The organism is Aliiroseovarius conchicola (assembly GCF_041403445.1).
GTDB lineage: Bacteria > Pseudomonadota > Alphaproteobacteria > Rhodobacterales > Rhodobacteraceae > Aliiroseovarius > Aliiroseovarius conchicola.
Window position 1 is genome coordinate 1 of sequence record NZ_JBGEHL010000001.1, and the last position, 57,671, is coordinate 57,671.

The 57,671-nt window shown below is 57.5% G+C and carries 51 protein-coding genes and 1 riboswitch (1 of these 52 running past the window's edge); of the genes, 23 read left to right on the forward strand and 28 right to left on the reverse strand.

Features of this window, described 5'->3' with window-relative positions; translation table 11 throughout:
* Window positions 1–220: 220 nt before the first annotated feature.
* From V6N04_RS00005 to V6N04_RS00015, 3 genes are all read left to right on the forward strand, one after another.
* Window positions 221–760, forward strand: coding sequence for an RNA polymerase sigma factor (locus V6N04_RS00005; RefSeq protein WP_371168057.1), 540 nt, complete (start codon window positions 221–223; stop codon window positions 758–760).
* Entirely contained in the window at window positions 757–2,778 is a 2,022-nt protein-coding gene (locus V6N04_RS00010; protein ID WP_371168058.1) for a vWA domain-containing protein, read from the forward strand. The genes V6N04_RS00005 and V6N04_RS00010 overlap by 4 nt, the downstream gene beginning before the upstream one ends.
* 62 nt (window positions 2,779–2,840) lie before the next feature.
* Window positions 2,841–2,974: riboswitch (FMN riboswitch) on the forward strand.
* Window positions 2,975–3,049: 75 nt separating this feature from the next.
* Window positions 3,050–3,928, forward strand: a complete 879-nt coding sequence (locus tag V6N04_RS00015; RefSeq protein WP_371168059.1) for a DMT family transporter — start codon at window positions 3,050–3,052, stop codon at window positions 3,926–3,928.
* A 59-nt stretch (window positions 3,929–3,987) separates the two neighbouring features.
* Here the strand turns inward: V6N04_RS00015 and V6N04_RS00020 are convergent, their stop codons facing one another.
* From V6N04_RS00020 to V6N04_RS00045, 6 genes are all read right to left on the reverse strand, one after another.
* The gene (locus V6N04_RS00020; RefSeq protein WP_371168060.1) at window positions 3,988–4,440 is read right to left on the reverse strand and encodes an Hsp20 family protein; all 453 of its coding nucleotides are present in this window, start codon (window positions 4,438–4,440) and stop codon (window positions 3,988–3,990) included.
* Window positions 4,441–4,577: 137 nt separating this feature from the next.
* Window positions 4,578–5,303, reverse strand: a complete 726-nt coding sequence (locus tag V6N04_RS00025) for a trypsin-like serine peptidase (protein ID WP_371168061.1) — start codon at window positions 5,301–5,303, stop codon at window positions 4,578–4,580.
* An 83-nt stretch (window positions 5,304–5,386) separates the two neighbouring features.
* Window positions 5,387–6,214, reverse strand: coding sequence for a trypsin-like serine peptidase (locus tag V6N04_RS00030; protein WP_371168062.1), 828 nt, complete (start codon window positions 6,212–6,214; stop codon window positions 5,387–5,389).
* 89 nt (window positions 6,215–6,303) lie between these two features.
* Window positions 6,304–7,584, reverse strand: coding sequence for a glycolate oxidase subunit GlcF (glcF, locus tag V6N04_RS00035; protein ID WP_371168063.1), 1,281 nt, complete (start codon window positions 7,582–7,584; stop codon window positions 6,304–6,306).
* Window position 7,585: 1 nt separating this feature from the next.
* Window positions 7,586–8,710, reverse strand: a complete 1,125-nt coding sequence (glcE, locus tag V6N04_RS00040) for a glycolate oxidase subunit GlcE (protein ID WP_371168064.1) — start codon at window positions 8,708–8,710, stop codon at window positions 7,586–7,588.
* Window positions 8,707–10,140: an FAD-linked oxidase C-terminal domain-containing protein gene (locus V6N04_RS00045; RefSeq protein ID WP_371168065.1), complete on the reverse strand. Its 1,434-nt coding sequence runs from the start codon at window positions 10,138–10,140 to the stop codon at window positions 8,707–8,709. Before V6N04_RS00045 ends, glcE begins: the two co-directional genes overlap by 4 nt.
* A gap of 87 nt (window positions 10,141–10,227) precedes the next feature.
* On the opposite strand from V6N04_RS00045, the gene V6N04_RS00050 reads away from it, so the two are divergent.
* A complete protein-coding gene (locus tag V6N04_RS00050) occupies window positions 10,228–10,926 on the forward strand; it encodes a DUF599 domain-containing protein (RefSeq protein WP_371168066.1) in 699 nt (232 codons plus the stop codon).
* On the opposite strand, the gene V6N04_RS00055 is transcribed toward V6N04_RS00050, so the two are convergent.
* From V6N04_RS00055 to V6N04_RS00070, 4 genes are read right to left on the reverse strand one after another with little or no spacing between them, the layout of a single operon-like run.
* The gene (locus V6N04_RS00055) at window positions 10,923–13,016 is read right to left on the reverse strand and encodes a DUF7408 domain-containing protein (protein WP_371168067.1); all 2,094 of its coding nucleotides are present in this window, start codon (window positions 13,014–13,016) and stop codon (window positions 10,923–10,925) included. The genes V6N04_RS00050 and V6N04_RS00055 overlap by 4 nt on opposite strands.
* Window positions 13,013–15,802 carry a DUF4159 domain-containing protein gene (locus V6N04_RS00060; RefSeq protein ID WP_371168068.1) on the reverse strand — a complete coding sequence of 930 codons (2,790 nt, stop codon included), beginning with the start codon at window positions 15,800–15,802 and terminating at the stop codon, window positions 13,013–13,015. Before V6N04_RS00060 ends, V6N04_RS00055 begins: the two co-directional genes overlap by 4 nt.
* Window positions 15,799–16,656 (reverse strand): DUF58 domain-containing protein, encoded by an 858-nt coding sequence (locus tag V6N04_RS00065; protein ID WP_371168069.1) that lies wholly within the window; start codon window positions 16,654–16,656, stop codon window positions 15,799–15,801. Before V6N04_RS00065 ends, V6N04_RS00060 begins: the two co-directional genes overlap by 4 nt.
* Window positions 16,653–17,657: an AAA family ATPase gene (locus tag V6N04_RS00070; RefSeq protein WP_371168070.1), complete on the reverse strand. Its 1,005-nt coding sequence runs from the start codon at window positions 17,655–17,657 to the stop codon at window positions 16,653–16,655. Before V6N04_RS00070 ends, V6N04_RS00065 begins: the two co-directional genes overlap by 4 nt.
* Before the next feature lie 59 nt (window positions 17,658–17,716).
* On the opposite strand from V6N04_RS00070, the gene V6N04_RS00075 reads away from it, so the two are divergent.
* Window positions 17,717–18,337 (forward strand): DUF1285 domain-containing protein, encoded by a 621-nt coding sequence (locus V6N04_RS00075; RefSeq protein ID WP_371168071.1) that lies wholly within the window; start codon window positions 17,717–17,719, stop codon window positions 18,335–18,337.
* A 6-nt stretch (window positions 18,338–18,343) separates the two neighbouring features.
* Here the strand turns inward: V6N04_RS00075 and V6N04_RS00080 are convergent, their stop codons facing one another.
* Complete coding sequence (locus V6N04_RS00080; protein WP_371168614.1) at window positions 18,344–19,369, reverse strand: trans-3-hydroxy-L-proline dehydratase; 1,026 nt, start codon at window positions 19,367–19,369, stop codon at window positions 18,344–18,346.
* Between the two features lie 107 nt (window positions 19,370–19,476).
* Between V6N04_RS00080 and V6N04_RS00085 the strand changes: the two genes are divergently transcribed.
* Window positions 19,477–20,610, forward strand: a complete 1,134-nt coding sequence (locus tag V6N04_RS00085) for a THUMP domain-containing class I SAM-dependent RNA methyltransferase (RefSeq protein WP_371168072.1) — start codon at window positions 19,477–19,479, stop codon at window positions 20,608–20,610.
* A gap of 54 nt (window positions 20,611–20,664) precedes the next feature.
* Here the strand turns inward: V6N04_RS00085 and V6N04_RS00090 are convergent, their stop codons facing one another.
* Window positions 20,665–21,438 carry a transporter substrate-binding domain-containing protein gene (locus V6N04_RS00090; RefSeq protein ID WP_371168073.1) on the reverse strand — a complete coding sequence of 258 codons (774 nt, stop codon included), beginning with the start codon at window positions 21,436–21,438 and terminating at the stop codon, window positions 20,665–20,667.
* A 151-nt stretch (window positions 21,439–21,589) separates the two neighbouring features.
* Between V6N04_RS00090 and V6N04_RS00095 the strand changes: the two genes are divergently transcribed.
* The 3 genes from V6N04_RS00095 (at window position 21,590) to V6N04_RS00105 (ending at window position 24,212) form a co-directional block, all read left to right on the forward strand.
* Entirely contained in the window at window positions 21,590–22,318 is a 729-nt protein-coding gene (locus tag V6N04_RS00095; RefSeq protein WP_371168074.1) for an amino acid ABC transporter ATP-binding protein, read from the forward strand.
* A gap of 7 nt (window positions 22,319–22,325) precedes the next feature.
* Entirely contained in the window at window positions 22,326–23,099 is a 774-nt protein-coding gene (locus tag V6N04_RS00100) for an amino acid ABC transporter permease (RefSeq protein ID WP_371168075.1), read from the forward strand.
* Between the two features lie 90 nt (window positions 23,100–23,189).
* Window positions 23,190–24,212 carry a LacI family DNA-binding transcriptional regulator gene (locus V6N04_RS00105; protein ID WP_371168076.1) on the forward strand — a complete coding sequence of 341 codons (1,023 nt, stop codon included), beginning with the start codon at window positions 23,190–23,192 and terminating at the stop codon, window positions 24,210–24,212.
* Window positions 24,213–24,257: 45 nt separating this feature from the next.
* Here the strand turns inward: V6N04_RS00105 and V6N04_RS00110 are convergent, their stop codons facing one another.
* From V6N04_RS00110 to V6N04_RS00120, 3 genes are read right to left on the reverse strand one after another with little or no spacing between them, the layout of a single operon-like run.
* Window positions 24,258–25,391, reverse strand: a complete 1,134-nt coding sequence (locus tag V6N04_RS00110) for a Gfo/Idh/MocA family protein (RefSeq protein ID WP_371168077.1) — start codon at window positions 25,389–25,391, stop codon at window positions 24,258–24,260.
* Window positions 25,392–25,403: 12 nt separating this feature from the next.
* Complete coding sequence (locus V6N04_RS00115; protein WP_371168078.1) at window positions 25,404–26,297, reverse strand: TIM barrel protein; 894 nt, start codon at window positions 26,295–26,297, stop codon at window positions 25,404–25,406.
* Window positions 26,298–26,316: 19 nt separating this feature from the next.
* The gene (locus V6N04_RS00120) at window positions 26,317–27,432 is read right to left on the reverse strand and encodes a Gfo/Idh/MocA family protein (RefSeq protein ID WP_371168079.1); all 1,116 of its coding nucleotides are present in this window, start codon (window positions 27,430–27,432) and stop codon (window positions 26,317–26,319) included.
* Between the two features lie 227 nt (window positions 27,433–27,659).
* Between V6N04_RS00120 and iolC the strand changes: the two genes are divergently transcribed.
* From iolC to V6N04_RS00135, 3 genes are read left to right on the forward strand one after another with little or no spacing between them, the layout of a single operon-like run.
* Window positions 27,660–28,592, forward strand: a complete 933-nt coding sequence (gene iolC, locus V6N04_RS00125) for a 5-dehydro-2-deoxygluconokinase (protein ID WP_371168615.1) — start codon at window positions 27,660–27,662, stop codon at window positions 28,590–28,592.
* 11 nt (window positions 28,593–28,603) lie between these two features.
* Window positions 28,604–29,446, forward strand: coding sequence for a 5-deoxy-glucuronate isomerase (locus V6N04_RS00130; protein ID WP_371168080.1), 843 nt, complete (start codon window positions 28,604–28,606; stop codon window positions 29,444–29,446).
* A complete protein-coding gene (locus V6N04_RS00135) occupies window positions 29,443–30,282 on the forward strand; it encodes a class II fructose-bisphosphate aldolase (protein ID WP_371168081.1) in 840 nt (279 codons plus the stop codon). Before V6N04_RS00130 ends, V6N04_RS00135 begins: the two co-directional genes overlap by 4 nt.
* Window positions 30,283–30,284: 2 nt before the next feature.
* Here the strand turns inward: V6N04_RS00135 and V6N04_RS00140 are convergent, their stop codons facing one another.
* From V6N04_RS00140 to acs, 7 genes are all read right to left on the reverse strand, one after another.
* A complete protein-coding gene (locus V6N04_RS00140; RefSeq protein ID WP_371168082.1) occupies window positions 30,285–31,700 on the reverse strand; it encodes a 3'-5' exonuclease in 1,416 nt (471 codons plus the stop codon).
* Window positions 31,697–32,227, reverse strand: coding sequence for a hypothetical protein (locus V6N04_RS00145; protein WP_371168083.1), 531 nt, complete (start codon window positions 32,225–32,227; stop codon window positions 31,697–31,699). The genes V6N04_RS00140 and V6N04_RS00145 overlap by 4 nt, the downstream gene beginning before the upstream one ends.
* A 31-nt stretch (window positions 32,228–32,258) precedes the next feature.
* The gene (locus V6N04_RS00150; RefSeq protein WP_371168084.1) at window positions 32,259–34,094 is read right to left on the reverse strand and encodes a DUF294 nucleotidyltransferase-like domain-containing protein; all 1,836 of its coding nucleotides are present in this window, start codon (window positions 34,092–34,094) and stop codon (window positions 32,259–32,261) included.
* A 101-nt stretch (window positions 34,095–34,195) separates the two neighbouring features.
* Complete coding sequence (locus V6N04_RS00155) at window positions 34,196–35,980, reverse strand: sodium:solute symporter family protein (protein ID WP_371168085.1); 1,785 nt, start codon at window positions 35,978–35,980, stop codon at window positions 34,196–34,198.
* Between the two features lie 14 nt (window positions 35,981–35,994).
* Complete coding sequence (locus V6N04_RS00160) at window positions 35,995–36,255, reverse strand: DUF4212 domain-containing protein (RefSeq protein WP_371168086.1); 261 nt, start codon at window positions 36,253–36,255, stop codon at window positions 35,995–35,997.
* Between the two features lie 59 nt (window positions 36,256–36,314).
* Window positions 36,315–36,998, reverse strand: coding sequence for an adenylate kinase (locus V6N04_RS00165; protein ID WP_371168087.1), 684 nt, complete (start codon window positions 36,996–36,998; stop codon window positions 36,315–36,317).
* Window positions 36,995–38,965 (reverse strand): acetate--CoA ligase, encoded by a 1,971-nt coding sequence (gene acs / locus V6N04_RS00170; RefSeq protein ID WP_371168088.1) that lies wholly within the window; start codon window positions 38,963–38,965, stop codon window positions 36,995–36,997. Before acs ends, V6N04_RS00165 begins: the two co-directional genes overlap by 4 nt.
* Window positions 38,966–39,339: 374 nt before the next feature.
* Between acs and V6N04_RS00175 the strand changes: the two genes are divergently transcribed.
* Complete coding sequence (locus V6N04_RS00175; protein WP_371168089.1) at window positions 39,340–40,023, forward strand: nitroreductase; 684 nt, start codon at window positions 39,340–39,342, stop codon at window positions 40,021–40,023.
* On the opposite strand, the gene V6N04_RS00180 is transcribed toward V6N04_RS00175, so the two are convergent.
* The 4 genes from V6N04_RS00180 to V6N04_RS00195 form a co-directional block, all read right to left on the reverse strand.
* Window positions 40,020–41,129: a thiolase family protein gene (locus V6N04_RS00180; RefSeq protein WP_371168090.1), complete on the reverse strand. Its 1,110-nt coding sequence runs from the start codon at window positions 41,127–41,129 to the stop codon at window positions 40,020–40,022. The two genes, V6N04_RS00175 and V6N04_RS00180, sit on opposite strands and share 4 nt — an antisense overlap.
* Window positions 41,129–42,322 (reverse strand): AMP-binding protein, encoded by a 1,194-nt coding sequence (locus tag V6N04_RS00185; RefSeq protein ID WP_371168091.1) that lies wholly within the window; start codon window positions 42,320–42,322, stop codon window positions 41,129–41,131. The genes V6N04_RS00180 and V6N04_RS00185 overlap by 1 nt, the downstream gene beginning before the upstream one ends.
* A gap of 96 nt (window positions 42,323–42,418) precedes the next feature.
* Window positions 42,419–43,480, reverse strand: a complete 1,062-nt coding sequence (locus tag V6N04_RS00190; protein WP_371168092.1) for an ABC transporter ATP-binding protein — start codon at window positions 43,478–43,480, stop codon at window positions 42,419–42,421.
* A gap of 23 nt (window positions 43,481–43,503) precedes the next feature.
* Window positions 43,504–44,295 (reverse strand): IclR family transcriptional regulator, encoded by a 792-nt coding sequence (locus tag V6N04_RS00195; protein WP_371168093.1) that lies wholly within the window; start codon window positions 44,293–44,295, stop codon window positions 43,504–43,506.
* A gap of 140 nt (window positions 44,296–44,435) precedes the next feature.
* Here V6N04_RS00195 and V6N04_RS00200 point away from each other — a divergent pair, with 140 nt between their 5' ends.
* From V6N04_RS00200 to V6N04_RS00245, 10 genes are all read left to right on the forward strand, one after another.
* The gene (locus V6N04_RS00200) at window positions 44,436–45,689 is read left to right on the forward strand and encodes an extracellular solute-binding protein (protein ID WP_371168094.1); all 1,254 of its coding nucleotides are present in this window, start codon (window positions 44,436–44,438) and stop codon (window positions 45,687–45,689) included.
* Between the two features lie 125 nt (window positions 45,690–45,814).
* Window positions 45,815–46,723, forward strand: a complete 909-nt coding sequence (locus tag V6N04_RS00205; RefSeq protein WP_371168095.1) for a carbohydrate ABC transporter permease — start codon at window positions 45,815–45,817, stop codon at window positions 46,721–46,723.
* A gap of 5 nt (window positions 46,724–46,728) precedes the next feature.
* Window positions 46,729–47,577: a carbohydrate ABC transporter permease gene (locus V6N04_RS00210; RefSeq protein ID WP_371168096.1), complete on the forward strand. Its 849-nt coding sequence runs from the start codon at window positions 46,729–46,731 to the stop codon at window positions 47,575–47,577.
* The gene (gene melA / locus V6N04_RS00215) at window positions 47,574–48,917 is read left to right on the forward strand and encodes an alpha-glucosidase/alpha-galactosidase (RefSeq protein ID WP_371168097.1); all 1,344 of its coding nucleotides are present in this window, start codon (window positions 47,574–47,576) and stop codon (window positions 48,915–48,917) included. The genes V6N04_RS00210 and melA overlap by 4 nt, the downstream gene beginning before the upstream one ends.
* Window positions 48,914–50,629 (forward strand): IlvD/Edd family dehydratase, encoded by a 1,716-nt coding sequence (locus V6N04_RS00220; protein ID WP_371168098.1) that lies wholly within the window; start codon window positions 48,914–48,916, stop codon window positions 50,627–50,629. The genes melA and V6N04_RS00220 overlap by 4 nt, the downstream gene beginning before the upstream one ends.
* Window positions 50,629–51,408 (forward strand): SDR family NAD(P)-dependent oxidoreductase, encoded by a 780-nt coding sequence (locus tag V6N04_RS00225; RefSeq protein ID WP_371168099.1) that lies wholly within the window; start codon window positions 50,629–50,631, stop codon window positions 51,406–51,408. Before V6N04_RS00220 ends, V6N04_RS00225 begins: the two co-directional genes overlap by 1 nt.
* Window positions 51,405–52,313, forward strand: coding sequence for a 2-dehydro-3-deoxygalactonokinase (locus tag V6N04_RS00230; protein ID WP_371168100.1), 909 nt, complete (start codon window positions 51,405–51,407; stop codon window positions 52,311–52,313). Before V6N04_RS00225 ends, V6N04_RS00230 begins: the two co-directional genes overlap by 4 nt.
* A 1-nt stretch (window position 52,314) precedes the next feature.
* Complete coding sequence (locus V6N04_RS00235; protein ID WP_371168101.1) at window positions 52,315–52,920, forward strand: 2-dehydro-3-deoxy-6-phosphogalactonate aldolase; 606 nt, start codon at window positions 52,315–52,317, stop codon at window positions 52,918–52,920.
* Window positions 52,917–53,762 (forward strand): SMP-30/gluconolactonase/LRE family protein, encoded by an 846-nt coding sequence (locus tag V6N04_RS00240; protein ID WP_371168102.1) that lies wholly within the window; start codon window positions 52,917–52,919, stop codon window positions 53,760–53,762. Before V6N04_RS00235 ends, V6N04_RS00240 begins: the two co-directional genes overlap by 4 nt.
* Window positions 53,763–53,769: 7 nt before the next feature.
* Window positions 53,770–55,671: a beta-galactosidase gene (locus V6N04_RS00245; RefSeq protein WP_371168103.1), complete on the forward strand. Its 1,902-nt coding sequence runs from the start codon at window positions 53,770–53,772 to the stop codon at window positions 55,669–55,671.
* On the opposite strand, the gene V6N04_RS00250 is transcribed toward V6N04_RS00245, so the two are convergent.
* Window positions 55,668–56,615, reverse strand: a complete 948-nt coding sequence (locus V6N04_RS00250) for a glucokinase (protein ID WP_371168104.1) — start codon at window positions 56,613–56,615, stop codon at window positions 55,668–55,670. The genes V6N04_RS00245 and V6N04_RS00250 overlap by 4 nt on opposite strands.
* 3 nt (window positions 56,616–56,618) lie before the next feature.
* On the reverse strand, window positions 56,619–57,671 hold the 3' portion of the coding sequence (locus V6N04_RS00255; protein WP_371168105.1) for an ABC transporter ATP-binding protein. 45 nt of this gene lie beyond the right edge of the window; 1,053 of the gene's 1,098 nt are visible here — the last part of the coding sequence; its start codon lies beyond the right edge, outside the window — the gene reads right to left on this strand; the stop codon is at window positions 56,619–56,621.

Genomic DNA, 57,671 nt, shown 5'->3' on the forward strand with positions numbered 1-57,671 from the left:
AAATGAGCCTACGACCCGGCTGCGGCTCATTTTCTACAGGGTATGATCATAAGACGATTCTTTCACGCTGAAGCAGAACCGACTGGAAGTCGGTGGGTTGGAACCAGGGCGTGGATACTCAATACCCTTAGACCAAAGGCGGTGGGACAACCTGTCGCCTTTTTTCTATTTTCCTACCAAGGATTGACCTTCGGGCCGCGTCTTACTCTATGTGAAGATGATGACGGAACAGGATGAAGAGCTGGCCCTTGCGGCCGCGACAGGGGACAGGGCTGCGTTTGCGGCCCTTCTGTCGCGCAATTATGATCGGCTCTTTGCGTTCACCTATCGCCTTATTGGCAATCGAACGGATGCGGAGGATCTGACGCAAGATATCTGCGCAGCCCTGCCCGCCAAACTGCAAAGCTTCCGGGCCGATGCGCGGTTTACGACGTGGCTTTACCGCGTTGCTGTGAACGCCGCCCATGATCGTCGTCGCCGAGCCGCCACGCATGCGAAAGCTGCCGATGGCTGGGGCGATTGGGAAGTGAACCGGCGCGCGGCGATCCGTGAGGACGCCGAGGCGCACGACTGGCTAAGCCAAGCCATGACCGCCCTGCCCGATGAGTTGCGCGATACCGTCGCGCTGGTTTTGGGCGAAGACCTGACACAAGCCGAAGCCGGTCAGGTTCTGGGGCTATCTGAGGGGACAATCGCCTGGCGGATGTCCGAAGTGAAGAAACGCCTGCGCGAGATGCGGGCAGAGGAGGACGCGATATGAGCGACGATCTTGACGATCTGAAGGCCGCCTTGCGCGCGGCCCCGCCTACGCCAGAGCCCTCGGCGAAAGAGGCAGATCTGGCGCTCGCCATGAAAAATTTCGATGATCTCCAAGGATCGCGACCTGACGCGCGTCCTATTTCTGACACCCCAAAATTCGGGGTGATTGGAAAAGGAGTATCGAGAATGCTGAATGCTTTGAACACACGCGGTGGATTGGCCGCAACGACCGCAATGGTCGCCGTTGGGTTTGCGGTTTTTGTGGTGATGCCGAATGTCGATGAGGTGTCGTTGCCGGATGTGACGATGATCCCAACGCCAACCGTTGATGACGTGCTGGTGGAGGAAGAAGTCGTGGCGCAGCCCGCGCCTAAACCATTGGAGGAAGTTGTCCCGCAGCCAGAAGTTACACCTTCAATCGAGCAACTAGAGTTTCGCGAACTTTATCCTGGATCGTCCACGGCTAAAGTTGCACCCCAAACTACGAAGCGTCCTAGCGGAGGTCTCAAATTCAGTGGGCAATCAGGGATAGGGTTCACTTACGGTGAAGCTGACGTTTCGACCTTCGGAGATGCTGAGAACCACGTCATCCTCGACGAAATGCCCGCTATTCTGCCAGTGCCCGCAGAGGGCAACAGCGAGCAATACGCCAACGAAGCCCCCTCGCCTCTAAAAATCACCTCTGAGGAGCCGGTATCCACCTTCTCAATCGACGTGGACACCGCAAGCTATTCTGTCATCCGGCGTGATCTAAACGCGGGCTATATGCCAAATCCAGACGCCGTGCGGATCGAAGAGATGGTGAATTACTTCCCCTATGCCTATCCTACCCCCGAAGGCCCGCACCCCTTTGCGCCGACGGTCTCGACGATGCAAACGCCATGGAACGCCGACACGCAACTGGTGCAGATTGGTATTCAGGGCGATGTGGTTGATGAACGCCCGCCCCTGAACCTCGTCTTTCTGATCGACACCTCCGGGTCGATGTCCGACCCCGACAAGCTGCCGCTTTTGAAGCAAAGCCTGCGGTTGATGTTGTCTGAACTGCGCCCCGAGGATGAAGTCGCCATCGTAGCCTATGCTGGCAGCGCGGGTGAGGTGTTGAAGCCGACGAAGGCCGCGGAACGCTCGACGATCCTCGCCGCACTTGACCGGCTTGGGGCTGGTGGTTCGACCGCCGGAGCCGAGGGGATCGAGCTTGCTTATCAAGTCGCAGAACGGATGTATGAAGACGGCGATGTTGGCCGGGTTCTTCTGGCCACCGACGGGGATTTCAACGTCGGCATTCACGACCCAGATCAGTTGAAAGATTACATCGCCAAAAAGCGCGACACCGGCATATATCTGTCGATCCAGGGCTTTGGTCGCGGCAATTTGGATGACGCGACCATGCAGGCTTTGGCACAGAACGGAAACGGTCAGGCCGCCTATATCGACACGCTGGGCGAGGCACGCAAAGTGCTGGTGGACCAGTTGTCCGGCGCGCTGTTCCCTCTGGCTGACGATGTGAAGATACAGGTAGAGTTCAACCCTGCTCAGGTCGCGGAATATCGGCTGATTGGCTACGAAACCCGTGCCTTGGCACGCGAGGATTTCAACAATGACAAGGTCGATGCGGGTGAGATTGGAGCAGGCCACCAAGTGACCGCGATTTACGAGGTGACGCCGGTTGGGTCGGACGCGGTGTTGACCGACGCCTTGCGGTATGCCCCTGCCCCCGAAGTCGGAGGGTCTGAGGAGCTTGGGTTCCTGAAACTGCGCTACAAACGGCCGGGCGAGGATGTCAGCACGTTGATCGAAACGCCAATTGTTGCAGGTGCAGGTGGCGCGGGTGTAGAGCAACAGTTTGCCGCCGCGATTGCCGGTTTCGGGCAGCTTCTGCGCGAAGATAAATATCTTGGCGACTGGACTTACTCGGACGCCATTTCGCTGGCCAACGGCGCTAAAGGCAACGACCCTTATGGCTACCGCGCTGAAGCTGTCACGCTGATGCGTCTTGCTGAAAGCCTGTCTAACTAACGCGGGCTTGACCGCCCATTCCGCCAACCCTATCTTCCGTGTCGCTGCCCCTGCCGGGGTGGCGACATTCTCAGGGCGGGGCGAAATTCCCCACCGGTGGTTAAAGCCCACGAGCGGCCTTTTGGAAAAAGAGGTGTCAGCAGATCCGGCGAAATTCCGGAGCCGACGGTTAAAGTCCGGATGGAAGAGGATGGTCTAAGGCGCGCGGAGTTTCCGTGTGCCTTGTCCTTCTGCCTTGGGTCAACGCGTAAGGAAGAAAGGACAATACGCAATGGCTCATCAATTGACGCTGACCACGCCTGTGAAGGCGGCTGGTCTTATGGTTCTGGCAGGCGCAAGTTTCGCTGTCGTGAACACCGCCCTTCAAGGGGCAACAATGAAACTGGGGGCGTCTGCGCCCACGGTTACGTTCTGGCAATATCTGATCGCATTGGGTTTTTATCTGCCTTGGGTGTTTCGACACCGTAGCGCGGTGATAAAAACCTCTCAGCTATGGCTACAAGTGCTGCGCGTGGCTCTTGCCGCCGGAGGTGTGCAACTTTGGACGCTTGGGCTGGCCCATGTACCGATCTGGCAGGCGATTGCGCTGATCTTACTGTCACCCTTCTTTGTGACACTGGGTGCGGGCCTGTTCCTGCGCGAGCTTGTCTCGATCCACCGATGGGCTGCAGTTGTAGCGGGAATCATTGGTGGGGCAATTATCTTGGAGCCATGGTCGGACAAGTTCCAGCTCACCGCCCTTTTGCCTGTTGGGGCCGCAGCGCTTTGGGCCGCAAGCTCGGTGATCACCAAGTTCCTGACCCATAAGGACAGTCCAGAGACGATCACCATCTATCTTTTGATCCTACTAAGCCCGATCAACGCGGGCCTCGCCCTGAGCACAGGATTTACTCTGCCGCCAAACGCGATCTGGCTGGTAGTCGGCGCAGGACTTCTGACTGCGTTGGCGCAGCACGTCCTGGTGCGAGCGTACTCGTTGGCAGACGCCGCCTTCCTGCAACCGTTTGACCATCTGAAACTGGTGTTCAATGTGGTGCTGGGCTTCGTGGTGTTTGGCTTTCTGCCAACAGGGTCCATGTGGCTGGGCACGGCAATTATTCTGGCCGCTAGCTTTTATCTGTTGGAACAAGAGCGCCGTCAGACGGCATGAAAAAAGGCGCGGAGGGATTGGTCCCTCCGCGCCATCATCCATTTTCCAGATGTATCTGATTAGGCTTCGATGGCCTTGCCGTCCAAGTCTTTGGTCGAGGCGATCTCGATCCGGCGCGGTTTCAGCGCCTCAGGTACTTCGCGCACGAGGTCGATATGCAACATGCCGTGCTCATGGGTCGCACCCGTCACACGCACATGGTCGGCCAAGTGGAAGCGGCGTTCAAACGCGCGGGTGGCGATGCCACGGTGCAGGTATGTCCGCTCGGCTTCTTCCGATTTCTTGGCACTGACGAACAGAGCATTCTCACGCAGTTCAATCGACAGCTCGTCTTCGGTGAAACCAGCAACGGCAACCGAGATGCGCCATGCGTCATCATCAGTTTTTTCGATGTTGTAAGGGGGGTAGCTTTCGCGGCTCACGTCATTGGTCAACACGCGGTCCATCAGGTCAGCGATTTGGTCGAAGCCGACAGTGGCACGGTAAAGGGGTGTAAGGTCAAAGTTACGCATAGTGTCCTCCTAAAAGCGACATGTGTTGGGCCTTCCCTTTTGGGACAGGCGGTTATTTACGGACCCGGCTCAGCGGCGCCCGTGTCATAAATCTATGGAGAATTTTTTTCGCTTCAAGGGGGTGATCTGGAAACAGTTTACGGGCGCAGAAAACGTGCCCCGGTATCGCTGCCTTCACCCACCCCGATACGTCGGGGTTTGAAACCCGTGCTGCCGATCACACCACGTCCCGCACGCAACGCTTGCTTGACCTCAGCCACGCGGCTGTAAAGCTCTGACCCGTATGCGACGGTTCCACCTTGCGATTTCGATCCCGCCGACACCAACGAGACGATACGGGCGCGACGGCCGCTAACATCGAACACCGGCGCTCCTGACGAGCCAAACCAGACATCGCAGTTGAAGGCGAGCAGACCACGACTTCGGCCTAAAACCGAGCACACCGCCTGGCGAGAAAGTGCGTCGTTACGACCGCGCGCATAGCTAACCACCGAAACACGCCGTTTGGCAGGCGGCAGTCGATCCACGACAAACGGAGCCGCAAGTGCAGAGGGAATTGGCGTATCAAGCTGCACCAACCCAACGTCATTTCGAATGTTTCTTGACCCCATTCGCGCGTTCGGGTCGTAATCCGGGTGCATTACCGCCAGTTTTGCTGCGCGTGCTGCGACCACTTTTCCATCCCTAAGACCCGCCCGGAAGCGAACGCCTTTGGTGTTTCCGGCCTGTGCAACATCTTCCAGGCAATGGGCCGCAGTCAGAACCAAATCGGTCGAGATCAGAACTCCCGTGCAGTAGCTGCCTTTGCCGAAATCGAGACGCCCGACCGCTTCATAACCAAACAGATCTTCGCGTTGTGTCAAACGGTCCAGACCCGAGCTGCTTTGTGCATAGGAAGGGGGTGCATAGGACAGCAGCAAAAGAACAACCGCGCCCAGAAAATGTGTCAGGGGCGCAGGAATTTTGCGCCTCCTTCACCAGCGGCGCCGGTACCAATGTTCTTAACCTGCGGGCGCGAAGTCGGGTTCGCCCGCGTAAACACCCCATCACCGGTTTTGAGCATCTGGATCAACTCAAGAAGCGGACGTTCAAGATTGGTGCCAAGCGATACTGGAATATCGCGCACCATCGCCTTGGCTGAAACGACCGAAACGATATGCGGCTTACCGTCTTGCACCACAAAAACTGGTGCGCCTGACGACCCAAAATCGACCGAGCAACTCATCACCAGTGCACCACTTTGGCGAGCCAGTACCTTGCACATCTCTTGCAAGGCCGGGCTTTCGGATCGGTCGTGGGCATATGACACCACCCCCACCTCGGCCCCCTTGCGTGGCCGCGCATGGACAGCAAACGGCTGCACCGAGCTTTTGCGAATGGGTTGATCTAGCTCCAATAGGGCTAAGTCATTCACCACGCGCGCGGCTTTATCAACACTGTCGAATGTGAAATCGGGGTGCACGGCCATGCGCCGCACCCCGCGATACGCCGAGGCACGACCGTTGCGCCAGCCGGCCAAAAATTCAATCTCTTCGGGTTTGGCACGCTCACCAGTGGTCTTGTCAAACATGCAGTGGCCCGCCGTCAGGACCAGAGTTTCGGTGATCATAGCGCCTGTGCACATGCCGCCTGCGCCGATGTTCAAACGGCCAACACCTTCCCAGCCACGACTGTCATCGCCAGTCATCAGCGTGCGAAGGGGCGACGGGTCAGACGCAGTTAGCGGGCTGGCCAACCATAGGCCAACGGCCATCAATGCGAGCGTTTTCTTCATAGTCCTGCCTCTGGCGGGATGGTTATTCCACCCTCTGACCACATGTTTAGGGCGAAAATGAGGGTGGAAAAAAGGAAAAAGTGTTGGTCTTAACCTAATTTACGTGGTTGTGGCCCCCCGGTTGCCCAATCCAAAAGCTCGACCGTGTGCACGACAGGAATGCCCGTACCCGATCCAATTTGCATCATGCAGCCAATATTACCCGCTGCAATGATGTCCGGCGATTTGGCCTCCAGATGGGTGACTTTCCGCCGCTTCAGCTCTTGCGAGATTGCCGGCTGCATCAGGTTATACGTCCCGGCCGAGCCGCAACACAGGTGCGGGTCCGCAGGTTCAACCACCTCAAATCCGGCACGTTTCAGCAGGGTTTTCGGGTGCGTCTTAATCTGTTGCCCATGTTGCAGGCTACAGGCCGAATGATAGGCCACTCGCTTGTTCATCTGCGCCTTTGGCATTTTCAGCGTCATCAGCAATTCGCTGACATCCATCGCAAGGGCCGAAACCTTAGCCGCGTCATCGGCCATCGGATTGTTTCGGAACATGTAGCCGTAGTCCTTTACCGTGGTCCCGCAGCCCGAGGTGTTGATCACAATCGCATCCAGCCCGTCCCTGCGCGCCTCGCCCATCCACGCTTGGATGTTGGTTGCGGCTTGGGTGTGGCTCTCATCCTCTTTGCCCATGTGATGGGTAAGCGCGCCACAGCAACCCATGCCTTTCGCGACCACAACCTCGCACCCCAGCCTTGTCAGCAGGCGGATCGTTGCGTCGTTGATATCAGTGTCCAGCGCCTTTTGCGCGCACCCTGTCAGCAAGGCCACACGTTTCTGGCGCACGCCTTTCGCGGGGAAGGTCTGTGGCTGATCGTTTCGGCTGGGCTTGGGCAGTTTGGGCGGCGCCATTTCCAGCATCGCCTCCAACCGTGGGTCTGGCATGAACTTGCGCAGCGGTCGGGCCAGTCGCGCCCCGTGCATCGCCAGACGGAAACGCCCCGGATAGGGAATGATCCGCGCCAAGGTCCAGCGCAACAATCGATCAAACAAGGGGCGTTTGTATGTCTTTTCAATATGCGCGCGCGCATGGTCGATAAGATGCATATAGTGCACGCCCGAGGGGCAGGTCGACATGCAGGCAAGGCAGGACAAGCATTTGTCCACATGCTCAACGGTTTTTTTGTCGGCAGCACGCCCAGCTTCCAACATATCCTTGATCAAATAGATGCGCCCACGCGGGCTGTCGAGCTCGTCCCCGAGCACCTGATAACTGGGACAGGTGGCGGTGCAGAACCCGCAGTGAACGCAGGATCGCAGGATTTCATTGGCGCGCTTTATGGCAGGATCTTTCAACTGCTCTTCGGTGAAATGGGTTTGCATGTCAGTTTCCCATCAGGCCGGGGTTCAAGATGCCGCGCGGGTCGAACCTCGCGCGCAAGCCTTTGGTCAGTGTAGCAATCGGCGTGGGTTCGGGTTGAAACACCGGAACGGTCGCCCGCGTGGCAGCACTGGCGCGCACAAGCGTCGCATGGCCACCCAGTTTCGCAACCTTTGCGCGGATCAGCGACGCGCCAGCGTCTTCGGTATCAGGAACGCTGAGCCATACCAGACCGCCGCCCCAATCAAATATGGCCTCGGGTGCCAGTTCAGAAAGCCCCGACACCAATACCGGCCCTTCGCTCGGCTTGACCGAGATGCGCCAGACCGCACCGTCTTGCCCCGCAAACGGGCGCAGGTCACGAAGGTCGCGCCAAAGCGCGGCAGAGGTGTCTGCTTCCATCACGTCGAACCCCGACAATGGCCCATTTTTTAACGCTTCAGAGCGGTAGGCAACCGACCCTTCCAGCCCTTCGATACGGACCATTGTTTTGCCGTTCATTTGTGCGGCACCGGTCACGTCATAAGGCGACCCCAGAGCCGCTGCCATGGATTTCACGGCGTCTTCCGCGCTTTGCCCGTCGCAAATCAATGTCGCCTCGGTTTCGGGAATGGCCAGAACCTTCAAGCTGACTTCGCTCAGCACGCCCAGCGTGCCCCAGCTTCCTGTCATCAGCTTTACAAGGTCATAGCCGGTTACGTTTTTCATCACACGGCCACCGTTCTTCAAAACCTGCCCCTGCCCGTCAATGAACCGGACACCTAGACAGAAATCACGGGCCGCGCCCACTTGTATACGTCGCGGGCCAGAGGCGTTCGTGGCCACCACACCACCAATGGTCGGCGTTCCATCAGTGCCCAAAAGTGACCGCAGGTCGCCCGGTTCAAACGCCAAGCGCTGGTTTTCAGAGGCCAGCAATGCCTCGATCTCGGTCAAAGGGGTTCCCGCCTGCGCCACCAGTGTCAACGCGCCCGGCTCGTAAAGTGTCACGCCAGACAGACCCAGAGTGGACAGCTCAGAACCGCCAACCGGCGCGCCAATATCCCGCGTACCGCCGCCGCGCACGCGCAACGGGCCGCTTGCCCCAGCAATCGCTTCGGCCAGTTCAGTTTCATTCGACGGTGTCATGATGCGCGCCTTGATTGGGTGGCGGAAAGGGGAAAGACCTTGGCTGGGTTCAGTATCCACGCGGGATCGAACACGTCTTTGACAGCAAGCTGGATGTCCAGATCGAGTTGGTTGTATTGTGAAACCATCAGGTCTTTTTTTTCAACTCCCACGCCATGCTCCCCGGTCAAGCAGCCCCCGACCTCGACACAAAGTTTCAGGATATCGGCCCCGAAAGCCTCGCATTTCTCAAGGTCACCTGGTTTGTTGGCGTCAAACAAGATCAACGGGTGCATGTTGCCGTCACCTGCGTGAAACACATTGCCGACATCAAGACCGTAATCTTTGCTCATCTCTTCAATGCGGCGCAAAACCAGCGGCAGTTCCGACACCGGGATCGTCCCATCCAGACACATGTAATCGTTGATCTGCCCCATCGCCCCAAAGGCCGATTTACGCCCCAACCAGATTTTCGCGCTTTCCTCGGCCGAGTTGCTTTCGCGCAGTTCCACGGGATCATGGGTGCGCGCGATCTTGATGATGCGAGACAGTTGTTCGTCGATCTCGGCATCCGAGCCTTCAACCTCGATGATCAAAAGCGCCTCACAATCGGGATAGCCGGCGCCTGCAAATGCTTCGGTCGCACGGATACAGGGGCGGTCCATAAATTCGATTGCGACCGGTAGGATACCGGACTTGATGATATCTGACACACAACGGCCCGCAACTTCGTTCGAGTCGAACCCGATCAGCACCGGGCGCGCGCCCTCGGGCTTGGCAAGAATGCGCAAGGTGGCTTCGGTCACGATGCCCAGCTGGCCCTCAGAGCCACAGATCAAACCAAGCAGGTCCAGCCCACCGGTATCAAGATGCGCACCACCGATTTCAACGACTTCTCCATTTGCCATAACCATCGTCACGCCCATCAGATTGTTGGTCGTCACGCCGTATTTCAGGCAATGCGCCCCGCCGGAGTTCATCGCGATATTGCCCGCAATCGCGCAGGCAAGCTGAGAGGACGGGTCAGGGGCATAGAAAAACCCTTCGTCCTCAACCGCGCCGGTCACAGACAGGTTCGTGCGCCCGGACTGCACCCGAATGATGCGATTGCCATAGTCAGTCTCAATCACATCGTTCAGCCGCGCCACGCCCAAAATCACACTGTCCGCTGTGGGCAACGCACCGCCTGCCAGCGAAGTCCCCGCGCCACGCGGCACCACTGGTACGCCTTCTTCATGGCAGATGCCCATCACAGCCGACACTTCTTCAGTAGACGCTGGCAGCACAGCACAAAGCGGTGGGCATTTATAGGCTGTCAGCGCATCGCACTCATAGGCCCGTGTTTCAATCGGGTCATGAATAACCGCACCATCTGGCAGCACGGATTGCAGACGTTTCACGATCTGGGCTTTCCGCGCAAGGATTGCGGCATTAGGGGTCGGCATCTGCATGACGTCACTCCAGAATCTACAATTGGTAAAAAAATATAACCAATTTTCCAATTTGGCAACCGAAAGGAATAAAGGTAGCGTGCGCGCATGTCTTTTGCCGAACGCCTTTCGCTGTTTTCGCCGCTCGATGCGGTGGCCGCGGCTCTGATTATATTCGCGTGGATCGCCATAGGCTGGCGGATCGAGCACACTTCGGCTGCGCGCCCCTCCGTGTCCCGACTGGTCGCGCAATACCAGCGTGACTGGATGGAGCAGTTTGTCTCGCGGGAACCTCGGATATTCGACAGCGCCATTCTGGCTACGTTGCGCCAAGGCGCGAGTTTCTTTGCCTCTGCCTCGATGATTGCGATCGGGGGCAGCATGGCCCTACTTGGCAATACAGAGCGACTAAGCGGCGTGGCGCAGGACCTGACGCAGACCAGCGCGCCTGAGCTGGTCTGGGAAGTTAAGATACTGCTGGTCGTCCTGTTCCTGACAAACGCGTTTTTGAAATTCGTCTGGGCGCATAGGCTGTTTGGCTATTGCGCGGTTGTTATGGCCTCGGTGCCCAACGACGCTGGCGACGCAACCGCCCTGCCCCGCGCCCGCAAGGCTGGCGAGATCAATATCACCGCCGCGCGCAGTTTCAATCGCGGCCTCAGGTCTGTTTACTTCGCGATGGGTTCACTGGCATGGCTGATTGGGCCGATCACACTGATGCTGGCAACATTGCTGACGGTCGCTATCCTGTGGCGGCGCGAGTTCGCATCCCATTCGCGCGAAGTGCTATTGCAGCCTGACAGCTAACCGCGCTGCGGCCTGTCCCTTCGCCCTTCCCACAACCACGCACCGATAAGCGCTAGCGCCGCGATTGCCAGCATGAGCCAAGGCGGCGTTAGTGGCACGACGCGGATGGCCTGTGTCACAAAGGCGTTGCGAGGCGTATAGCCAATCCAGCCCTGACCATGGGCCTGACGTCCTGCACGCACAGGGCGTAAGAGCGGCAGCCCCTCTTCGATCCGTTTCACCGTACCGTTGGTTTGCACGGCAAGTGGTCTAAGAATACTCGCATCCGCAATCGGTTGTTCAAACTCGCGCGGAGCTGCAGTGCCGCGAATGGCCACCGTGGCAAGGTCGCCTTGCTCGACCCGGTACAGACCCTGGTCGCGGGCACTGAGGGCGCCTTCGAACAGGCCGGGAGCAACCTCATCAAGCTGGACGGTCAATTCCGTCCCGTCGGGCGCTGTGACGATGGCATCGGGGGCCGTATCGCCCATGCTGCGCCGCGTGATCGACAGACCGGTTTCAGTCGGACTTGCACTCAGGGCTTCTTCTTCCAACTCCGGCTCGCGCATCAGCCAATGGGCCAACCTGCGCAAAAGCTCCAAATGTGGTCCGCCACCCTCATAGCCGCGTGCCCAGAGCCACGCGTGATCCGACCCAAGAAGGGCGACCCGCCCGTCCTCGACCCGATCAACGGTCAAAAGCGCACTGCCATCTGGCCCGGCAAGAATGGTATGGCCAGCGGTTGGTTCAAGCTCGACCCGTCGCAGCCAAGACCCCCAACCATCATCAGGGGCAAAGTCTTGCAGGTCCTGGGTCACGGGGTGGCGCGCACCGGGCGCACTGATTTCAGGCCGAAACGCGTCTTCGATCAATCGACCGGTTGGATAAGCAGGCAAGATGGAGGACAGACCAGAGCGCGCAATACTCTCGGCGCTGGCCAATGCAGGCCCTGCTGAAATCAGCACCGCGCCCCCGCGTTCTACATAAGCGCGCACGCTGTCCAGATAGCCGCCGGGCAGAATGCCTCGCAGCCGGTATCTGTCAAAGATAATCAAGTCGAACTCGTCGATCTTCTCAACAAAAAGTTCTTGGATAGGGAAGGCAATCAAGCTCAGCTCGTTCACCGGGACCCCGTCTTGTTTTTCCATTGGACGCAGGATGGTGAAATGCACCAGATCCACAGCACTGTCGGATTTCAATAGGTTGCGCCACGTCCGTGTGCCGGGATGTGGTGTGCCCGAAACCAACAACACACGTAGCCGATCGCGCACCCCATTAATCTCGACCGCGGCGGCATTGTTTCGATCGGTCAGCTCGCCCTCGCGCGGTGGAAGTGCGATGTGGATCAGATTGCGCCCAGCATGGGTCAGCGTCAGGGGCAAAACGATCTCTTGCCCGACACGAGCCGTCAGCGGCTCTGGCTCTCCTCCATCACGCGACACCGTCAGTTCGACCATTTCATCCAAACCAGCCCGCGCGCCCAGTGCATCGACCCGCAAGCGGATTTCGGTCGGCTCGTCCAGAATAGCAAATGCCGGGGCTTGAAGGACAGACAAGCGCAGATCCCAATCTGCGGCACGGCCCGTTAATAAACCGTGGAACGGTGCCGACAGATCAGATGACAGGCCAGATGGCAGGTCCGCGTCATGGACCACACCATCCGTGATCGTCACCACCCCTGCCACCCGTTCGCGGGGCAAATCAGCCAACGCAGACGCAACGGCCGCCATCAGTTGCGTGCCTTCGGGGGCGGCGGGGTCTGCCAATTCGGATAAGGTCCGAACGGACAAATCCAATCCACCACGCGCGGCCACGCCGGCTTGCAGCGCGTCAATCGCGGCGGCGTTTTGTTCGCCTCGGTCGCCAAGCCCTTGCGAGGCGCTGTCGTCAATCACGACCAGCAGAAGGTCGGACAGTGGCTCGCGATCTTCTTGTTGCAACGACGGCCCCGAAAGCGCGATCAGCACCGCCAATGCGGCCAACGCTCTGAGTGCCCAACCCGCCAGCCCCCGCCAGATCGCCAGCGCTAGTGCGGCAACCGTCAGCGCCGCCAGCGCTGCAATCACTGGCCATGGCAGACCGGGTGAGAATATGATGTCCGATGCGTTCATTCGCCCAGCCTGTCCAGCAATGCAGGCACATGGACTTGATCGGACTTATAATTCCCGGTCAGCACATGCATGACCAGATTGACCCCGAACCGGATCGCCATTTCGCGTTGACGCTGGCCAGCTTGCCCACGCCCAACCGGGAACATCGGCGCGCCGTCGGACCGGATCGCCCATGCCCCAGCCCAGTCGTTACCGCCAATGATCACCGGGCTAACGCCGTCATTCAGGTTACGAAACGGCATCCCCTCGGCCCGTTCGGCATTTGGGGGTGCGGCTTCGACCCAAGCAGCACCCCGTGCACGACCGGGGAACTCCTCAAGCAGATAGAAGGCGCGTGTCAGGACGTGATCGTATGGCACCGGCTCTAACGCGGGCAGTCCAAGCGGCAACGCGATGGTCCTGAGCCTGCGCGAGGCGGGGCTGTCGCCGCCAAACCCCTCGTCCCGTGTATCGAAAAGGATAAACCCGCCACCCGCCAGATAGCGTTTAAGCCGGTCATAGGCTTGCGGACTGGGCTGCGCCGTCCCGGCAGTGACAGGCCAGTACAGGAAGGGGTAGACCGAAAGTTCGTCCACCTCGATATCAAGCCCGATCGGGGGTAGCGGTTCGACCGAGGTCCGCAGGTACAACTGATCTGACAACCCCAAAAGACCCGCCTTCGCAACCTCGTCGGTTTGCGCGTCGCCGGTCAAGACATGGGCAAGCGTCACAGTCCCCGCCGCAGCAACGGACTGGCCGAGCGCATCGGAGGATTGCGCACGCACCACTTGTGGGCCGCCCATCACGCCACCGGCTACAAGCGCAATAAGAACCACGCTGGTCCGTAGCGCGCGTGTTGTCGCACTTGTCCGGCCCAAACGACCAGACAGCCACAGGCTTGCCATAACATCTATAAGACCAAGGATCAGCACAGCGGCCAAAAAATACGGAGCGAGATCGCGGGCAGCACTGCGATCTTCCCAGCGCGGCGTAATCCGCGCGGGCCATGTTGCGGGGCTAAGAACGGCATCGGCCTGTAACGTGTTGACGGCAAACCGGCGATCACCATCCGCGTAAATGCCCGGCGGGACCTGCGCACTGGCACCGTTCAACAGCTGTGGCCCAGCAATGCCTGCCATGGCTCCTGCCGGCCCGAGTTGCCCGAACGCATCAAGCAGCCGTTCGCCAACCCATTGTGTGCCCTCAAGCGTTTCGGCCCTTGCCTGCCCCGGTTGCGAGGATACAGCCAGACGCTCAAGCATCTGAACAAACAAGCCCGATAGTGACAGGGTTGACCATTCGGCGTTGGCGGAAATGTGGAACAGCACCACCTGCCCGTCACCCAAGGTCTTGCGTGTCACCAGTGGCGTGCCATCTGCAAGCGACGCCAGCGTGCGCTGCGCCAAGTCAGGCGCGGGTTCGGCAAGAATCTGGGCGTTCACCAGCACATCGTCAGGGATGGGCAGCCCATAAAAAGGCGAGCTTTCGTCAAACGGGGCCAACGCGCGTGGCGCGCCCCAGCTCATCGCGCCGCCGACGACACGCCCACCAGCCCGAAGCCGCACCGGCAGCAAGATATCTTCGACACCACGGCCCGTGTCGGCCGCGGCAAGTCGAGGTCCTGCAAACCGCAACAGCAGCCCGCCCTGCGCCACCCAAGCCGCCAACGCCTTCTGATCATCATCCGCAAGACCCGGAACATCGGGCAGAATGATCACCTCGGGTCCCGCTTCGATCAAGGTCGAGATATCGTCTCCGTCGATCACTTCGGCCGAGGGCACCAGCGCCTCGCGCAGGTAATGCAGGGGGGACAAAAGCTCCAACCCTTCGCGGGACTGCGCACCGGACAACAGTGCCACGCGACGTCGCCGCAGACTGTCATCTGCCAGTGAAACCGCACCTGCTGCCCGTATGTCGGCAATCTGAAACCGAGTGAGACGATTGCGGAGTTCGGGCGGTAGACTGATCCGCGCCTCTGCTTCGCTTTCACCAACCCCGAAGGGAACCGAGACCGTCATCAGCACGCGTTCGACACCCGAAGGATCGGGGCCATGTGCCTCGACGGTCAGGTCCTGCGGCAGATCGGCCTCGCTGCGCCGCACAGGTAAAACCAAGGCGCCGTCCTGTGGCTGGGCGGGCAAAAGACCCAATCTGGGGGCGGTGGGTTGTAAGACCTCCACATCGCCACGCGTTTCAAATGCGGCCAACAGCGCTGCGCGCCCCGAACGCTCCAGCCCGTCTGACAACCAGATCGTGTCTGCAGATTGTTGGTTCGCCACCCACGTCTCGGCCACGCCGTAAGCCGCGTTCCATGCAACCGGGGACAATCCGGGAAGACGGCTTCTCCAATCGCCTGCGCTGAGCCATTGCGCTGGCCGCGCATCTGGTTCGGCAACTTCATGCGACAAGACAATGGCCACAGGACGCCCAGCCTGCGCAGCACTGTCCAACCGGCGCTCGATCGCTGTTATCCGCTGCGGCCAGTCGGACGCCGACGCCCAACCAGCATCCGCGAAAATCAAAAGCGGTCCCTGTCCATCTTGGCGGGGTTCCGGGTTCAAAACGGGGCCTGCGAACCCAATGATCAGGGCGGCAATGGCCATAAGACGCGAGAGCAGCAACCACCACGGCGTCCGGTCACTCTCTGCCTCGCGATCTTCCAGTCCCAACAATAGCGTGACGGCGGGGAACCGACGGCGGATCGGCGCAGGCGGGACGGCCCTGAGCAACCACCAAAGGACGGGCAACACAACAAGTGCGGCCAAAATCCACGGCGTCGTGAACGCTATGGGAAGCCCCGCGATCATCTTGGCCCCTCAATCGCGTGATAGAGCCACAAAAGCGCAGCGCTGGCCGGATCGGCACTGTGATGGGTATGAAACTGCCAGCCAGTTTGGCGCGCAAGGTCTGCGACCTCGGCCTTGCGGGTGGCCAGCCGCTCCAGATAACGATCCCGTAAATCGCGCGCCTGTGTCGTATCATGTTCCAGCGTGCCCGAGACATCTTCGAAAATCATGCGACCGCGAAACGGGAAGGCTTCTTCGACCGGGTCGAGCACTTGCAGCAAGGCCCCTTTTACGCCGCGATCCGCCGCCTTGGTCACAGCGCGTGTGATCGGGGCAAGATCCCCAAGGTAATCCGATAAGAAAACGGCGCGCGACCTTGGTGGCATATCTGAAAAGTCAGCGTCCTGCGTGCCGGTCAATCCATCAACCATCCGTCTAAGCGCAAGGTCGCCCCGTCCGGCGGGGATCGCATTTCCGACAAGCCCCACACGTTCGCCGCCGCGCACCAATAGCGTGGCCAACGCCAGCGCCAACACTCGCGCCAATACGCCCTTCTCAGGCACATCTTGTGACGAGGCAAACGCCATCGATTCCGAGGGATCGACCCAGAACAACACACTTTGCGCCGCCTGCCATTCTTTCTCTTGCACATAGTGATGGTCAGACCGGGCAGAACGCCGCCAGTCGATCAGACGTGCCGGATCGCCGGGTTGCGCCGGACGAAACTGCCAAAATGCATCGCCCTGCCCCGGTCGCTTACGCCCGTGCTCTCCCAATTCCACGCTAGAGGCCAGGTGCTGTGCTTGCGCAAGCAGAGGCGGCAGGCGCTCGGCCAGCGCCTCGGCCCGTGATCGCAAGGTGGGGTCGGGTGTCATGCGGCCGCCACAGATTGCGTCGCCTGCGCGACGACGGCGTCGATCACAGCGGGCAAATCATGCCCGGCAGCGCGGGCACCGTAGCTAAGCGCCATGCGGTGGCTCAGCACTGGGCGGGCCAAGGCGCGCAGATCGTCAATGCCGGGCGCCAGCCGCCCATCAATCAAAGCCCGCGCCCGTGTAAGCAGCATCAACGCCTGCGCCGCACGCGGCCCCGGCCCCCAGCTGACCGTATCCCGCACGATCTGCGGGGCGGTGTCATCATCCGGGCGACAAGCGCGCACAAGATCAAGGATCGCATCGACCACGCTTTCTCCGATGGGCATTTGCCGCAACAGAGTTTGTGCTGCAATCAGCTCAGCCCCAGAAAATACCGGTTCGGCTTTCGCGTCCTCTGTACCGGTTGTTGCCAAAAGGATATCCCGTTCGGCCTGTCGGTCCGGATAGTCCACATCCACCTGCAACAAAAACCGATCAAGCTGTGCCTCGGGCAAAGGGTACGTCCCCTCTTGTTCCAACGGGTTTTGGGTGGCCAACACATGGAACGGCTCGCCCAGATCATGGGACTGCCCGGCGATCGAGACTTTGTGTTCCTGCATCGCCTGCAAAAGCGCGGATTGGGTGCGGGGACTGGCGCGGTTGATCTCGTCCGCCAACAAGAGTTGGCAAAAGATCGGCCCTTTCAGAAACCGAAAGGAACGCGTGCCATCGCTGTTTTCTTCCAGCACCTCAGCCCCCAAAATGTCTGAAGGCATAAGGTCTGGCGTGAATTGGATGCGCCCCTCGCCCAACCCCATGACGGTCGACAGGGTTTCCACCAATCGTGTTTTTCCAAGGCCGGGCAACCCGATAAGCAACGCATGGCCACCCGCCAGAAGGGCCGACAAAGTCAGCTCGACCACTTGATCCTGACCAATAATCCGGCGCGATATCACATCCTTGGCCTGCGCGAGCTTTTCGCCCAGCGCCTCTATCTCGTTCACAAGGGTTTCGTTCGTCATGGAAATTCCTCCGCACCGCGTCTACATATCATTAAAGGCCAATCTGTCCGGGGGAACAAATGACAAAAGCGCCAAGTGACGGGAAATCGCCGGAAAATGCACCAAAGGGTGCGAATGTCGCCGAGGCTTTGGCGCAGGCCGCACGTCAGGCGGGCAAAAAGGGGCCGCCGCCCGTGCATTTGTGGAACCCGCCCTTTTGCGGCGATCTTGATATGCGCATCGCGCGGGATGGCACGTGGTTCTATCTTGGCACCCCAATAGGTCGCCATGAGTTGGTCAAGCTGTTCTCTTCGATTATTCGTAAAGACGGCGAAGACTATTTCCTTGTCACTCCGGTCGAGAAAGTTGGCATTACCGTTGATGACGCCCCCTTCGTGGCGATTGACTTCGAGGCCAAAGGCACCGGGCATGACCAAGTGCTGACCTTCACAACCCATGTTGGTGATGAGACCAGCGCAGGACCTGACGCCCCGATCCGCATCGTGCGTGATTCTGAGACCGGCGAGCCGTCACCTTATGTGCTGGTGCGCACCAATCTTGAGGCTCTGATTGATCGCAAAAGCTTCTATCGGCTCATTGATCTTGGGGCGCATGAGGATCAGGACGGCGAAAGCTGGTTTGGCCTGTGGTCTGGCGGCACGTTTTTCCCGATCATTCCATCAGTCGAGCTTGACGTCTGACCTCGCTTAAGACGCGCCCCAAGTGTCGCGCAACCGATAGCCTTCGGGCCATGGATCGGACGGGTCCAGCATATGCTGATGCGTGCCGGTGATCCAAGCACGGCCTGAGATTTCCGGTATAATCGCGGGCCGCCCGTTAAGATCAACCTGTTTGGCTATCCGACAACGAAACTCGCTGTCGATGACCGAGCGTGCCTGATACTGATCACCCGCCTCCATTTGCCCCTTCGCCAACATCACCGCCATGCGGGCTGACGCACCTGTCCCACAGGGCGAGCGGTCCAATTTGCCCGGCTTGATCGCCACCGTGTTGCGGCCAGACAGGATGTTACCATCCCGCGAAAGTCGCCCCGCAATCTGGCAAAACGAGATATGGTTCCAATCCGTAACGGGATGGTTGAAGCCTAGCTGCTCGTTGGCCGCATCGGTAATCTTCGCGCCGGTGCGGGCCAAGTCGGCTGCCTCGTCCGGGGATAGGGTGAATCCCAAATCATCTGCATCGACAATAACGAAACTGTCCCCTCCGAACGCCGTATCGACGCGCAAGGCTCCAATGCCCTCCACCTCGATCATTGCATCGATCCGGTCAGCGAAACTTTCGACATTCTGCACGTAGACGCGACGGACTTCTCCGTCTTTGCATTCCGCACGCACCCGCACCAACCCGCCGGGCGCTTCCAGCGTCAGATGGGTTTCGGGTTCTTGCATGGGAAGAATACCACTGCTCAAGAGCACGGTGGAGATGCAGATTGAATTGGACCCCGACATCGGTGGCGTGTCTTCGGGTTCCATGATGATCCAAGCCGCGTCTGCTTCTTGATGTTTCGGAGGCACCAGCAAGTTCACATGGCGAAACACGCCCCCTCGTGGTTCGTTCAGCACGAAATTGCGTAATGTCTGGTCCTCGGCGATGAAGCGGCTTTGCTCCCAAATCGTGTCGCCGGGCGGAGGGGCCACGCCGCCAACGATAACATCCCCGACCTCGCCTTCGGCGTGACAGGACACAACGTGGATTGTCTTTGAGCTGCGCATCATCAGACCCTTTTGGATTGGAGTTCCCGTCACTGTGTTCACTGTTCACACGCCACACAAGCACAATTCGCCTCGCCCAGCCCCATATGATGGGCTATGGGGTGTCCATGACCAGCACAGACGCAATCGCAAATACGTTCGAAATCTTCCTCGTGGCCCCACCCGGTCTGGAGCCGTTTCTGGCCGAAGAGGCCCGCGCAGCAGGCTTCGCGACCCCGGCCGCAAGTCCCGGCGGCGTCACCACGCATGGCGGATGGGATGAGGTTTGGCGGGCAAACCTGACGTTGCGCGGCGCCACGCGGGTACTGGTGCGTCTGGGAAGCTTTCGCGCTTTCCACTTGGCACAGTTGGACAAGCGGTCACGCAAATTCCCTTGGGCAGACTTCCTGCGCGCTGACACACCCGTCAGGGTCGAAGCCGTTTGCAAACGTTCGAAAATCTACCACCACAAAGCAGCCGCGCAGCGGGTTGAGAAGGCGATTGCCGAAGAGCTGGGTGCGACGATCTCGAAGGATGCCGCTTTGGTCTTGAAAGTACGGATCGACGACAATCTGGTGACCATCAGCTTGGATACATCCGGGGAAAGCTTGCACAAGCGCGGCTATAAAACCGCGACAGGCAAGGCCCCAATGCGCGAGAATTTGGCCGCGCTGTTTCTGAAGGCCGCCGGATATGACGGGCAAGAACCGGTATTGGACCCCATGTGTGGATCGGGCACGTTCCTGATCGAAGCGGCCGAGATGTCAGTGGGACTATTGCCCGGCCGGGCACGGCATTTCGCGTTTGAGAACCTAGCGAGCTTTGATAACGACGCGTTCGCGGGCATGAAAACTGCGGCGGGCGTAGACGTGACTGCGCAAAGCCCACGCTTCTTTGGCTCAGATCGCAACGCAGGAGCGATCAAGAACAGCATCCAGAACGCCGAAGCCGCCGGAATTGCCACACTCACACAGTTCACCGAGGGTTCGATCAGCGACCTTCAACGACCCGATAGCCCCCCGGGCCTTGTCATCGTGAACCCGCCTTATGGGGGACGGATCGGCAATAAGAAGCTGCTCTTCGCGCTTTATGGCTCACTGGGCAAAGTGCTGGTGGAGCGGTTCAAAGGCTGGCGCGTGGGCATCATCACCAGTGACGGCGGCTTGGCGAAGGCCACAGGCCTGCCGTATTTGCAGCCCGGTCCCCCCGTGGATCATGGTGGAACAAAGGTGAAGCTTTATCAAACGGCCAAGCTGTCGTAGCTCCATAAAAAAAGGCCGGGCAAATCACCCGGCCTTTGCTTTGAGCTGATTAGCTTAAAGACCCCATTTCGCGGCCGTCGCTTCGAAGAAACCTTTTTCTTTCTTCAGCTTGATCCAGCTGTTGACGTAGTTGATCCAAACCTGATCGGTTTGCGGCAGCAGCATCGCAATTGGAGTTGGCGAGCGCGGCTCATCCACCGAGATCGCAGCAACCTGCGGGAATTTCTCGGTCAAGGTGGCGCCTTCGATGTTCGACGTGATGAACACGTCTGCCCGGCCTGCTAATACCTCTTGGTAGCCGCGCGCAGGTGCCTCGACCACTTTGATATCTGCATTTGGGAACCACTCGCGAACGAATTTCTCAAACGAGGTGCCAAGAGTTGTGGCCACCTTCACGTCGGGTTGGTTGATCGAGTCCCACCCGTCATAGTTCCCAACCTTGCCTGATGTGGTGAACGGCAAGAAGTGGACCGAGATATACGAGTCTGAATAACCCGCAACCTTCATCCGTGATGGCGAAACCGAGGCCGACCCGGTCATTTGATACTTGCCAGCAACAATCCCGTTCACCAGTGTTTTCCAATCGGTCGCAACGAATTCCAGCTCGACCTCAAGGTCCTTGGCAAGCTCTGTCATGATGTCGATATCGTAACCACGATAGCTGTCCGTTGCCGGGTCCTTCATCGTCATCGGGTTCCAATCGCCCGTCGTGCCGACCTTCAGGACACCGCCTGACAAAATTTCATTCAGAGCTGACTGAGCTTGCGCCCCGCCTACCATCGTAGACAAAGCCAGCAGACCTGCCCCTAGAGTTCGCAAAAAGTTCATCGCGCGCTGTCCTTTTGGTGTTAGTAAATTTGATACAAGTTCGTATAGCATACCGATTAATGCAGCGGTTGGACCCGCCGCTCACAATCAGTTGAACAGATCGCGGGCTAAAGAACAAGTGGCGAACAGGACGCAAGAGGCGGGCACAGGTATGGCGCAAAGTGAACACGCGATCATTATGGATGGCGTCAGCAAATGGTACGGAGACTTTCAGGTCCTCAAGGACATTTCGCTGAATGTCGATCAGGGCGAGAAGCTGGTGATCTGTGGTCCGTCGGGATCTGGCAAGTCGACAGTCGTGCGCCTTTTGGCTGGGTTGGAGACCCACCAGAAGGGTGACATTAGCCTTTATGACAAAGCCGTCAACGCCCAAGGGCGCGGCGACATCGGTATGGTATTCCAACAGTTTAACCTGTTCCCGCATCTTAGTGTCATGGACAATCTGACATTGGGGCCGGTCCGGGCCTCTGGCATATCGCGCGCAGAAGCCAAGGAGCGCGCCATGTCATATTTGGAGCGGGTGCGCATTCCAGAGCAAGCCGACAAACGTCCCGGTCAACTGTCAGGCGGGCAGCAGCAACGGGTCGCGATCGCGCGGTCGTTGTGCATGGAACCCAAACTGATGCTATTTGACGAGCCGACATCGGCGCTCGACCCAGAGATGATTGCTGAGGTGCTAGACGTAATGGAAGATTTGGCGCGCGACGGCATGACGATGATCTGCGTTACTCACGAAATGGGATTTGCCCGCCGTGTAGCGGACCGGATTGCCTTCATGGATGCCGGCGAAATGGTGGAAATCGGAACGCCAGATGCAGTGTTTGACGCGCCGAAATCCGACCGGTTCGCCCAGTTCCTTGACAAAATTTTGAAGCATTGAGGGGATGATGATGACCAAGACACGGCTGGCCTTCGCGCTCCTCCCGCTCTTTGCCTTGACCGCCTGCTCGGCTCCTCCGGGTACGTGGGGATGGTATGTCATCGACCCATCAACCAACACGGGCTGGACCAATGTGAAATTCCTGTTCAGGGGCTTTTCGTCCACCATTCAGATATCGGTGTTGGCCGCTGTTGCATCAATTGTGATCGGGTTGGTCGTTGCCCTTCCTGCTTTCTCAGAAAGCCGGTGGTTGCGTCTGCCCAATCGCATTTATGTGGAGTTCATCCGCGCGATTCCCCTGCTTCCTATGCTGTTTTGGGTGTTTTACGGCTTGCCGGTGGTCCTTCGCTCTATGGGCATGAACATCTCAATCGATCCGTTCTGGGGGGCCGTCATCACGCTTGCCATATCTGACAGCGCCTTCACCGCCGAGATTTTCCGTTCGGGCATTCAAGCTGTTCCCCGCGGCCAGTCAGAAGCATCACAGACAGTCGGGCTTAGCCGGGCGCAAGCGATGCGATACGTGATCCTGCCGCAAGCCATCCGACGCATTCTGCCGCCACTGGCCAACCAATTTATCTATATCGTGAAGATGTCAGCGTTTGCGTCGGTCATCGGAATGGAAGAACTGACCCGTCGCGCGAACGAGCTGGTTGTCACCGAATACCGCCCGCTTGAGATCTACACGCTCCTCATTTTGGAATATCTGGTGCTGGTGCTCATCATCTCAGCCGGGGTGCGTTGGTTGGAACGCAAGATGGGGGCGAATGAAAGCCGCTAGGCCCGGATACAACACCTCGCTTCCGGTTGTAATTTTTCACGTGCTCCCGTGTCACGAACCCTCTAAAACATCCTCTGAAAGGGGTTTTGGATGGTTGTGACGCTTAAAGATGTGGCTCTGCGCGCGGGTGTATCGCGATCCGCCGTGTCCCGTACTTTTACAGAGGGCGCTTCGGTTTCGGGCAAGATGCGCGAGAAGGTGTTGGAAGCGGCAGAACAGCTTGGCTACCGCCCCAATGCGCTTGCCTCTAGCCTGACCACCGGCACCACTGGCATGGTGGGTCTGGTCTCGAACAACTTCCATAACCCAATGTTTATGCAGGTCTTTGATCTGTTTACACAAAAGCTTCAAGAACGTGGATTGAAACCCCTTCTGGTCAATCTGCCAGAGGGCGCCGGCGCCAAAGACACGATCCATATGATGCAACAATATTCGGTCGATGGGGTGGTTATTGCATCCTCCACCCTGCCCGCTGATTTCGCATATGCATTTCGCAAGGCTGGCATCCCGGTTGTTCACACATTTGCGCGCCACACCGGCAATCCAAACGTCCATATCGTCGGAATCGACAATGTAGAGGCAGGCCGGGCGGCAGCTATGACCTTGTCCGAACGCAGCTATACCCATGTTGGATTTCTGGGTGGTCCCGAACATGCATCAACAACCGAGGATCGTTGGAAAGGGTTTCGCGACAGGATCAAACGGATCGGCAAAATGACGGTCGATGTGAGCTTTGCCGAAGCATACACATTCCAAGCTGGCCGCGCCGCGATGCAGGACATTCTGGCACAAGACGACCGGCCCGAGGCGTTTTTTTGCGGCGATGACGTCATTGCAATTGGCGCACTCAGTGCCATTCAGGATGCCGGTTTGAACTGCCCTACCGATATCGGGCTTCTAGGCGTCAACAACATGGAAATCGCGGCGTGGAACAACATCAACCTGACAACGATTCACCAACCGCTGGAGGAAATAATTGATGCCACGGTGCGTCTGGTAACCAAAGTGATGCGGCAACGTGGGGATCGGTTGGCCGTGGATCGCCCACCCGAGGCACGGTTGTTTCCCTGTCATGTGGTGGAACGCGGTACATTGCGTCCGCTCACAACGTAACGAAAGCGGCAAGCTGCGTGGACGCGCAGCCTGCCGGTTTTATACTTAGCGAAAGATAGACGGACGCGCGTCCATCCAGCGGCCGCCACCCTTCGCAGACTCAACAGCAGTGTGGACTGCCGCCATGGAACGCACGCCATCAGCTGCATTTGGCAATCCGTCGCGGACCTCTCCGGCGATGGCATCTGCCAGATCGCAATAGATGTTCGCAACCGCCAAAGGGAACCCTTCGGGGTGGGCAATGGCCACGCGCGACAGGCGCTGTGCGTCTTCGTGCAATCCACCCTCGCCCTTCTCGATGATCTGGGTGCGACCCCCAACCGGCGTATAGATCAGCTGGTTCGGTTGTTCTGATGCCCAGCGCAGCCCACCGGTTTCGCCAAACACCTGAATGTCGAACCCATGCTGGCGACCAATGGCCACCGACGAGGTCCAAAGCCGCCCGACCGTACCACCCGTCATGCGGAAATTGACCATAGCGTCATCTTCCAGCTCGCGACTTGGGATGGTGGACGCAAAATCGGCAGACAGGCTCTCGACTTCGTCGTCCGCAATGAAGCTCGCCATATGGAGCGCATGTATTCCGCAATCTGCGAACTGGCCAGAGACACCAGCCATCGCCGGATCATAACGCCAGCGCACACGCGGATTATCGGCATCCGTGGCGTCGCCGTGATGACCGTGACTAAAGTTCGTGACGACTAGGCGGACATTGCCAATCTCTCCATTTCGCACCATTGCACGGGCTTGGCGCACCATGGGATAGGCTGAATAGCAGTAATTTACAGCGCAGATTTTACCCGACTTTTCCACGACTTTGACGATTTCTTCGCCTTCCTCGACGGTCATCGTCATCGGCTTCTCGCACAGCACGTTGAACCCAGCCTCAAGGAAGGCCTTGGTAATCTCGAAATGTGTGGCGTTTGGCGTCGCGACTGTCACCAGATCGATCCCGTCATCGCGACCCTTCTCACCCGCCAACATTTCTTGCCAATCGCCATAGGCGCGATCAGCCGCAATCCCCAAACGCTGAGCGTATTCGCGCCCCACATCTGCGCGGTGATCCAGCGCCCCCGCGGTGAATTCAAACCGCCCATCCGCAAGTGCGCCCAAGCGGTGTGCAGGACCGATTTGGCTGCCTTCGCCGCCACCGATCATGCCCCATTTCAATTTCGTCATTTCGGCAGCTCCTTACTGAAACCCAATGGATTCAAGGTATTCACGGTTTAGGCGTGCGTCGCCTACCGGATCGGGGTCCAAGGTGGGGTCGCAATCTTGCTCAACTGTACACCAACCTTCAAAACCTGCATCTAACAGCACCTGACGCACGGCCGGGAAGTCGACGTCTCCGTCGCCCAAATTGCAGAATATGCCCTGCCCGCAGGCGTCATAGAATCCGGTGCGTTTGGCAATCACATCGGCCTTCACCTTTGGGTCGATATCTTTGAAATGCATATAGGAAATCCTGTCGATATGCCGTTTCATAAACGCGACCGGATCAAAACCGGCATACGAGTGATGCCCAGTATCAAAGCAGATTTTCAGGATTTTCTCGTCAACTTCGTCCAGCAACCGCTCAAGCTCTGGTTCGAAATCCATAAACCCTCCGGCATGGGCGTGAATGCCGACCGTCAGGCCGTATTCTTCCGAACCGATCCGAGCTGTCTCGGCGATGCGGTCGCGATAAGCGGTCCACTCGGCCTTATCCATCTGCTCGGCTTCAGAACCGCGCCCAGCGGTCGGCGCACGGCGTGGCGAGATCGAGTCGATCAGCACCAAATGCTGCGCCCCGTGGGCTTTCAGCGCCTTACAGGTGCGGTGCGTTCCATCCAGAACATCGTCCCACTTATCCGGGTCGTGATAAGCGCGAAACACAACGCCACCGATCAGTTCCAGATCATGTTCAGCCAAACCGTCCGCAAGGATCGCAGGGTCTTCAGGCATGAAGCCAACCGGTCCCAACTCGATCCCCTTATACCCTGCGTCAGCACAGTCTTTCAGGACCGATTTCCAGCTTGGATTGCGCGGATCATCCGCAAATTCCACACCCCAGGAACAGGGCGCATTGCCAATTCTGATTGTCATCTAAGAGCCTTTCCGATGCTCAGAAGTGATTGATATCTTGCCATTTCTCTTCGCGATCTGATGCCATGGCGGCGGCAATCACGCGATTAACCTCGTGCCCATCCCGAAAGGTGGGCCAGATAGGTGTATTCGTTTCGATCGCGGACAGAAAGTCACGCGCTTCGATGATAATCTGATCTTGGTAGCCAGTACCGTGTCCCGGCCCCTGACAAAACGGTTCATAGTCTGGGTGCGCAGGCCCCGTCAGGATTTTGACGAACCCCCGAGTGGCCTCGTCCCCTTCCATCCGATAGAGCCACAACGCATTCTGATCTTCCTGATCAAAGCGGATCGCCCCCTTGGTGCCCGAGATTTCGTAGGCGTAACCCATCTTTCGCCCGGTCGCGATGCGGCTGAAATACATCTGGCCCATCGCGCCATTTTCAAACCGGCACATCATTTGGCCGTGGTCATCATTGGTGACATCGCCTCCGGGGCGGGATTTATGAACCGTCTCAACCTCGGCCATAACGCGGGAAATTGGGCCCAAAAGTGCCAATGCCGCGTTGATCATATGGGGCGACAGGTCCCCCATCGTGCCATTGGCCGCACCTGAAGTGCGCCAAGACGCGGGCGTGCTTGGGTCCGCATAGAAATCCTCGGTGTGTTCGCCGCGAAACCACGTCACTTCGCCGATAACGCCATCCGCGATAAGTTGGCGGGCGTATTGGCTGGCGGGCGTACGGATGTAATTAAAGCCGACCATGTTAGGTAGGCCGGACGCCTCTGCGGCGTCGACCATGGCGGCGCTGTCTTCCAGCGACGCCCCCAGCGGCTTTTCACAGAAAACGGGTTTGCCCAAAGCAAACGCAGCCTCGGCCACCTCGCGATGTGTTTCCTGCGGCGAAGCTATGACCACAGCTTCAACCTTGGGGTCTTCAACAAGTGTACGCCAATTATCGGTCGACCGACTGAAGCCATAGGCGGTCTGATAGCGCGCCGCACTTTCGGGCGTAGAAGCGCAGACCATTTCAAGCCGAGGGCGCAGCACCGTGTTAAACACCGCCCCGACCGACGACATGGCAACGGCATGGGCTTTGCCCATATATCCACCGCCCAGGATGCCAATCCCGATCTCTTTGGTTGGATGTGTCACATGATCCTCCTGGTGCACCGATGAAAAAGCTTGCAACCGGTTTCAAAGAAAGTATCTTTGATTCTCACAAACCGTCAAGCGGATTTGGAATGCGTTGTTTGAACCGTTCGAAACAATGGAACCTCGCACCTGTCTCTTGACCCGTCGGAGGATGACCTTTGAAGCTGAACACAGCCTTGGCCAACGCATTGCGTCGCAACCGTTTCCTTGTGATCGGTCGCGCTGGTATGGACCTGTACGCTGATCCCCCGGGCACCCCGATCCAAAGCGCCGCGCGTTACGAAGCACATTTGGGGGGATCTTCCGCCAACATAGCCGTCGCCTTACGCCAACAAGGGGCCGAGGTTTCGCTTGTCACATCCGTATCTGATGATCCTGTGGGCGAGTTCTGTCTTGCACAGCTTGATCACTATGGCATCGAACGCGACTATGTTCGCAAAGTTGGTGGTGAGGCGCGCAATTCGTTGTCGGTCGTCGACACCTGTGGCGCACAAACTCAATCCGTAATTTACCGCAATCATGCCGCCGATTTTCAGATGACGACAGATGACATCAATCTTGTTGATTTTGCTGGCTTTAGCGCGCTGATCACCACCGGAACTGTCTTCGCCTCAGAGCCATCACGCAACGCTACGTTCCACGCCATCGAACGTGCGAAATCCGCTGGCGTACCGCTGATCTTTGATGTGGATTACCGCCCTTATAGCTGGGCATCCGCTGATGAAGCTGAGCAAGTCTATTCCCGCGCAGCAGAGCTGTGCGACATCGTGATCGGCAATGATGTCGAGTTCGGCTTCATGGCAGGCGCGATAGAAAAGGGTTTAGAAAAAGCACGATCCTTGGCGCGAGGTTCCGGTCGCGTCATCGTCTATAAAATGGGTGAAAAAGGCGCGATCACAATCACCAAAGATGGCGAACTTCAAACCGGAATTTACCCGGTCGACGCCCTGAAACCAACAGGCGCGGGCGACAGCTTCATGGGGGGCTTCATCGCCGCCCTTTCCGCCGGCCATCCCATCGAAAAATCCGTTCTGCGCGGGTCCGCCTGCGCCTCAATCGTCGTCAGCCGAGTGGGCTGCGCGCCTGCCATGCCATCGGCAAGTGACATCGACGATTTTATTGCAAAACACGCCGGACCAACCCTTGTTCCGGTCAGCTGAAGGTCTACCAGATGCACATTGCCCCTTTTGACAACCAAAATAAGCCCATTGTGGATGCGGATAACGAAACCGTTCCCTTGAACTATTTCAACATTGTGAAGTTGAAGCGAGGCGAAGCGTTTGAATATCAGATACCCGGATATGAGACCTGCATCGCCCCCGCAACAGGCAGCGTCGACGTCGAGGTTGAGGGCGTCGCATTCCCGGCACTCGGCAATCGCGTCGAAGATGTTTGGGGCGGGGAACCCGAAGGTGTCTATGTTCCCGTTGGCGCAAAAGTCCAAATGGTGTGTGTGTCTGACAGCGCCGAAGTTTTCGTTGCAGGTGCAAAATACGACAAAGTTCTGGACCCGTTTGACGTGCGTGCGGCGGACATTGACTTGGTGCAGTACGGGTCCGATGACACGAAAACTCACCGTAAAATCAAACATATCCTCGGGCAAAAGCAACACGGAAAAGTGGGGCGATTGCTGGTGAGCGAGCTGTTCACCGTTGGCGCGGGCGGCTGGTCCGGTTTCCCCAGCCACAAGCACGACACTGACCGCTTGCCGACTGAAACACGCCATGACGAGACGTATAATTTCCGGTTCAAACCCAACTGGGGATCGGGTCTGCAAATGCTCCAGCGTGAGGACAACACGTCCGGCGACGCCTATCACATTGTTGACGGATCAACGATATGCATCGACAATGGCTATCACCCCTGCTGCGTTCTGCCTGGCTACGAAATGTACTATTTCACCATTCTGGGTGGTTTAAGCCAGCGTTCGCTTGTGCAGTTTTTTCAGGAAACCCATGCCTATCAGATCGAGACGATCCCGGGCATCAAGGATATGGTTGCGAAGTTCAAATGACCCTTGCCACCTTAAAAGACGTGTTGGGACCAGCATTGGCGGAAGGCTACGCCGTTGCGGGTGTTGTCACGCTGGGGTGGGAGGATATGCGCGCCTATGTGGCCGCGGCAGAAGCGGAGAACGCGCCGATTATTCTGCAAGCTGGGCCGGGATGTCGTGCGCACACGCCCTTGCCCATTTTGGGTACGATGTTTCGAACGCTCGCCGAACAAGCGACCGTGCCTGTCGTGGCGCATCTGGATCACGGCTATACTCTGGACGAATGCCGCGAGGCCATTGATTGCGGGTTCAGTTCGGTAATGTTTGACGGATCACGCCTATCGCTTGAAGAAAACATCACACAAACTGGTATCATCGCAGCCTTGGCGCGCGCCTCTGGCGTATCGTGCGAAGGCGAGATCGGCTTTGTCGGTTACGCAGAGGGTGAAAGTTCCACAGGCACAATTCCCGAAGACGCCGCACAATTTGCCGCAGAAACTGGCATCGACGCGATGGCCGTATCGGTCGGGAACGTGCATTTGCAGACCGAGGCCAGCGCAGGATTGGACACCGCGCGCATCGCGGCCATTCAAGCGCTATGCGATGTACCACTTGTGATCCATGGCGGCTCTGGCGTCCCCGCCACCCAACGCACGCAATTGGCGCGTGACACCGCGATTTGCAAATACAATATCGGGACCGAGCTGCGGATGGCCTTCGGAAGCGGTCTGCGATCGGTTCTGTCCAGCAATCCTGATATGTTTGATCGCAATGAAATCCTTAAAGCCTGCGAACCCAAACTGGTCGAAGCTGCGCGCAAGGTTATCAACGAAATCAGCGTCGCGCCTCGGGTTTAGGTTCAGTTCAAGTCTTCCAACAGACGGCGGTGCTTCTTGGCTTCTGCAATCGCCTCGGCCAGTGTTTCCACGCCGCGCGAATGCAGCATGGCCAGCATTTTGCATAGCACTTCCGCCGTGGCATGCGCATCGCCTAGCGCCGTGTGACGGAGTTTTGGTGGGATTACGACGCCCAGCCGTTCACAAAGCGCATCCAGTGTGTGCACCTCAGTCGTGCCAAACAACACTGCAGACAGTAAAACAGTATCAAGGATTGGATGGGTCCAGCTGACCCCACACACCTCGGCATGGCGGCGCAGAAAGGCCATGTCGAACGGCGCGTTATGTGCAACCAGCACCGCCCCGCGAGAGAAATCATGAAGGTGCCGCCCGGCAACCTCGATCGTTGGCTGTCCGGCGACCATCGTGTCTGTGACCTTGTGCACTTTGGTCGACGCCGGAGGGATCGGCATCCCCGGATCAACAAGTTGATTGATCTCTTCGCCCGGCACGATCCGCTCATTGACAACGCGGACAGCGCCGATCTGCACAATCTCGTCCTTATGTGGTAAAAGTCCGGTCGTTTCGGTGTCGAAGACCACATAGGTTAAATCCTTCAGGCGCATATCCATCAGATTATCTGTCGCCTGCCCTTCCATCAGATCAAAATCGAATACCACAGGTCGACTTTGATCCGGTGTCAGGTTTGAGTGCGCCTCGTCGATGATCACCAGATAGCCCTCACCGGGGCCAAGCGGCTTTAATCGAGCGTCAAACTCCAACCCATTGGCCGCAGCCAAGTCGGAAAAACTCTGCTCAAACCCCGTCGAAATCATCTTCATATAGGCCGCCATGAACGGGCCCTTTTGAAAATAGTCGAAGATCGAAGAGTTCAACCGAGGCGGACTGACCTGCGCCAGAACACCAGCCGCCTGCGTGTCATAGAGCACGATCTGATGGGCCGGATTAACAAGGATCATTGCAACTGGAATTTCAGACAATAGCGCCGTCAGACGCTCTTTATCAGCAGACAAACGAGCTGTTTCAGCCGCGACGATACCGGCCTGATCCATGGTGGATTTCATCAGCTGCTCGGACACGGCCTCGGCCGCGGGACCCAGATCCCCCAGATACCGCGCCGCCTGCGTATCAACACCTCCCGTACCCGCATGGGCCCGCGACCGCAGGCCAGAAGCAAGCCGTTCAATCGGGCGGGCGACATTTTCGTCAAACAGGAACCAGACCCCTGCTGCAAGCGCAAGCAAGCCAAACCCGGATACAACTCCGGCAAATACAAAGCCGGCACCAATGTCGTCTGGTGTTGACCGGGCGGCCCCCAGCATCAGGGCAACAAGAACCAAGCCCACGCCAGCCACCGCCAGAAAGGCGAAGAACAGAAACACTCGCAAACGAAGCGTGAGTTTGGTCAGAGGCGTCATGACGGTCGCTCTAGTTCGCAGATGGACCCGATCAGTGGATCGCCCTCGCCCGGCGCGAACCAATCGACGCCCGCAACGGTGCCATCCTCGGCAAATGAAACGGCGTCAACCAGAGGAGCGCGCAGGCCCGCTTCGCAATCGGTCAGAACAACCATCTTTTGCGGTGCCGACCATCGCCCCATCACATAGGTGTCCACCATGCGAAGCGCAGGCTTGGCGCTGTGGGTGCGCAAGCTGGGTGCATCTAGGGCGATGAACCGTTCGACGAAGGGCGCAACATAGGTCCAGGGGCGATAGAGCGCTTTATTTTCAACGGTCTGGATCACCTGAAACCCGTCCGGCAAAGTGTCCTTCGTGCGCCCATACCATGCATATTCGTTGGCCATCGTCGTCACGATCATGGCCAATCCTGCACCCACTGGCATGGCCCATTTCGGCAGGCGACCACCGCTGAGCTTGTTCAGCAAAAGCACGATGCCTGCCCCAGCGACACCGGCGATCAGTGTGGCGATAATCTCGTAAAACATGCGTTTTCCCTTCGGTCTCGCGTCTTCTGGTTTAGCCTAGCATACCGCGACCATGGCCGATCGCGCTTTGCATGGTTTTGACCACTACAAAGGCGTCCCGCAAGTGGCTGCGTTCAAACTCGGACAGGTTTGACGGTGTAAGGAAATTATCCGGTGCCAAACCCGCCTTCACCCGGGCGACCTGATGCTCTAGCCGCGTCTCGGCAATCAGATCATATGCGTCGAGGAGATCACGCCCACCGGATTGGCTTAGCCCACCCGCGTGAATTGCTGCCTCCAACCGCGTGCGGGTGTTGGCCATGCCCAGCTGCCCGCGCAGCGCATATACCCGACCCAGATCGACCACCGGGACGACACCGTTATGCTTCATATCAAGCTGATCTTTATGCTCTCCGGATCGAATGGTCGCGAATCCGCGAAACAGCCCCAAGGGCGGCGTATGTTTCAGCGAATTGGTCACCATATGCGCCACAAAGATCGAGTTGTCGGCTGCCATGGAAAGCGTTTCAGCTTGCAGTCCTTCGAACAACTGTACGTCACCCGCTATGGGTCTGAGGTCAAACATGACCGACGCCAACATTTGCGCTTCGGGGACAGGCCGTTGCACCCAGCTGTTGAAATACCCACGCCAGACCGAAAGCGGTTGGCACCATTGCGGGTTTGTCGCCATCATGTCACCGGGACAATAGACGTAGCCGCAGGTGTTCAGCCCATCGCATACAAACTTGGCAAAATCGGCAAAGTAGCCACTGCGGTCTTGTTCGGAGACGTCATCAGGCAAGATCAAGCAATTGTCTTGGTCAGAAACACCGGTTTGTTCCTGCCGTCCTTGACTGCCACAAGCCAGCCACAAATACGGGGTCGGAGCTGGTCCAAGTGCTTGTTCGGCCAGCGCCGTCAATCGGCGTGTCGCGGTATCTGCGATATCGGTGATTAAACGGGTGACAACCTGATGCGGTCGCCCACCGGCGACCAATTGCACCAAAAGTTGGGGGATGCGTGCCGTAACCTCCCGCATGTCTTCTGCCGTGTCAGCGCGGGCAATTTCGCGGACCAAATCTGCTGAGCTTACGGCCTGAAAACGGGTCAGGTCAGTTTGGCTCACGATGCCAACAAGTGCCCCGCCTTCCTCGATTGGTATATGACCAATCCGGCGCTCCATCATGATATGAAGCACGTCTGATCCGATGGCTGATGGTGCCAATGTAATCGGGTTTGGTGTCATGATCGCAGATACTGGCGTGTCGATAGGGCGGGCTTCGGCCACAACCTTGCCGGACATGTCTCGTGTGGTCAAAATCCCGGTCAGGCGACCCGCTTCAGTGACGCAAAGCGACGAAACACGATTGTCCCGCATCAAGATAGCCGCATCTTGCACATTTGTGTCGGCCTGACATGTAACAGGGTTGGTCGCCATAAAGGTGTCGACCTGTGTTGTTGCGAGGTCCTGTTTGTTTTGGCGCGCCTGACGATCTGTTCGCGATCGGTCGAAGAAACGACGTACTGATGAGTATTCCTTGAGTAGCTTTTCAAAGCTCGAGGCAGGCAGAATCAACAAAGTGCTGTCGGAAAGCGCCCGCGCTGATGTCACGGCCTTACCTTCCCTCATAAGACCGCGTTCGCCAAACGAGTTGCGCAAGCCCAGTTGGCTGACCACCTCGCCGTTTTCGTCGACCACTTCGATGTCGCCGCTGTGGATGATGTAGATGCCATCCAGCACATCACCCAGATTATAAACCGCGTCTCCGCTTGTTAGGTCACGTGTCTCGATCTTACCGGCAAGCTGCGCGGCCACCGCGCTCGGCAATGTATCATATGGGTGAACAGAATTCAGAAAACGAAGGATTTGATCATTGGTCAGAGGCATGTGAACGCGCCTTTAGAAAAAAATGTCCCGCCCGGTTGTGCACCGGACGGGACTGTATCGTAAGGGGGCGGAGCGTCGCATAGACCATCCGCCCGAGTCACTTACTTGTTCTGGGCTGCACCAGCACCGCGCGGAACGCGAACCGAGTGTACCAGCTCTTTGATGTGCTCTGGTGTGGCTTTCGTCATACCAGCGACAACATAGGCAACTGTGAAGTTGATCGCAGCACCGATCGCGCCGAACGATGTCGACTTGATCGTACCCAGAAGTGGATCGCTGTCCGAGAAGCTTGCTGTACCGGGAATGAAGAACCACCCCTTGTGCAGGAAGATATAGATCAGCGTTACCGTCAGACCGGCCAACATACCAGCAACCGCGCCAGTGTTGTTAATCTTGGTCGAGAAGATACCCATCATAAGTGCCGGGAAGATCGACGCAGCCGCCAGACCAAAGGCCAGTGCCACTGTTTGCGCCGCAAAGCCCGGAGGATTAAGCCCCAGATAGGTTGCGACCACAATTGCGACCCCCATGGCAACACGTGCTGACAGAAGCTCTCCTTTTTCCGAGATTTGCGGGTTGATCGCCCCTTTGATCAAGTCATGCGACACCGCAGACGAAATCGCCAGAAGCAAACCCGCCGCCGTGGACAGCGCCGCGGCAAGACCGCCAGCTGCCACCAGACCGATCACCCATCCAGGAAGGTTGGCAATCTCAGGGTTCGCAAGAACAAGAATGTCACGGTTGAACTTGGTCAGTTCGTTGCCAACCCAGCCATTTTCGGCTGCAATGGCCTCCATTTCAGGGCTCTTGTCGTTGTAGTACTCGATCAGGCCATCACCGTTTTTGTCTTCCCAGTTCAAAAGACCGGTTTTCTGCCAGTTATGCATCCAGTCATACTTAGGATCTTCGTTGATTTGCTGAAGCGACACAGCGCCACCTTCGATGCCACCATTGGGCCACATCAGGTTGGTGATGTTCAGGCGAGCCATCGCGCCCACAGCAGGGGCCGTCAGGTACAGAAGTGCGATGAACACCAGTGCCCAACCAGCCGACCAACGCGCGTCCGACACTTTAGGAACAGTGAAGAAGCGCATGATCACGTGCGGCAGACCAGCCGTACCGATCATCAGCGACAAGGTGAACAACACCATATTCAGCGTATCTGCATGATTGGCCGTATAGCTGTTAAAGCCCAGTTCGGTCACAACTTGATTAAGTTTCACCAACAGATGCTCACCATCGCCGGTTTCGCCAAACAGGCCAAGAGCCGGGATTGGGTTGCCCGTCAGTTGCAGCGAAATGAAGATCGCTGGGATTGTATAGGCTGTGATCAGCACGCAGTACTGGGCAACCTGTGTGTATGTGACACCCTTCATGCCGCCGAAAACCGCATAGGCAAAAACGACCGTCGCACCAATGAGAAGACCAGTGGTATTGGACACTTCAAGGAAGCGGCCAAAGGCCACGCCAACACCGGTCATCTGACCGATAACATAGGTTGTTGAGGCAACGATCAGACAGACAACCGCCACGATACGCGCTGTTTGGCTATAAAACCGATCACCGATAAACTCAGAAACGGTATATTTGCCGAATTTACGCAGGTAAGGGGCCAGCAGCAGCGCCAAAAGCACATAGCCACCCGTCCAGCCCATCAAGAACGAGCTGTTGTCATAGCCGACAAACGCAATAAGGCCCGCCATCGAGATGAACGAGGCCGCCGACATCCAGTCGGCCGCAGTTGCCATACCGTTGGTCACAGGGTGGATACCCCGACCAGCGGCATAAAATTCAGAAGTTGAACCCGCACGGGCCCAGATTGCGATGCCGATATAGAGCGCAAAGCTTGCGCCAATAAAAAGCCAGTTGAGTGTAAACTGATCCATCTGTCCCTGTCCCTTTATTCTTCGTCGACGCCGTGTTCACGGTCGAGCTTGTTCATCCGCCAGGCGTAGTTGAAAATCAGCACCAGGAAGACAAGGATTGACCCTTGCTGGGCAAACCAAAAGCCCAGATCTGTGCCGCCAACGGGGATACCTGACAATAATGGGCGCAGCACGATGCCGAACCCGAATGATACGAGCGCCCAAATGATCAGGCTGATCGTAATGATGCGCATATTGGCGGACCAGTATGCTGTATTGGATGAGTTTTCGGCCATGAAGCCACCTCCCTAGTATTAAAACAGAGGGGCAACTCTGCGGCCCGATCTGTCCTTGGTTATGCAATCGCCTCCTCAACGATTGCATTCAGATTGCCTGCAATCGCTTCGATGCTCAGCATCGCGTCGACCGTCTTCAGGCTGCCCTTGCCGTCGTAGTAAGCAATGAGCGGTGCCGTCTGCGCGTGATAGGCCACAAGGCGGCTTCCCACGGTTTCAGCGTTGTCGTCGGCCCGGCGTTTCATGTCCGTTCCGTCGCATTTGTCGCAAACCCCGGCTTGCAGGGGTTGCTTGAATTCATCGTGATAACCTTCGCCGCACGCGCCGCAGGTGTAGCGACCGGAAATGCGCGTCACCATCGCAGCGTCATCAACTTCAAGGCTGATCGCAGCATTGATCTGTTGCTGGCTTTCCGAAAGCAAAGCGTCCAGTGCCTCGGCCTGAACGGTCGTGCGAGGGAAGCCATCAAGGATCACACCTTGCGCGCAATCACCATCCGCCAAACGGTCGCGCAGGATCGCGATGACGATCTCATCAGAGACAAGTTCGCCGGCCTCCATCACAGCTTGCGCCGCTTTTCCTGCATCAGTTCCAGCCGTAACGGCCGCCCGCAGAAGGTCACCGGTCGATAGTTGGACAATCCCGAACGTCTCTTCCAGCATCCGCGCCTGCGTCCCCTTCCCGGCACCCGGAGGGCCGAGAAGGATCAAAACAGGTGCACCCGTGGTCACCGCATCTTTCATGCGTCACCCTTGGACATGCGGTTGTCGATCAGGTCTTCAACCACCGAAGGATCAGCCAAAGTCGAGGTGTCACCAAGCGCGCCATAGTCATCTTCGGCAATTTTACGCAGAATGCGGCGCATGATCTTGCCGGAACGTGTCTTTGGAAGTCCCGGTGCCCACTGAATGTGATCAGGGCTGGCAATCGGGCCGATTTCCTGGCGAACCCAGTTGCGCAGCTCGACCTTCAGATCGTCCGTGTATTCCTCGCCATCCATCAAAGTGACGTAGCAGTAGATGCCTTGTCCTTTGATATCATGCGGGAAACCGACGACGGCAGACTCCGACACTTTGGGGTGCGCAACCAGCGCGCTTTCCACTTCGGCGGTCCCCATTCGGTGGCCTGACACGTTGATCACGTCGTCCACGCGACCAGTGATCCAGTAGTAGCCATCCGCATCACGTCGGCATCCGTCACCGGTGAAATAGTAGCCTTTGTAATCCGCGAAATAGGTCGCAACGAAACGGTCGTGATCACCGTAAACGGTGCGCATCTGGCCGGGCCAGCTGTCTTTCATGCACAGGACGCCTTCGGCTTCGGTCTCGTTGATCTCTTCACCCGTGGTGGGTTCCAGAATCACCGGCTGCACGCCAAAGAATGGTGTGGTTGCCGAACCGGGTTTCGTCGCCGTGGCACCGGGCAGCGGGGTCAACAAGTGACCACCGGTCTCTGTCTGCCACCACGTGTCCACGATAGGGCAAGTGCCCTTGCCGACCACGTCATTGTACCAATTCCAAGCTTCAGGGTTGATGGGCTCACCCACCGTGCCCAGGACCTTCAGATCGGACAGATCGTAGGGCTCAACAAACTCGGTACCGCGCGCCATCAAGGCACGGATGGCTGTTGGGGCGGTGTAGAACTGATTCACTTTGTGCTTTTCGCACACGGCCCAGAAACGACCTGCATCCGGGTAAGTCGGCACACCTTCGAACATCAGAGTGGTCGCACCATTGGCCAGCGGGCCATAGACGATATAACTGTGGCCTGTGACCCAGCCCACGTCTGCAGTACACCAGTAGATGTCACCATCATGATAGTCGAAAACGTACTCATGCGTCATCGCAGCCCACAGCAAATAGCCGCCAGAGCAATGCTGCACACCCTTCGGCTGTCCGGTCGACCCGGATGTGTAAAGAATGAACAGAGGATCTTCTGAATTCATAACTTCAGGCGGGCAATCGGCCGAGGCGTCTGCCATCAAAGCCGTATATGAATGATCACGCCCTGCCTTGATTGGCACATCTCCACCGGTCCGTTCGACCATCAGTACAGGTGTGTCGCCCAGATCGCCGTGTTCCAGTGCCGCATCGACATTGGTTTTCAGCGGCGTATTTCGACCGCCACGCGGAGCTTCATCCGCAGTGATAACCAGCGAAGCTTTGCAACCGGCAACCCGCGCCGCCAATGCTTCGGGTGAGAAGCCCGCGAACACGATCGAATGAACCGCGCCGATACGCGCGCTGGCCAACATGGCGTAAGCCGCTTCGGGGATCATCGGAAGGTACAGAACGACGCGATCGCCCTTTTTAACCCCGAGCCCCTTCATCACATTGGCCATCTTCGAGACATTCTCGTGCAGCTCGCGATAGGTGATTTTCTTGTCAAGATTCGGGTCGTCAGATTCCCAGACAATCGCGACTTGATCGCCCCGCGTCTCAAGGTGCCGGTCAATACAGTTGGCCGAGACATTCAGCTCGCCATCCTCGAACCATTTGATGGAAACGTCAGGATGCGCAAAAGTGGTGTTTTTGATTTTTGATGGCGTTTTCATCCAGCTCAAGCGGTTCAAATGCTCGGCCCAGAATGCTTCGGGATCGTTCACCGACGCGGCATACATTTCTTGATATTTCGCAGCATCAATATGCGCGTTCGCGACAAACTCTGGTGACGGGGTGTAAGTTTTGTCAGCCGTGTTCTCCAACGACATGCCGGTTCCTCCAGTTATTCCTCCTGGTGGCGCGGGGTGCGCAACCTGAGTGCAAAATGCCAATTTACAGCACATCCCTCAATAGCCGGAAAATAAGAGAATAAATAACTGTCAAACAACAATTTTTCTGTAAATTTATTTAACCAATGCGATTGTTGTTTGTAAATTTTGTGCGTGGAATTGAAAATTTATGTATCGGTGAGTGCATTTGCGTGTGAACGCTGCTTGGTCTGCCAATCGCTAATTGCATGTGCTTTTTCACAGATGCGTGACTGAAGAACTTAATGACCAACGCTAACAGCAACTGGAACACCCGGGCATGGACGCCTAAAGCCAGATCAATTACCACAGACACACAACAATTCTGGTGCCCCATGTCCCGACCGCTTGATGACCTTCTGCAGTCACGCCACTCGACGCGCTCTTTCACCTCGGCCACTGTGCCACGTGACGCCATAGAACACATGTGTCGCGCGGCGCGGCGCGCACCGAGTGGGGCCAATCTTCAACCCGGCAATTTTCACGTATTAACAGGCGACCCTTTGGCAGCGCTCACAACGGCTCTGCTAAGCGCGCAGGAAAACGGCGCGCCTGTTACATCAGAGTACTCTTATTTCCCATCCCCAATGCCAACACCCCTGAAGGCCCGACAAAGGGCGGCGGGCTATGCGCTCTATAATGCACTGGGAATCGAACGACGCGACATTGAAGGGCGGCGCGCGCAGTTCGCACGCAATTACACGTTTTTCGACGCGCCCGTTGGCATCGTGGTTACAATCAACAGGGACATGGGCAAAGGCTGTTTCATGGATCTGGGCATGGCGCTTATGGCATTTCTGCTTGCAGCCGAGGATCAAGGCTATGGTGCAACTGGCATCGGAGCCTTGGCAAACTACGGACCGATTGTGCACGAACACTTGGGCCTATCCGCGGACGAACTGGTGGTGTGCGGCATCGCGGTAGGCAAACCCGATGAAGATGCCCCCGAGAACCAGTTTCGAACCGACCGTGCTGAGCTGAACGAGTACACCTCGTTTCACGGTTTTCCCAAGAACTAAGGCGCGAGCAGGACGACCGCTGTCCCGAGCCCCCCGGCAGCCGCAATCGCGGCAACCCCAGCCCCGCTTTTAGAGCGCAGTTCATGAAACAGCCGGACTGCCTGAACGGCACCCGAAGCGCCGACGGGATGACCGCGTGCCAACGCGCCTCCAGATGGGTTCACGATGTCACGCGGGATTTCTGCGCCCTCTTGGCAGGCAATTGCTTGAACGGCAAACGCTTCCATGATTTCGGCGACAGAAAGATCACCTACCGAGAGGCCAGCCAATCGTAGAGCTTTGTGAATGGCTTCAACTGGGGCCAGGCCCGGCAGCATCGGATCTGCACCGAGCGTCGCGCCCGCGATCACTTCGATCCCTTGAACACCCAGTTTCTGGGCAATCTTATCAGAGACGACCAAACAAAATGCGGCCCCATCAGCAGCCACCGCCATGTTGGCTGCGGTGATATCCCCCGATACGATGGGCGCGCGGCGGCAAAGGGCCGGAGTTAGATTGCGGGTAAATCCGTCGCGAATTTGACCGGCAAACTCGACGACCTCTTGTCCGCGATCATTCGCCATATAAGCTATTGCTTTCGAATGACTTTCCACCGCCCAATTATCTTGTTCTTCGCGCGAAATCGCCAACTTTTCGGCAAGCTGGTTTGCAGCGTCGGCCATATCAGGATCACGATCTGGCCAAGGTGTGAAAGGGGCTTGATCATAGGGTTCTGGCGGACGCCCATCTGCAAAACGGTGCGACCGATACGGTCGGCGCGAATAGCTTTCAACCCCACCTGCGATCACGACATTACACTGCCCCGACGCTACAAGCGCCCGCGCCAGTATAATCGCATCAAGCCCTCCACTGCATTGTCGATCAATCGAAAGCCCGGCCACGGTAGCTGGCAGACCAGCGGCAAGGGCTGCCAGCCTTGCCGGATTACCCCCTGCGCCAAGCGCGTTCGACAAGATCAACTCGTCCACCGCATCCGGCGCCAGTCCTACATCATCAAGCAACGCTTGAATAACGGGTAAGGCCAATTCGTGGATCGCATAGGACGAAAACGCGCCATCCCTTGGCATAACGGGCGTTCGTCTGGCCGCGATAATGACAGTCTGCATCAATCATCATCCTCCAGCATCTGCATCAGAGCCATTAGGTCCGGTTTGCCCGCGTCGAGCATGGGCATGCGGTCGACAAACTCGATCCGACGAGGAGAGGCGTGAAGCCCCAAAGCCGATCGGCACGATCCGAGCAACGCTTCAGCACAGCCAACATCACTGGCTCGTTCCACAATTGCGACAAGGACATGGCCGCGCAGCGGGTCAGGGATGGCGACAACCGCGCATTTTTCAACATTTGCGTTCGATTGAATGTGCGCTTCAGCCAGCTCAGGAAAAACGTTGTGATCGGCGATTGTCACCATCCGGTTTTTGCGGCCCAAAAGCGTCAGGTTCCCGGCTTGATCGACACTCCCGAACTCACCGATAGAAAGGTAATCCCCGTCCCAACGCGTGTCATCACTTTTGCCATATGCATAGCCGTCAAACAGGTAAGGGCTGCGCACCCAGATTTCGCCCGCCCCATCAGTGATACACCCTTTCGCGTCGCGCACCTGGAGATCCACGTCGGGGTAGGCACGGCCCACGGAAGCTGTGGGCGTGGAGGCATCGCTTATCGTGATAAAACTGGTCTCTGATGATCCGAAGAACTCTCGTATGTCGGCGTTTGGAAAGAACAGTGCGGCTCGACCCTTCGTGGCCTCGTCTAATTTTCCACCGCCACAGAACACCCCACTTACGGGCTCAAGCGGTGCTGCACCTGTCTCGATCAACTGTCGCAATTGTGTTGGCGTCGCATACAGAACCCGTGTTTTCTGTTCACGTAATTCGGCGATCTGTGCGCGGGGCGACAATCCCGTCAGCACTGTCAGATCACAGCCCAAATGCAATGCCTCAACAACCGCGTAGAGCGTGAGTGAATGCGTGAGCGATCCCAAAACCGCATAGGGTGCAGATGCGCTAACTGCATACTGAGCCTTCGTAACTTCGAAGCTGGCAATCCATGACGCTGGGCGGCGTCTAATGGTTTTTGGGGCACCCGTTGATCCCGACGACTGTACGGTCAGCAATTGTTGGCCACCCGCCGGTTGGGTCGATAACCCGTCGGCGGTCATGTTGATCGTATCCCTATTTCGAAGTGCCTGCACCAAACGGTGAAGCATCTTGGCCGCGACACGCCCTTTGTCCGGCCCATGTTGGCCGGGCACCGCTAGGGTGGAAGTGATGTCGTGGCGAAAATGTTCGGGCGTCATGTCGCGTCCATGCAGCAAGGGTCGCGCTGCACTATGCGATGGACTGCGATGGCCTGCCAGCCCTTTTACCGACCCACGGCCGCCCTCAATGGATGATCAACGAAGCCTTTGCTCGGATTTAGCGTCAAAGAACATCGCGGCCGCATCATCAAACCCAACGACGACTTCGCTGCCTTCCGGCAATGTGTCCTGAGTGCGATTTTCAACGATGATCTTTTCGCCGGTGCCCGCGACAAGATAGTCGTATGATACGCCACCCAGTCGTTCACGCAGGTCCAAAACTGCACCACCCTCACCGGCTTCAATCGTCAGGTCCTGAGGACGGACCCCGACCAACACTTTGGCGCCATCTGCAGGCAACGCCGCGTCAGTGACAACCTCGCGCCCATTCAGCGCGGTCAGAACAACTTTGCCCCCCTGAACGGTACCCTCAAGGAAATTCATCGCCGGTGACCCGATGAAACCCGCCACAAACTTGTTGTCAGGGTCGTTATACAGGTCCATCGGGCTGCCGACCTGCTCGATGATACCGGCGCGCAGCACGACGATTTTGTCGGCCAAGGTCATCGCTTCAACCTGATCATGGGTCACATAGATCATGGTCGCACCTATTTCCTTGTGCAAACGCGCAATCTCGACCCGCATGTCGACGCGGAGTTCTGCATCAAGGTTCGAAAGCGGCTCGTCGAACAGGAAAACTTCTGGACCACGGACAATGGCCCGGCCAATTGCGACGCGCTGGCGTTGACCGCCGGACAGGGCTTTGGGTTTACGCTTCAGGTAGTCATCCAGCTTCAGGATGCGGCTTGCTTCACCGACCTTTTGGTTGATCACCTCTTTGGGGTGGCCATTCATTTTAAGACCAAAACCCATGTTCTCTTCCACCGTCATATGCGGATAGAGCGCGTAGGTCTGAAACACCATTGCGACGCCACGCTCGGACGCCTCAACACGCGTTACATCGCGGTCACCGATCCTGATCTCGCCTGCGGTGGTTTCCTCCAACCCCGCAATCATGCGCAAAAGCGTCGATTTTCCGCAGCCAGAGGGCCCGACGAAGACGCAAAATTCGCCATTGTCAATTTGCAGGTCGATATCGTGAATGACCTGGACATCGCCGTATTTCTTGACGGCATTGGTAAGCGTCACGCCAGACATGGGCGTTCCTCCCTTTTTTCAGTTCAGCTGGGGAACTGCCAGTTTTCGGCAGCCCGTGCGATTTTGTTTGCGGTGTCCAGAAGCGAGGGTCGAAGGGCTTCCAGATCAGATAAATCATATTTTTGGATGGGCGTTGTGATCGACAGCGCCCCAATGACGCGACCAGATGTGGACAGGATGGGTGCTGCGATGCAGTTGATCCCAACCTCATGCTCTTCACGGTCGAACGCCACGCCTTCGACCCGGATATTGTCCAAATCCGCACGCAACGCGTCAGGCGTTGTCAGGGTCTGATCGGTGTGGCGAAAGAACGATTGATACTTGATCGCTTCCTCGCGGGCTGCATCGTTCAGAAATGCCATCATGGCCTTACCAACCCCGGTACAGTAGCCCGGTCCGACCTTCCCTGCCTGCGAAAACATCTCGATCGGTTCTGCTGCATTACGTTTGTCAACATACAGAACTTGACCGCGATCTAGCTGTGCAAGGTGGATGGTTTCCCCCACTTCAGCCGACAGCTCATCAAGGAAAGGGCGCGCGACGGGGGCCAGTGAACTTTGGCGCCAGGCGGCGTGTGCTAACCGCACCAATCGCATGCCCGGCGCATAGGTTTGGCGTTCCTCATCGTAGGAAAGCAGGCCCTGATTCGTCAGCGTTTGCAGCAGGCGATAGAGCGTTGCCTTTGGATATGGGCTGTCTGCCAATACATCATTGAAGCGCACCGGGCGCATCTTTTCAGCGACCATATCAAGCACGTGAAGCGCTTTGCCCACTGTGCCGTCAGCGGTCTCCGGGGTCTTTTCCATTACGCCCATTTTTATCTCCTCCACATTTCCCCGATGCCGAGGAAACTGTTGACATCTGTAGCGAAGATGGCGCACAGTTTCAACTGTTGAAATCAAGTTTCACAATGTGGAACCAAAATAAGTCAGCTGATAACCTTGGGAGGAACCTCATGCTGAAATTTCTAAAAACGTCCTCGGCGGCCGTTGCGATGACCGCTGGTCTGGCAACAGGCGCGCTGGCGGATAATCTTTCTGGCCAGCTTCGCATTATCTCGGATATGTCGAACCCTGCGCCGCGCGCGATCATGGAAGGCCTTGCCGCCGACTTTGACGCTATGCACCCAGATCTAACCGTCGAACTTGAAGTGGTTGACCGCGAAGCCTGGAAAAGTCAGATTCGTAACGCTCTGACAGCCAACCCACCAGACGTGATCAACTGGTATGCAGCCAACCGGATGAGCCCGTTTGTGAACGCGGGTCTGTTCGAGGATATCTCGGATATGTACGAGGGTGGCGACCTGCCCGGTCTGGACAGCGTAAAGGGTGCGATGACGCTGGATGGCAAGCAGTACGGCGTGCCGTATACATACTATCAGTGGGGTATCTATTACCGCGAAGACATCTTCAAAGAACTGGGCCTGACAGAGCCGACAACCTTCGACGAAGAAATTGCCAACTGTCAGGTGATCATCGATTCGGGTCGTAAATGCTACACCATCGGATCAAAGTTCCTTTGGACCGCCGGCGGTTGGTTCGACTATATGAACATGCGCACCAATGGGTTCGACTTCCACATGCAGCTGGCCCGTGGCGAAGTGCCATGGACCGACCCGCGTGTGCTGGAAACTTTCGCAAACTGGCGCAAGCTGATCGACATGGGGGCGTTCATCGACGACCACCAAACCTATAGCTGGCAAGAAGCGCTACCGTTCTTCGTAAGCGGCGAAGCAACAGCTTACCTGATGGGTAACTTTGTTGTGCCACATCTGCGCGAAGCTGGCCTGACGGACGAGCAAATCGACTTCTATCAGTTCCCTGCGATTGCGGATGTTCCAATGGGTGAAGACGCCCCGACCGACACATTCCACATTGCAGCGAACGCTCAGAACAAAGAAGCCGCACGCGAGTTCCTGAAGTTTGTGACGTCGCCAGAAGTGCAGACCAAGATCAATGGTCCTGATGGGCTTGGTCAGTTGCCGGTCAACGCAAACGCGTCGGTCGCAGATGACGAATTCATCCTGCAAGGCTTTGACATGCTGTCAAACAACGCCACCGGCGGCATCGCGCAGTTCTTTGACCGCGATTTCCCGGCTGAAATGGCGTCCGTCGGCATGGAAGGCCTGCAAGAGTTCATGGTGTTCCCAGACAATCTGGACGACATCCTGAACCGTTTGGAAGACGCGCGTCAGCGCATCTACCAATAAGCTGATATCATGGATTGCCCCGCGTGCGCTTTGCGCGGGGCATTTCCATCAAGGCACGATGATCAACACGCTATTGGCAAGCCCGGAACAGGGTTTCCCCATGACGTGTTCAAGGGAGGGACGTGATGACCACCGAACATGAAACAAGCTGGATCCGCCGCAATCGGATGACCCTGACGCCGCTGATGTTTCTGCTGCCGGGCGTTCTTTTCTTTGTGGTCTATGTGATCAGCCCGATTATTCAGAGCTTTAACATCTCGCTTTATCAGTGGGATGGACTGGGCGAAGCAAAGTACATCGGCCTGAGAAACTATGACGAACTGATGTCGGATCGCGCCTTCAAAGTATCGCTATGGAACAACGTGAAATGGCTGGTGCTGTACCTGTTGGCGATCCCAGCGGGTTTGTTCATCGCCCTGTTTCTGAACCAGACGATCGCAGGCATTCGCCTGTACAAGTCTCTGTTTTTCTTCCCTTTCGTGATCAGCCAGGTTGTTGTGGGTCTTGTATTCTCGTGGTTCTATCTGCCCCGCGAAGGTCTTTTAAACGCGCTTTTGACCTTCCTTGGAATGGACACTGTCAACGTGCTTGGCGACCCGACTCTGGCGACCTACGGCATCATCGCCGCAGGGCTTTGGCCGCAAACAGCGTATTGTATGATCCTGTATCTGACAGGCCTGAACGCCGTGGACCCAGAACAGATCGAAGCTGGACGATTGGATGGCGCGAAAGGCTGGAAAATGCTGTGGCACGTCATCTTGCCGCAACTTAAGCCAGCGACCTTTATCGCTTTCGTTGTGACCATCATTGGTGCGCTGCGGTCGTTCGACCTCATCTCGGTTATGACCAACGGCGGGCCGTTTGGATCTACCCGCGTGCTGAGTTTCTACATGTATGAAAAAGCCTTGTCGGAATACGGATTCCGCATGGGCTATGGCTCGGCCATCGCTGTGGTCCTGTTCCTGATCATGCTCTTCTTTATCGGCTACTTCCTGTGGTCGATGTACCAAGACGAAAAAGCAGCGCGGAGGTAAGCGAAATGTTCCCGACCCCCATCGAAAAACGCTCGCGCGGTGCGCAGATCACCTATCAAACACTGGTGCCGCTGGCGCTGATCATGTGGCTGTTGCCATTGATCGCGGTGGCCATGTTTTCAATCCGGCCGCTGAACGACTTCACCAATGGTAACTATTGGGGCCTGCCATCATCGTTCGAGTTCTTCTCGAACTACGGTAAGGTCTTTTTTGAAAGCGACATGCCACGCTATATGCTGAACTCCGTCCTGATCACAGTGCCGACGGTCATCGGCGCAGTTGCGTTGTCGTGCATGACGGGTTTTGCGCTTGGTATCTATCGGTTCCGTGGCAATCTGCTGATTTTCTTCATGTTCATCGCCGGCAACTTTGTGCCATTTCAAATCCTGATGGTGCCAGTGCGTGACCTAACGGTCTCGGCGGGGCTTTATGACACCAAACTTGGCCTCGTCCTATTTCACATCGCGTTCCAAACCGGGTTCTGTACCCTGTTCATGCGCAACTTCATCCGCGCCCTGCCCTTCGAGTTGATCGAGGCAGCCCGCGTCGAAGGCATCGCCGAATGGCGCATCTTCTGGTACGTTGTCCTGCCGTTGATGAAGCCCGCAATTGCGGCGCTGTCGGTGTTGATTTTTACCTTCATCTGGAACGACTATTTCTGGGCGATTGTGCTGACCCAGGGACCTGACGCGCAGCCTGTGACGGCTGGCATCACGTCCTTCAACTCGCAATTCGTGGCACAATACCATTTGATGAGCGCGGGCAGCATCGTCGCCGCCCTTCCCCCGGTGGCCATGTTCTTCCTGATGCAACGCCACTTTATCGCAGGTCTAACTCTCGGAGCCGTTAAATGACCAAACTCACCTTTATTGGTGCTGGATCGACGATTTTCATGAAGAACATCGTCGGAGACATGCTGCATTTCGAAGCGCTGAAAGACGCCACGATTGCACTGATGGACATCGACGCCACACGGCTGGCGGAAAGTGAATTGGTGGCGAAGAAGATGATCGCCACGATGGGCACAGGTGCCAAGGTCGAGACGTATACCGATCAGCGCCGCGCGCTAGAGGGTGCTGATTTCGTCGTCACCGCCTTTCAGATCGGCGGCTATGACCCCTGCACGATCACCGATTTTGAGCTGCCCAAGCAATACGGGCTGCGCCAGACCATCGCAGACACGTTGGGCATTGGCGGCATCATGCGAGGCCTGCGCACTGTCCCACACCTGTGGTCCGTGGCGCGCGATATGGAAGCTGTCTGTCCGAACGCGTTGCTGATGCAATATGTGAACCCGATGGCGATCAACACTTGGGCCTTGGCGGAACGGTTCCCGCATATCAAACAGGTCGGCTTGTGCCACTCGGTTCAGAACACCGTACAGGAACTGGCGCATGATCTGGACATGGCCGAGAGCGACATTCGCTACAAGGTCGCGGGCGTGAACCATGTCGCCTTTTTTCTGCGATTAGAGGATGCTGCGGGCAAAAGCCTCTACCCCGCCTTGCGCGATGGCTATCGGTCAGGTGCCCTTCCCAAGCCACCACTCCTGATGCCTCGCTGTGGCAACAAAGTGCGCTATGAGGTGATGGAGCAGTTGGGATATTTCTGCACCGAAAGCTCCGAGCATTTTGCGGAATATGTTCCGTGGTTCATCAAAGACGGACGCGATGATCTGATCGCAGAATTTGGCATTCCGCTGGATGAATACCCGAAACGCTGTGTAGAACAGCAGGCCGATTGGAAAGAACAAGCGGCCGCACTTAAGGACGCCGCCGCAATCGACGTTCCCAAAAGTCATGAATTTGCAGCCGAGATGATGAACGCCATTATCACCGGCCAGCCTTACACCGCCTATGGCAACCTGCCCAATGCAGGCCAAATACCACAATTGCCGTTGGGCGCTGCGGTCGAAACGCCGTGCCTTGTCGACATGAACGGCGTGCAACCCAGCGTGGTCACGGACATCCCGCCGCAACTTGTCGCCCTGATGCGTAGCCAAATCAATGTGCAAGAACTGACCGTGCACGCCCTTCTGGACGAAGAGCGCGAGCACCTTTATCACGCTGCCATGATGGACCCACACACCGCCGCCGAACTTGACTTGCGCCAGATCCGGTCGCTTGTCGATGATCTGTTGGCAGCACATGGTGACTGGGTTCCCAACTGGGCACGGACAAGGAAAGCAGCATGACCAAGAAACGTCGTAGCCAGCATTGGTATGGAAAGCTCGACAAGGATGGTTTCATTCACCGCTCTTGGATGAAAAACCAAGGCTTCCCCGATCATGCGTTTGATGGTCGCCCCGTCATCGGTATCTGCAATACATGGTCGGAACTGACGCCGTGCAACTCTGGCTTACGCGACTTGGCCGAGGGTGTGAAACGTGGCGTGTGGGAGGCCGGTGGCTTCCCCGTCGAGTTCCCTGTCATGTCGCTGGGCGAAACCCAGATGAAGCCCACTGCGATGCTGTTTCGAAATCTTCTGGCGATGGACGTTGAAGAGTCCATCCGCGCCTATGGCATTGATGGCGTCGTCCTTTTGGGCGGCTGCGACAAAACCACACCCGGCCAATTGATGGGGGCGGCATCGGTGGATCTGCCCACGATCGTGGTCAGCTCTGGCCCTATGCTGAATGGCAAATGGAAGGGCAAGGACATCGGGTCTGGCACCGATGTCTGGAAGTTCTCGGAGGCCGTACGCGCGGGCGAAATGACGTTGAAGGACTTCATGGCGGCCGAAAGCGGCATGAGCCGATCAAAGGGCGTATGCATGACCATGGGCACCGCATCGACCATGGCGTCGATCGTTGAGGCGATGGGCATGAGCCTGCCCACCAACGCGGCCCTTCCAGCTGTTGATGCTCGCCGTGCTGCCCTTGCCCACCTAACCGGCAAACGGATTGTCGAGATGGTGGACGAAGACCTGAAACCCTCGGACATTCTGACCAAGGATACGTTTATCAATGGCATTCTTGCCAACGCCGCTGTCGGCGGGTCGACGAACGCCGTGGTGCACCTTTTGGCGCTTGCGGGGCGGGTGGGCGTGGACCTGTCTTTGAAAGATTTTGAACTGGGCAGTGATATTCCTTTGCTTGTGAATTGCATGCCGTCGGGTCAGTACCTGATGGAAGATTTCTGCTACGCGGGCGGCATGCCGGTCGTGCTGAAAGAACTTCAGAACGCAGGCCATTTGCGCACTGCCAAGACAGTCTTAGGCGGCGATATCACGGTCTTTGCAGATGGCGCCGAATGCTACAATGACGACGTGATCAAATCGTTCTCTGAACCTGTGAAACCTGCAGCGGGCTTGCGCGTGTTGCGCGGCAACTTGGCGCCTAACGGGTCGATCGTTAAGCCTTCTGCAGCCACCGACCGGCTGTTGGAACATGAAGGCGAGGCGTTCGTTTTTGAAAACATCGAAGACATGAAGGCCAACATCGACCGCGATGACTTGCCGGTCACAGCCGACAGCATTCTGGTGCTGAAAGGCGCCGGGCCGAAGGGTTATCCCGGCATGCCCGAGGTTGGCAATATGCCCATCCCCGCCAAACTGGTGCGCGAAGGCGTACGCGACATGATCCGCATCTCGGATGGGCGCATGTCGGGCACAGCCTTTGGGACGGTGATCTTACACGTCTCACCCGAGGCACAAGCGGGCGGCACCTTGGCTCTGGTCAAAACCGGCGACCGCATCCGGGTCAGCGCTTCAAAAGGTGAATTGGAATTGTTGGTGGACGACGCCACGCTCGCAGAACGTCGTGCCGCTTGGTCCCCTGACGAACCCCACTACACCCGTGGATACGCTAAGCTTTACATCGACACGGTTTTGCAGGCCGAACACGGGGCAGATTTGGACTTCCTTGTGGGTAAAGATACACGACTAGTCACACGAGAGAGCCACTGATGACAGACACCAATTCCATGGCCACATTCCATGACCTGAAGGATAGATCGGTGTTCATCACCGGCGGAGGGTCTGGGATCGGGGCCGCGCTGACCGAGGGGTTCTTGCGCCAAGGGGCAAAGGTTGCCTTTGTTGGTCGCACGGATGCCTCAGATTTCGTGGACAAAATGGCGACAGAGACCGGCAATCGGCCCCATTTTATACAATGCGACATCACCAATATTCCAGCGCTCAAGTCCGCGATTGAGGACAGTGCAGCGGTCCACGGACCGATCACGACCCTTGTTAACAATGCCGCCAACGATCAGCGCCATGCTGCTTTGGACGTGACCGAGGAGTTCTGGGACTGGTCGCAATCCATCAACTTAAAGGCCTATTTTTTCGCCTGTCAGGCCGTGATGGAGGGTATGATTGGGGCCGGAGGTGGCGCGATCATTAACTTCACATCCATCAGCTACATGATGGGGCAAGGCGGATATGCGGCCTATACGACTGCCAATTCCGGTATTAACGGGATGACCAGATCACTGGCCCGCGAGTTTGGGCCGGACAAGATCAGGGTGAACGCATTGGCCCCCGGATGGGTCCTGACGCAAAAACAGCTTGATATGTGGGCCGATCCAGAAGCATTGGCCTCCCATCTGGAAAAGCAATGTCTGAAGGAACATCTGGTGCCCGATGACATCGTATCTTCAACATTATTTTTGGCGTCAAAAGCCAGCCGCATGATCACCGGGCAAGCACTTGTCGTCGACGGCGGCGTGGTGGTGACAGGGTGAGCCGTTCAGGCGTGACACCAGACTGGCTGGCAGTCGATTGGGGAACCACCCATCTTCGCGTCTGGTTGATGGCGAAAGATGGCAGCGCCCTTGAACGCCTCGAAAGTGATCGGGGCATGGGATGCCTAGCGCGCGACGAGTTCGAGCCGGTGTTGATGGATCTGCTGTCAGAGTTTGATCTGGGCAGCTCGATCGTGACAATCGTTTGCGGGATGGCAGGGTCCAGACAGGGGTGGGCGGAAGCCCCCTATGTTGCAGTCCCGTGTGCCCCGCCTGGCGTGTCGAACGCCACACAGTTCAACGCGGGTGTGTTCGACGTTCACATCCTGCCCGGCGTGAAGCAACAAAAACCGGCGGACGTGATGCGCGGAGAAGAGACGCAAATCGCAGGTTACCTTGTAGAAAACCCCGATTTTGACGGCATTCTTTGCCTGCCCGGCACGCATTGCAAATGGGTGCACATTAGCGCTGGCGAGCTCGTTAGCTTCCGGACCTTCATGACCGGCGAGATGTTCGCGCTTCTCAGCGATCAATCCGTCCTGCGCCACTCGGTCGCGACAGATGACTGGGACCAGGCCGCCTTCGACACTGCTTTGTCTGACACCCTGACGCGTCCCAGCGATCTGGCAGCAAAGCTCTTCTCGCTCCGGGCTGAGGGTCTGTTGAATGACATGTCGCCAGCAACGGCACGCGCGCGCCTCTCAGCTCTTCTGATCGGCGCGGAGCTGGCCGCCGCGAAACCCTATTGGCTGGGCCAGCAGGTGGTCATTCTGGGGGCGGATAACGTCGCTTCGGCCTACCACGCCGCGCTTACCGCACAAGGCGCGATGGTGCGCCCGTCCGACGCAGACAACATGACACTCGCCGGAATGACGGCGGCCTATCACAGCTTGAAAGACACCTGACATGAGCCGGGAAATCATTGCCATCCTGCGGGGCATCAAGCCGCAGGAAGCGACCGCTATTACAGACGCGCTGATCGACGCGGGCATCACCAAGATCGAGGTGCCATTGAACTCTCCCAACCCGTTTGACAGCATCGAAAGCATGATCGCACATGCCGGTGATCGCGCGACAATCGGGGCGGGAACCGTGCTGGAGGTAGGCGCGGTCGAACGTCTTTCTGCGATTGGGGCAGCCATGGTCGTGTCGCCCGACGCCAACCCGGCCGTCATCGCGGCGACGAAAGCCCATGACATGGCATCCTACCCCGGTGTCCTAACCCCGACCGAGGCATTCTCGGCCCTTCGTGCGGGTGCCGACGGATTAAAGTTCTTCCCCGCCTTCAAGTTGGGCCTTGATGGGTTCAAAGCCCTGTCCGCGGTGCTGCCTACGGGCACAAAATCCTATGCTGTTGGGGGCGTTGGCCCTGCCGATTTTGCCGACTGGCTTGGCGCGGGGATCACTGGGTTCGGGCTCGGCTCAAATATTTATAAACCAGGGCTATCCGCAAGCGAAGTTGCTGAGCGAGCCGCCGACATTGTTGCCGCCTACGACAAGGCAGTCACATGACAACAAAGGTATTTTCAGACACGGTCTGTGAATTGGGCGAGGGACCGCTTTGGCACCCAGAGCGCGCACAACTTTTCTGGTTCGATATTCTTGGCAAACGACTGTTGACGCGCGCTGGGAACGACGAACACGTTTGGCAATTCGACGAATGTGTCTCGGCCGCTGGGTGGGTGGATCGCGACACGTTGATAATCGCCAGCGCCTCAGCCCTGTGGCGGTTTGACATCACGACCGGAGCACGCGGACACCTCGTCGCGCTCGAGGCCGATGATCCGCTGACACGTTCAAATGACGGTCGAGCTGATCCGCAAGGCGGGTTCTGGATCGGCACCATGGGTTATGATGCCGAACCCGGCGCGGGTGCGATCTACCGTTACTATCGCGGCGAGTTGCGCATGCTGTTTGATAACATCACGATCACCAACGCGATCTGCTTCGCCCCGGATGGAAGCCACGCCTATTTCACCGACACGATTGATGCACGCGTGATGCGACAGCCCCTTGACGCAAACGGTTGGCCGAAGGGTGCGCCAGAAGTCCATCTTGATTTGCGCGGCAAGGATTTCGGTGCCGATGGCGCTGTGGTCGACGCAGAAGGAAATTTCTGGAATGCCCAATGGGGGGCGAGCCGCGTCGCCTGTTACGCACCAGATGGTGCTTTAATTGAAGCGCATAATGTGCCGACTTCGCAAGCCTCGTGCCCTGCGTTTGGTGGCCCGGGCCTGACGACGCTTTTTGTTACGACTGCCGCTGTGGACCGCCCTGACGACCCGGAAGCAGGCAAGACCTACTCAATCGACACAACAACCAAAGGCCAACCCGAACATCGGGTCATTCTGTGAGACAACTATGAAGCGCACGCTTGGCACCTGTTACTACCCCGAACATTGGCCCGAAGAGATGTGGGTGGATGACGCCCGCCGCATGGCCGAAGCAGGCCTGACATGGGTCCGCATCGGAGAGTTCTCGTGGTCCCGACTAGAACCAACCCCTAATGACTTACAATGGGAGTGGCTGGACCGCGCCATCGATGTGCTCGGTTCCGCAGGTTTGAAGGTCGTACTGGGGACGCCGACCGCCACACCGCCGCGTTGGATGATCACGCGCCACCCCGACATGCTGGCTGTTGATGCCGAAGGCCGCCCCCGCAAATTTGGCTCGCGTCGCCATTACTGTTTCAGCCATCTTGGGTATCGCGAGGAAAGCCGCCGGATCACTCGGTTGATGGCCCATCGATATGGCCGCAATCCCCATGTGGCAGCGTGGCAGACCGACAACGAATACGGATGCCACGACACAACGATTTCGTATTCTGACGCGGCTCGTGTTGGGTTTCAGGAGTGGCTTGCACAAAAATACCAATCCATTGATGCCTTGAACCGGGCTTGGGGTAATGTGTTTTGGTCCATGGAGTACGCTGACTTTGGCGAGATTGATTTACCCAATCTAACCGTAACCGAGCCCAATCCTGCCCATGCGCAAGAGTTCCGCCGCTATAGCTCCGACATGGTGGTCGCGTTCAATCGCGCACAAGTGGATGAAATTAAAGACCATTCTGACGCACCGACCTCTCACAACTACATGGGACGGGTCACTGACTTTGACCATTTCGAGGTTGGCAGAGACCTCGAAATCGCCACATGGGACAGCTATCCGCTGGGGTTTTTAGAGGATCGCGTAGGGGCGGATGCCGAACATCAGCGTGCCTTCGCCCGACAGGGTGACCCAGATTTTCAAGCCTTCCATCATGACCTCTACCGTGCCGTTGGGCATGGGCGATGGTGGGTAATGGAGCAGCAGCCGGGCCCCGTGAATTGGGCACCGTATAATCCCACCCCCCTGCCCGGTATGGTGCGGTTGTGGACGTGGGAGGCATTCGCCCATGGCGCCGAGGCCGTGTGCTATTTCCGATGGCGCCAGGCCCCGTTCGCGCAGGAACAGATGCATGCGGGCATGTTGCGACCAGATAGCGTCGATGCGCCCGCGGTGGCCGAGGCCATGCAAGTCGCCGCCGAGATGCAAGACGCCCCCGATGTGCAGCCCGCGCAAGCTCCGGTGGCGTTGATCTTCGACTATGATGCCGATTGGGCGTGGTCGACGCAGCCGCATGGAGATGGGCTGAGCTACTTTGGATTGGTGTTCAATCACTACCGCGCGCTTAGACGGGCGGGTTTATCGGTGGATATTGTATCGAAGGACACGCGGGATTTCACAGGCTATCGGCTGATTCTGGCACCGGGCTTGGTGCATATGCCTGATGACCTGAAATTGGCGCTCGACGACACCAAAGCACATGTTCTTTGCGGGCCACGAACTGCTGCAAGAGATCAGTATTTCAACATCCCTCACCCCCTTCCTCCTGCGATTCCAGGGTTAGATTTGTACATTTCGCGTGTTGAAAGCCTAAGGCCAGATATGCCTCTTGCGCTGAACGGTGGTGGCGCGGTCATTGGATATTCTGAGGAGTTAGAGGGCACATCAGAAGCCGTACTGCGGACACAACAAGGTGCACCGGTGGCGATGACATCAGATCACGCAACCTACTGCGGCGGCTGGCTTGATGACGCAGGGCTGGACCGCTTGATTGCATTGCTGTGCGGCAAGTCCGGCATTGCAACACGTGCGCAGCCCGAAGGGGTGCGCGTTCGCCAGACCGCGACTGAGGAATTCTGGTTCAACTACTCTGCAACTGCAGCTGAGACCGAACATGGTTCCTTGCCCCCCGCCGGTGTCCTCAGACGAAAGCTTTAATTTTGGTCAGTTGGGTCGGGGTCGATGGTCATGTTCGCACAACCGATCAAAGCCGCGCCATCATCCGTAATAGTCCAGATCGGACAGGACAGCGACACATCAATGTGAAACGGTGCATCCAGTACGGCCTCGAACTGAGCTTTGGCGGGCAGTGACAAGACCTCGCGTGCGACGCTGCCCGCAAAATAAATCCCGGCATTGGGCATGAACGCCAAAAGCAGGTCCCGGATAAGATACCCGATCAGTCCGGCATAGCTGTCAGTGGACTTTACCAACGCATCGTCCTGTTTCGACTGAACCAGCGTGATAATGTCGGCAGGTTGGCGTTTTTGCCCATCAGTGATAGCAGCGCAAAACGCAGCATATCCACGGCCCGAGAACAGATGCTCCACGGTCGGGAAATCCTGTGACAAACCGGGGCGCAGACGTTCCAATTCAGACGTGACGCCCGATCCCATGCCGATATGTCCGGTTTCAGACACAGCGCAAACGGTCGAAGCACCATGTTGCAAAACTGGGCTGACATTGAAGCCGGTGCCAATGCCCACAACCAGTGACTGACGTAGGTGTGTTTTCGCAACATGACCGTCAATGACAATGGCCTTCTGGCTGGTCTGCAAGGCGGGCGCAGCATAACCCAATGCTGTCAAGTCATTGATAAGGCGTACATTTTCGATATTCAGATGATCGGCAAGCTCTTCCTCGTTGAAATGCCAATCGCGATTGGTCAGTCGCGCCGCAATCCCGTTAACTGGACCAGCGACGGCAATCACCAGTTCCTCAACCCCGCCCGTCGTGACATCACGCAAATAGGCGTTCACCACGTCCTCGAACGACGCGTAGCTGTCATTTGCGTAGCTGCGCAAAGTGTCAGACAGCACCGTCCCGCCCGCGGCAAGCGCGAGACGGGAGTTGGTGCCGCCAATATCAGCGACAAGTCTCATGGATCAGTTCAAGCGCTCGCCGCTGTCGGGCGCGAAGTAGGACACTTTGCTCATGTCGATCGCCACATCGAGCATCTGGCCCGGCGCTGCGACAGTTTCGGCATGAAGCCGTGCCGTCACCTGCTTGCCACCCAATTCAGACACAACGTAGGTGTCGGCACCCGCAGGTTCGACCATATCGACCAAACACGATGCTTCCTGAACCTCGGCTCCTGCACGGAAACCCGCTTCGGCGATATCTTCTGGGCGCAGCCCAAGGATCACATCTTCGGGCAGTGCGGGCGCCTGTTCGTCATGCAAAACAAGGGGTTCGCCGTCACCGCGCGCGATCTCGATATGTGCGCCTTTACCGTTGTTTTTGGCTTTGGCGGGGATCAAGTTCATCGCAGGCGAGCCCATGAAGTCGGCGACAAACAGGTTTTCCGGTTTGTTATAAATCTCGGCCGGAGACCCGATTTGTTGGATGATCCCACCTTTCAAGACCACGATCTTGGTGGCAAGTGTCATAGCCTCGATCTGATCATGCGTCACATAGACCATGGTTGCGCCAAGGGTTTGGTGAAGTCGCTTGATCTCTGATCGCATTTCAACCCGCAACTTGGCGTCGAGGTTGGACAATGGCTCGTCAAACAGGAATAGTTTGGGATCACGTACCAACGCCCGGCCCATGGCCACACGTTGACGTTGACCACCTGATAGCTGACCAGGACGACGGTGCAAAAGCTGCTCGATCTGCAATTGCGTTGCGACCTCATCCAGCTTGCGCGCCTGCGTTTCAGCGTCAACGCCGCGCACTTTCATACCGAAAGTGATGTTCTTGGCGACGGTCATGGTTGGATAAAGCGCATAGGACTGGAACACCATCGCAATGTCGCGATCCTTGGGGCTGACATCGGTCATGTTCTTGCCGCCGATCATCAGGTCTCCGCCAGTGATCGGCTCAAGCCCTGCGATGCAGTTCAGAAGCGTGGACTTACCACAGCCCGAGGGGCCAACCAGAACCAGAAAGTCGCCCGGATCGATTGCGATGTTGATGTCCTTCAGAATCTCAACCGG

Excerpts from the sequence above, each read along its gene's own strand:
- V6N04_RS00205 (WP_371168095.1), top strand. The coding sequence starts at position 45,815 with ATGACCACCGAACATGAAACAAGCTGGATCCGCCGCAATCGGATGACC.
- melA (WP_371168097.1), top strand. The coding sequence starts at position 47,574 with ATGACCAAACTCACCTTTATTGGTGCTGGATCGACGATTTTCATGAAG.
- V6N04_RS00155 (WP_371168085.1), bottom strand. The coding sequence starts at position 35,980 with ATGGATCAGTTTACACTCAACTGGCTTTTTATTGGCGCAAGCTTTGCG.
- V6N04_RS00115 (WP_371168078.1), bottom strand. The coding sequence starts at position 26,297 with ATGACAATCAGAATTGGCAATGCGCCCTGTTCCTGGGGTGTGGAATTT.
- V6N04_RS00085 (WP_371168072.1), top strand. The coding sequence starts at position 19,477 with ATGACCAGCACAGACGCAATCGCAAATACGTTCGAAATCTTCCTCGTG.
- V6N04_RS00135 (WP_371168081.1), top strand. The coding sequence starts at position 29,443 with ATGACCCTTGCCACCTTAAAAGACGTGTTGGGACCAGCATTGGCGGAA.
- V6N04_RS00195 (WP_371168093.1), bottom strand. The coding sequence starts at position 44,295 with ATGGGCGTAATGGAAAAGACCCCGGAGACCGCTGACGGCACAGTGGGC.
- V6N04_RS00020 (WP_371168060.1), bottom strand. The coding sequence starts at position 4,440 with ATGCGTAACTTTGACCTTACACCCCTTTACCGTGCCACTGTCGGCTTC.
- V6N04_RS00160 (WP_371168086.1), bottom strand. The coding sequence starts at position 36,255 with ATGGCCGAAAACTCATCCAATACAGCATACTGGTCCGCCAATATGCGC.
- V6N04_RS00100 (WP_371168075.1), top strand. The coding sequence starts at position 22,326 with ATGATGACCAAGACACGGCTGGCCTTCGCGCTCCTCCCGCTCTTTGCC.
- V6N04_RS00005 (WP_371168057.1), top strand. The coding sequence starts at position 221 with ATGACGGAACAGGATGAAGAGCTGGCCCTTGCGGCCGCGACAGGGGAC.
- V6N04_RS00225 (WP_371168099.1), top strand. The coding sequence starts at position 50,629 with ATGACAGACACCAATTCCATGGCCACATTCCATGACCTGAAGGATAGA.
- V6N04_RS00190 (WP_371168092.1), bottom strand. The coding sequence starts at position 43,480 with ATGTCTGGCGTGACGCTTACCAATGCCGTCAAGAAATACGGCGATGTC.
- iolC (WP_371168615.1), top strand. The coding sequence starts at position 27,660 with ATGGACCTGTACGCTGATCCCCCGGGCACCCCGATCCAAAGCGCCGCG.
- V6N04_RS00015 (WP_371168059.1), top strand. The coding sequence starts at position 3,050 with ATGGCTCATCAATTGACGCTGACCACGCCTGTGAAGGCGGCTGGTCTT.
- V6N04_RS00030 (WP_371168062.1), bottom strand. The coding sequence starts at position 6,214 with ATGAAGAAAACGCTCGCATTGATGGCCGTTGGCCTATGGTTGGCCAGC.
- V6N04_RS00075 (WP_371168071.1), top strand. The coding sequence starts at position 17,717 with ATGACAAAAGCGCCAAGTGACGGGAAATCGCCGGAAAATGCACCAAAG.
- V6N04_RS00245 (WP_371168103.1), top strand. The coding sequence starts at position 53,770 with ATGAAGCGCACGCTTGGCACCTGTTACTACCCCGAACATTGGCCCGAA.
- V6N04_RS00220 (WP_371168098.1), top strand. The coding sequence starts at position 48,914 with ATGACCAAGAAACGTCGTAGCCAGCATTGGTATGGAAAGCTCGACAAG.
- V6N04_RS00080 (WP_371168614.1), bottom strand. The coding sequence starts at position 19,369 with ATGCGCAGCTCAAAGACAATCCACGTTGTGTCCTGTCACGCCGAAGGC.
- V6N04_RS00175 (WP_371168089.1), top strand. The coding sequence starts at position 39,340 with ATGTCCCGACCGCTTGATGACCTTCTGCAGTCACGCCACTCGACGCGC.
- V6N04_RS00050 (WP_371168066.1), top strand. The coding sequence starts at position 10,228 with ATGTCTTTTGCCGAACGCCTTTCGCTGTTTTCGCCGCTCGATGCGGTG.
- acs (WP_371168088.1), bottom strand. The coding sequence starts at position 38,965 with ATGTCGTTGGAGAACACGGCTGACAAAACTTACACCCCGTCACCAGAG.
- V6N04_RS00070 (WP_371168070.1), bottom strand. The coding sequence starts at position 17,657 with ATGACGAACGAAACCCTTGTGAACGAGATAGAGGCGCTGGGCGAAAAG.
- V6N04_RS00095 (WP_371168074.1), top strand. The coding sequence starts at position 21,590 with ATGGCGCAAAGTGAACACGCGATCATTATGGATGGCGTCAGCAAATGG.
- V6N04_RS00150 (WP_371168084.1), bottom strand. The coding sequence starts at position 34,094 with ATGCCTCTGACCAATGATCAAATCCTTCGTTTTCTGAATTCTGTTCAC.
- V6N04_RS00180 (WP_371168090.1), bottom strand. The coding sequence starts at position 41,129 with ATGCAGACTGTCATTATCGCGGCCAGACGAACGCCCGTTATGCCAAGG.
- V6N04_RS00065 (WP_371168069.1), bottom strand. The coding sequence starts at position 16,656 with ATGACACCCGACCCCACCTTGCGATCACGGGCCGAGGCGCTGGCCGAG.
- V6N04_RS00210 (WP_371168096.1), top strand. The coding sequence starts at position 46,729 with ATGTTCCCGACCCCCATCGAAAAACGCTCGCGCGGTGCGCAGATCACC.
- V6N04_RS00250 (WP_371168104.1), bottom strand. The coding sequence starts at position 56,615 with ATGAGACTTGTCGCTGATATTGGCGGCACCAACTCCCGTCTCGCGCTT.
- V6N04_RS00060 (WP_371168068.1), bottom strand. The coding sequence starts at position 15,802 with ATGATCGCGGGGCTTCCCATAGCGTTCACGACGCCGTGGATTTTGGCC.
- V6N04_RS00165 (WP_371168087.1), bottom strand. The coding sequence starts at position 36,998 with ATGAAAGATGCGGTGACCACGGGTGCACCTGTTTTGATCCTTCTCGGC.
- glcF (WP_371168063.1), bottom strand. The coding sequence starts at position 7,584 with ATGCAAACCCATTTCACCGAAGAGCAGTTGAAAGATCCTGCCATAAAG.
- V6N04_RS00145 (WP_371168083.1), bottom strand. The coding sequence starts at position 32,227 with ATGTTTTACGAGATTATCGCCACACTGATCGCCGGTGTCGCTGGGGCA.
- V6N04_RS00045 (WP_371168065.1), bottom strand. The coding sequence starts at position 10,140 with ATGCAGATGCCGACCCCTAATGCCGCAATCCTTGCGCGGAAAGCCCAG.
- V6N04_RS00240 (WP_371168102.1), top strand. The coding sequence starts at position 52,917 with ATGACAACAAAGGTATTTTCAGACACGGTCTGTGAATTGGGCGAGGGA.
- V6N04_RS00105 (WP_371168076.1), top strand. The coding sequence starts at position 23,190 with ATGGTTGTGACGCTTAAAGATGTGGCTCTGCGCGCGGGTGTATCGCGA.
- V6N04_RS00185 (WP_371168091.1), bottom strand. The coding sequence starts at position 42,322 with ATGACGCCCGAACATTTTCGCCACGACATCACTTCCACCCTAGCGGTG.
- V6N04_RS00235 (WP_371168101.1), top strand. The coding sequence starts at position 52,315 with ATGAGCCGGGAAATCATTGCCATCCTGCGGGGCATCAAGCCGCAGGAA.
- V6N04_RS00130 (WP_371168080.1), top strand. The coding sequence starts at position 28,604 with ATGCACATTGCCCCTTTTGACAACCAAAATAAGCCCATTGTGGATGCG.
- V6N04_RS00090 (WP_371168073.1), bottom strand. The coding sequence starts at position 21,438 with ATGAACTTTTTGCGAACTCTAGGGGCAGGTCTGCTGGCTTTGTCTACG.
- V6N04_RS00200 (WP_371168094.1), top strand. The coding sequence starts at position 44,436 with ATGCTGAAATTTCTAAAAACGTCCTCGGCGGCCGTTGCGATGACCGCT.
- V6N04_RS00140 (WP_371168082.1), bottom strand. The coding sequence starts at position 31,700 with ATGACGCCTCTGACCAAACTCACGCTTCGTTTGCGAGTGTTTCTGTTC.
- V6N04_RS00055 (WP_371168067.1), bottom strand. The coding sequence starts at position 13,016 with ATGAACGCATCGGACATCATATTCTCACCCGGTCTGCCATGGCCAGTG.
- glcE (WP_371168064.1), bottom strand. The coding sequence starts at position 8,710 with ATGACACCGTCGAATGAAACTGAACTGGCCGAAGCGATTGCTGGGGCA.
- V6N04_RS00010 (WP_371168058.1), top strand. The coding sequence starts at position 757 with ATGAGCGACGATCTTGACGATCTGAAGGCCGCCTTGCGCGCGGCCCCG.
- V6N04_RS00110 (WP_371168077.1), bottom strand. The coding sequence starts at position 25,391 with ATGACGAAATTGAAATGGGGCATGATCGGTGGCGGCGAAGGCAGCCAA.